Genomic DNA, 53,297 nt, shown 5'->3' with positions numbered 1-53,297 from the left:
CCGGTCGCCATGCTGGCGAGCCGGGACGAGGCGGTGAAGGCGGACATGTCAGCGGAGAAGTACAGGGTGGGCAGGTTCATCTGCGCCACCCAGAAAAGGGCGAACCCACTTTTTTGCGTTCCGCTTCGGCCGGCGACCATGACGACCTCGCCATGCCGGGGGCGGGTGCCTCGCTCGTAGAGCGCCTGGAACGCCGGGACGCGGGGCAGCTCCCTGCCGGACTCCGCGTGCAGGGCAAGGGATCTACCCGCTGTCAGCACTCTGTCTCAACCTCCTCTCTGGGGTCGGGTGGGCGGGCGGCCCCGAAGGACCACCCACCCGCACACAAGTTCACACGTCAGTCGAAGTCCGGCACGGAGGCCAGAGCCTCGGTGATGGCCTTCTCGCGGTTGACGTAGTAGTTGCCGACCTTGCCCTCGGTGGAGGCGTCCACGTCCCGGAAGGCGTAGCCGCTACCCGCCTTGGTCGGGACCTTGCGGATCACCGCCACGGTGACCCCGCCCATGCCGACCTTCTGGAGCGTGTCGGTCAGCATGAAGTGGGTGAACACCGCGTTCTTGATCACGACCGGGGCGCTCTTGTCCAGGGACTCCTCCGTCGGGAAGACGGTCACGTCAGCGGTGACCTCGTCCCGCGTGGTGGTCTTGTTCTGGTAGGTGTGCGGCCGGTCCTTGGCGAGCGACTTCGGCTCGATCAGCAGGGCCAGGTCGTTCATGTGCTCGGCCGGCTTGAAGAAGGTGCCACCCTGGAACTCGGACGGCTTGGCGAAGGTGAAGGTGCTCACTGGTTGCGTACTCCCTTGGTTGGTGTCAGGATCACACGTTGCGAAAAAGGACAGGGTGATGCAGGTCAGGCGATGAGGGCGCGGATCTTCTGCGCAGCCTCGGCGTTGCGGTTGGCCTCGTCGTCGGCGGACAGGGCCAGGTCGTTGAGCTGCTCGGCCTCAGCCAGGGCGGCGTCGCGGATCTCCACCTGGAGCTGGGCGGCAGCCTCCAGGTCGTTGGCCGCATCCTCGAAGGCGGTGCGGGCGTAGCTGGCGGTCGCGGCAGCCGCGTTGGCTCGCTCCTCCAGGGTCGGCTGGTTGGTGGTCACGGGGGTGCTGTTGAACAGGGCCACGGTAGGTGGGGTTCCTCTCTCTCGGGTGGTGCTACTTGGTGAAGCTGCTCAGGCAGCGCGCCGGGATCTCGGCCGAGTTACTCAGCGAGAACACCCAGCAGGGGGCCTTGGCCTTGACGACCAGGCCACCCGCGCAGCACAGGGCGACGACGAGGATCATGACCAGGCTGCTGGCCGCCGACTGCTGACCCTTCACGCCGCGCCCTTGAGCGACTTGCCCTTGGCCTTCCAGGCCGCCAGCAGCTCAGGGTTCTGGAACGCCTCGGCGTTCTCGGCGTACAGCCGCTGGAGCCCGGCGATCGTGGTCTCGGCCTCGATGACCGCGAACATCGGGTCCTTCTCCGGCTGGGCCGGCGGACTGGCCTGGGCCGGCTGACCGGCTGCCGCCCACACATCGCCCTGCGGCTTGGACTGCTCGGGCTTCCAGGGCGGCGTGTCGTTCGGGATCACCGTCGCGCCGAAGGTGGAAGCCAGCGTGCCCTTGGCGTGCGCCAGGTTGGTGGCCGTGACGACCACAGCCGACAGGCTCAGGCCGGCGATGCTGTCCGGGTCCAGGTCGAAGTACTCGACGATGTCCTGGCGGATCTCGTCCGGCAGGCCGGCGAAGGAAACCCAGGTCTCCTCGTAGCCCTTGCCGTACTTGATGGTTACCTGGATGCCTCGACCCTTCGGGTCACTGATGCTCACTGGTTGACCAGCTCCTCTCTCTCGCTCACAGGTACACACTCTACATGAAGGTCAGCGGCTGTGCAACTTGGTCCGCGTGGTGTCGCTCACAACTTCACATCGGGCCCAAAGGGAAACATGACCTTCTTGTTCTTGCGCAGCTCCCGCACGATCTTGGCGACCTGCACGCCCTTCCAGCCGGCGGTCAGGTCAATCCAGTAGACCGTGGCCACCCCGGTGCCCGCAGCCAGATGCACGATCAGGCCCCATTCCTGGTTGACATCAGGTAGCGGCGTGCGCTCCTGGGTCCGCCAGTCGTAGAACACCCCCCGCGAGTACATCGCGAGCTGCATCGCCATCTTGAGCGCGCCGTACTCGACCGACCCGGTCTTGAGGTCGGTGATCAGGTTGCCCTTGATGTGGTCCGGGTACCCCATGTCGGGGTACATCAGCCCAGGCCCGGGGCCGTCGTAGTACGACACCCGGTCCGGCGTGCCGGCCACCTCCATCTCGTCGACCACCACCAGGCGCTCGGCGTGCACGACCTCCAGGTCCAGGGTCGCCATCATGTAGGCGGCCATGTCCGCTCGGTCCTGCGGCGAGCACTCGGGCAGCGGCTCCCCACGGTCGACGTACTCCGACAGGCCGTGAAGGTGCGTGCCCTTCTCCCGCTTGTCGTTCGCGCCGGCCACGTTGACCAGGGTCTCGGCCTTGGCGTCCAGCGCCTTCTTGCCGGCGGGGTCGGTGTGGTCGAGACCCACCGCCTCGCGGACAACCTGCGGTGCCTTCGCCGCGCCGACCAGGACCATCCGCTTGCCCCACTTCGTGAGGGCGGACTTGTCCTCGATCACGTCGATGAAGGTGGTGCACCTGGTGTAGGGCACCAGCTTCGGCTTGCCCGGCACGTAGATCAGCGGGCGCTTCCACCTGTCGCGGGGCTGCTCATCGGCCACCTGATCAACAGCCCCGACCGTACTTGGCTTGGTGAACGTCACTCGGGCACCGCCTCCTTGGGGCTCATCCAGTAGCGGATCGTTCCGTCTTCCAGCACGTCCGGCTCACACTCCTCTTCCTCGTAGATCTCCATGCCCAGGGCGACCACCACCCCGACCGCCGTCGTCGTCTCGATCTCCGTATAGCCCGGCCGGCAGTCGATGTGCCAGTCGAAGTTCTCCGGGTCGATCACCACCGCGACGTGTTGTCCGATGGTCATGTCTGTCCGTGTCTTGATGTCTGTAGCCACTGACGCATCCCTCCCCCCACCTCGGACACGGTGTGTTCCTGTGTCCGGGGATCACAATACACGACCCAAGCCGGGTGTGCAACTGGGTCCGACCAAGGCTCGCACCCCTTGGTCCAACGCAACAGACTGTACGGCATCCGACACCCCTGCGTCCACCTGCATGGACGGCACATCCCCAGGACTGGACGAACGGATGACGAAGCCGGGTTCACGAGTCCACGGTCGTGGACGTATCATCCAGGCGACTGGACGTAGACCCGCGATCCGGGCAAGGTCCCAGCCGCCGACCAAAGGAGACACCGTGGCTGAACATGAACTGGCGCAGCTCATCGAGCGGCGGCGACAGACCGCGAAGGAGTCGTACGGGGACATCGCCGAGCGGGGCGGCGAGCACCTGTCGAAGTCCTACGTCCACAAGCTGGCCACCACCGAGCAGCCGGCGATGCCGAAGCCCGAGCAGGTCGAGGCACTGGCCGCCGCGCTGGAGGTGCCGGAGAAGGTGGTGCTGCGAGCGGCACAGCAGGCCGCCGGCTACCACACGTACGAGGAGACCACGCCCGACACCGGCACGGAGATCCTCATCGCCAACGTTGAGCGACTCAGTCCCGAACAGCGGGCATCTGTGGCCGCACTCGTTGAACACCTGCTGCGGGGCATGTAACGTGCCTCACCTGGGGAAACACCCGCCCAGAGCTGGTCCTACTCTGTAGTAACGGGCCGGTGTAACACCCGCCCCACCACCCCCTCCAGTACCCAAGGACCACCGTGAAGATCGTCCGCGCGCACACCGGAGCCAAAGCAGTCCCAGTCCCTGACCGGGGAGTCATCTTCGTCGACCCGGATGCCGGGCACACGACGACCATCAACGCCATCCAGGCCGTCCTCCCCGAGGCCCACCCCGACGTAGTCGAGCACTGGTGGGCGGACTCGGTCACCCCGGCCGGCGAACCCCTGACCGACGTGCTCACCCGGGACCAGATCCAGCAGGCCCGGCAGTTCTACCGCCCCGCCCGGCCGGTCGACATCAAGCCTGGACGACACCGCAACCGCCGGGAGCGCCCAGCCCTCAGCAAGCCCGCCAGGGTTGGCATCCGGTCCGCCTCCCTGGTGGCCGCCGCCGCGCTCGGCCTCCTGCTCGCCCCCGTGGTGACCGGAGGACCCCAGTCCGCGTCCGCCGACGGGGTGTGGGCAGAGCCGGTCTTCACCACGGTCAGCCAGACGGGGGCCGGCTGGGACTGCAAGGTCGAGCTGCTGCTCGCCGAGTGCGTCAGCGACGAAGGCATCCCGGTGACGGTCGAGGTGCTGAACGGGGCCAGCGCCAGGACGTACAACTTCCGCTACGACGACCCGGTCTCCCAGGAGAAGCACCGCGCCGACATCAAGGTCTTCAAGACCGAGAAGGCCGAGCAGGAGTGGCACACCTACCAGTCAGCCCACCGCCCCAACCTGGTGAAGGGGAAGCGGTGGGTCGCCTACGGCACCGACGCCAAGCGGGTCGACAAGTACACCAAGGTCTTGAAGGCGAAGCACAAGTAGCCGAACAACAGAGAAGCCCCCGGCCAGGTGCACCGGGGGCTTTCTCAATCCGCCCGAAGGCGGGGGCTGGTCTTGACCTTCGGCTTGTGGATCAGGTCGGTGTCGATCCCCGGCCGCGCCGGCACGTAGAAGAAGCCCTCCTTCGTGTCGATGTCGTAGTGAACGACCAGCCCGTCCCGCTTGAGGCGGTCGATGAAGCTGTCGACCCGCTTCTCCTCCTCGGGCCGCAGCACCTTGCCCGCCCGTCGGCGAGCCTCAGCCCGCAGCATCTGCGCCGGGAACAGCCAGCGGTGCTCGTCCTTCATGCCCCAAGGGAGCAGCTCGTCGTCGCGGAGGGTCCGACGCTCCAGGCCCCGACGCCGCCGGAAGTTACCCCAGAGTGAGGGGACCGTGTCGATGTTGTACTTGCGCTTGTACTCGGCCACCATCCACTGGTAGGTCTTGCCCTCCTCGAACCACCGCATGACTTCCTGCTCGTTGACGATCTTCGACGCTGGCATAACGACCCCCTGTTTGGCGTTGCACTGTGCGGTGTTCGTTCTCGGACAAGTGCAACTGTGCCCTACCGGATGCGGGGTTGTCAACTCCAAGGATCCCCGTGGTATCGTTTGTCCAGATCACAGGAGCCAATCACAGGAGGTAGTACGTGGCGAAGATGAACCTCACCATCTGCGACATCTGCGGCGACCGTTCCAAGGACGCCCACCCGTACACGATCAAGAACGGCGAGGCCGTCAGCGTCGACCTGTGCGATGACGACGCCAAGCCGATCACGGATCTCCTCGCGAAGATCAAGAGCCAGCCGGTCGTGCGCCGGCCTGGCCGAGTCCCGGTCACCACGATCGAGGACATCGAGAAGTCCAAGAGGAAGTGAAGACAGAGATAGCGCCCCACCCGCAGTCATTGCAGGTGGGGCGCTTCTCTTTACAGGATCACAGCTCGGTGTCGGCCGAGAGCCAGGGGACGTGCTTGTCGATGAAGTCGTTGACGGCCGGGGCCTGCATGACGCGGGTCACGACCTTGGCCCCCTGGGTGATCGCCAGGGCGGCACCGGCCAGAGCGGCGTAGGTCTTCGCGTCGACCGAGGTCTCCAGGTACTCCATCGCGACCGGCACAACGACCAGCAGGACACCGGCCGAGGAGATCAGGGTCTGGAAGGCGGTGCGGATGCGCTTGCGCCGGTTGGTCCGCTTGACCAGGTCAGGGTCGGACTCGGCGTGCTGCGGGGTGTAGTCGGACACTCGTTCTCCTTCGGGGTAGATCAGAACCGGTTCTCGTTGAGCCGGCGCTGGAGGGCCTTGACGACCTCGGACTTCGGCTTCGACATGACGCCGTCCACAGGGGTCCGCAGGTACCGCTGGAGCGCGGCCACCGTCTTGTACTTCCGGCCGTCCTGCGCGATGCCGCGACCATCGACCACCAGGTTCCGGTCGACCTTCGCCTTGAGCACCCGCTGCACAGCGCGGACCAGGTCGCTCGGGTCGGAGATCTTCCCGTCAGCCGGCGTGCCCATCACCTGCTGCCAGCGCTTGATCGTCTTCGGACCCAGCTCGCCATCCACGGTCAGCTTCTCGAACGTCGGCTTGGGGGCCGGCTTCGGAGCGGGCTTCGGGGCAGGGGTGGAAGGCGCATCCGTGACCAGCTTGCCGCCGGCCGCCAGGTACTCCTCCAGCGTCTCGCCCTTGATCACGGACAGGAACGCGGCCTTGTTGTCCAGCGACTCGACGTACTCCCGGATCTCGGAGGCGTGGATGTGCCAGAGGTGAGAGCTGTCGGAGGTGCTGTCCTCGTCCTTGCGGAAGTCCCAGCCCTCGACGTGGCTGTCAGCATCACACTGGCCGAAGAACTCACGCCAGCCGTGCAGCCGGGGGTCGTTCGCCCGGCCAGCCGCGTACAGCCGGTCGCTGTACTTCGCGATGTTCGAGTAGTCGCCGCGCTGCGCCGAGCGGAAGGTCAGGTCGATCGCAGCCGCCTTGTCGGACGGACCCTTGCGGTCGTCGGCGTGGGTCACCGAGTAGTTGCCCGGCCAGTTGCGGTCGTTCGCGGCGCGGGTGTTGTGGTAGCCCTTCTTGTTGGCGTAGATGCCGCCGAGGGCGATGTCGTCGTCGAGCTTGTCGATCTCAGTCCACAGCCACCACATGCTGTCGTGGATGTAGGCGGGACTCGGGTTGTCACTCACTGATGCAGACCTCCTGGGTCTCGGGGGTGATGACTCGTGCGATGCCGGCGGCTGCGATCAGCCGCGAGCACTCATGGCACGGGGGGTCGGTGATGTAGAGGGAGGCACCGCGCATGTCCGCCCAGGACGCCCTCAGCAGGGCGTTCGCCTCGGCGTGGGCCGCGATGCAGGTGGAGTAGGAGCTGTCGGCCGGGAGCTGGTCGTAGCTCAACTGGCCACGCGGGCAGGCACCCGCAGTCAGGCAGCCGGGCAGGCCGGACGGAGCACCGTTGTAGCCGGTGCTCACGATCCGGTCGCCCTGCACGACGATGGCCCCGACCTGGCGGCGGGTGCAGTCAGCTCGGGCAGCTACCGCTCGGGCGATGCCCAGGTAGTAGGTGTCCCAGTCGGGGCGGCTCATCGGCTCACATCGACCATGTGCTGGTCGAGGCGGCGCTCGACATCCATGCGCTCGACCCGTTCGTGGCGGATCTCCTCGCGGATGCCGCTGATCTCCTTGCCGTGCTGGCGCTGGGTCTCGATCACCTGCCCCAGCCCGGCGAGAACCTTGTCGATGTCGTCGCGCAGGTTCGTGGTGTGCGAGTTGGCGACGTGCTCCTTGACTTCACCGAGGCGCTTGTGCTGCCGGCGCAGCAGTTCGGCGAGGACACCGAACACGCCACCAACGATGGCGACCTGCACAGTTGGTTCGAGGTCGATCAAGATGTCATCTCCAGGCGGTGCCGTTGCCGACCTTGACCTGGGTCATCACCCACCTGGAGCCGTCCCCGACCCAGACGATGGCGTCACGCCATTCCGTCCCCGTGCCCACCTTGACGCCAGACAGCGTGGTGAACGAGGCGGTCGAGGACCATGCACCCGCGCCGGCCGAGCTGACCGCCCGGGCCCGCAGGTAGTAGGTGGTGCCAGGCAGCAGGCCGGACAGGGAAGTGGGCGAGGTCGAGTCGGTCGCCGTCGTCGGGCTCGTGAAGGACGAGTCGGTGGACCGCTGGATCTCGTAGGACGTGATGGCCGCGCCGCCCGAGTCGGACGGAGTGGACCAGGACACCGACGCCGTGGTGGCCGAGATGCTGCTGACGCTCGGCGTGCCAGGCGCACTCGGTGCCGTAGTGCCAGTCGTGAAGGTCCGGGCACCGGAGTAGGCACTCCAGCCGACCGAGTTGTGCGTCCGCACCCTGGCGTACAGGGGGGTGCCCTTCGGTAGCCCGGTGATGGCGCGGCTGGTCGCCCAGCCCGCCGCGTCCCAGCTCGTCACCAGGTTGGTGAACGCTGAGTCCTTGGCCACCTGGCCGGCGTTGCGGTCCAGGGAGGCACCGTTGCTCGACGGGGTGGACCAGGTCAGCGTCGCCCCGGTCGCGGTGATGGAGCCGGCGGTCGGGGTGCCCGGCGCGGCAGGGACGGTCGCCGGCCGCTTCGGCAGGGTGATCGACCGGGTGTGCGACGGGGTGCCGCCGTTGTACATGCCCGAGATCGAGGCGGTCCAGGTGTACGTCGGTCCGCCGTCGTAGTCGATCGCGGCGTTCATGTCGTGCGAGTAGATGAGCTTCGTCTGGCCCGCGCTGCTCAGGTCGTTGTAGAACGTGCCCGAGCCGCCGCCCGTGCCGGTGACCTTGTAGCTCTGGTTGTCGCCGAACTCCCAGTTGTCGGGCATCTTGACGTAGACCCGCAGGTAGACCTTCACGACGGTGCTGGTCGATGTCGGCGTGGAGGTCCAGCAGTCGATGCCGACCTGAAGGTGGGCTTCGGTGGAGCCCCAGGTAGTAGCCACTCAGTCCTCCTCAGCCAACCGGCTGGACCCAGATGCGGTCCGTGGTCGGGGTGCCGGAGGGGGTGGTGCTCGACACGGTCAGCGAGTAGCCGTTCCACTTGGTCGAGTTGTCGACGGTGGCGGGGATCAGGTCGGCCCAGCCCGAGCCGGTGTAGTACTCCCACCGCCCGGTCGTGACGTTGAGGCCGAGCTGGCTCTTGCGAGGGCCGGTCGGCCGGGTGTCGGTGGACCAGGCGCGCACGCGGGAGCCGACGAACCGGCGGTCGTCCTTGACCTTGTCCGGGGCGATGGACCCGACGTTCGCGCCGACCGTCACCACGCCGAGGGACTCCTCGAAGACGCCGGTAGCGGTCTGCGTCAGGGCCGGCGCGGTCGCGTTCGGGACGCCCTGCAAGACGACCAGGCCGATGGAGTTCGCCACCGGGTCCAGGCGCAGGATCACCCGGTCGATCCGCTGAGCGGTGCCGGCCGGCGCGATCGGCACAGACTCGATCGCGGTCGAGGAGACAGCGTGACCGCGCACGATGGCGAAGCCAGGCTGGACGAAGGCGTTCATGCCGCCCGGGTCGCCGGACACCTGGAAGCCGGACCCACTGATGGAGTCGGCGACACCGGAGTCCTGAAGCTCCCGGAACAGGTCGGAGTACTGGATCTCCGTGGTGTCCTGGTTGTCGAAGGGGTAGGCGCTGATGGCCACTGGCAACTCCTTGGCATGGAGGAAGCCCCCCAAGCGCGAGGCTCAGGGGGCTCCAGGGGAGGGGGGTGGACTACTGGATCGCGAGGAAGGTGATGCCGTCGAGCGACTGGTAGCTGTTGACGCCAGCGGCCACAGCGACCCGACCGTCGGGCAGCACGTCAATGCGGCCCATCGTGTTGCCGCCCGCGTTGACGCTGAACAGGCCGCGATTGCCGGGCCGGTACCCCTCAGGGAGGGTGAACACCGGGCTGCCTGCGGCATCATCCACAGTGCCGGACTTGATCAGGCCCTTGAGACGGACGACGCCGCCGGGGTCCATCTTGTAGCCGGGTGGCTCGTAGGTGGCCTGGTACCAGACCCAGCCGCCCGTCAGGGGCGGGGCGATCCACTCCCCGGTGTAGCCGATGCCGCGCTGCATCAGCACGGTCTGCGGGGCAGCCGGGGTGGCGCTCACAGCACCGAAGCCGAAGCTGCCCCACCTGTTCAGCGGGTAGTTCGAGGGGCGGTGCCAGTCGTCGTGCTTGACCACCATGCGGTACATGCCGTCAGCGGGCGAGTTGGCGTGGTAGACCTCCAGGGCGTGCCCGCCGTAGGTGCCGCTCAGGGCGACGATGCGGGCCTTGGTGAACTGCGAGGTCGTGTTGTACCCGGAGCACTCCTCCACCGACAGGGTCGCGCGGGCATAGTTGTAGGCCACCGTCGCCCTCAGTCGGAGGAGCTGGTGCGAGCCGGACCCGTCGGTGGTGATGACAAACTCGGCGCTCGCCTTCGCCACGGTCTGCCCCTGGATGCCAGTGAAGGAGGCGATCCGGTACCACTGGCCGTTGGTCAGCGGGGTGGCCCGCTCGACCCACTCGTCGCTGATCTGCGACCACTGACTCCAGCCCGGGTTGTCGACGTGGTCGGACCGCGTCCACATGCCCCTGCCGTTGTTGTCGTGGAAGGTCTGGACGCACCTGTTCGCCCCGTGCTTGTGCGTGACGACCGTGCCGTACTCTCTGAACCACCCGCTGCCCGCTCCGAGGCTCAGGATCGAGGTGCCCGTCGGATAGACGGACACGGGGGACGACTCGGTGATCCCTCCCAGGTCTGCCTGGTTCAGCAGTAGTACGGGGGGGTTCTTCTCCAGGGTCGTCACGCGGTTGTCGAGCGCGGTGGTGTCGTCGTTCTCAGCGTTGCGCTCAAGCTGGTCGACCCGCTTCTCGGTGTTGGTCACCCGGTTGCCGAGGGCTGCTTGCGGGTCGAAGCCGGCCGGGTCGCCGATCAGCGCGCCGACCTTGAAGCCGTCCCTGCTGACCTTGAGCACGAAGCCGGTGGCCGTGGACGCCAGCTCCTGGCCCTCGACCACCACGCCGACCCGGTCGCCCAGGAACCAGTCGCGGCCGAACTCCATCGCAGAGTCCTCCATCGGGACCGCCTGGACGGCGAGGGTTGCGAAGCCCTCCTTGGTCAGCACCTCCATGCCGGCCTGGTCCAGCTCCTCGACCTTGTCGGTCTGGCGCTGGTCGACGAACCGCTCGATGCGCCGGCCCCAGTCGTTCTCGGCGGCGACGGACTCGGGAGTGTTGAGCCAGCGGAACTGCCGGTCGACGCCCTCGTCCTGGCCGGCGACGATGACCTGCGTAGCGCCGGGCGGGGACATGGCGACCCGGTGCCCGGCGAGGGTGTTGTTGCGGACATCGAGCCGGATCTCGGCCGAGCGGTCCTGCACCTGGTAGGTCTCGAAGGCGAGCTGGCTGCCGCGCTGGATCACCCGGAAGCCGAGGTCGTCGACCAAGGCCAGCTCCTCCAGCAGGTTGCCCAGCACCTTGAACCTGGCACTCTTGGTCGCCGACCGACCGCGTCCAAGGTTCACACCCATGACCAGGTTCGCCTTGCGGCGGGCAGCCGGCGCGGAGGGTCCGATGTTCGCGTTGACGTAGGCGTGCATCAGGGTCTCGGTCACCCCGGTGCGTACGTCGTGCGCTTTGGTCTGCTTGGTCGGGTCGACGTTGCTCGGCTCGGGGAATGCCAGGTGGTCGGCGAGGATGACCGAGTCGCTGACGCCCTCGAAGGTGATGGTGCCGGCAGGGTCGTCCGCCGTGGCGGCGTTCTCCTGCTTGATCGTCGGACCGGAGAAGGTCTCCTTGCCGTCGGAACCAGTCACGACGACCCCGGAGCCGGGCTGGCGCAGAGCACCCGCGAGGGGATGCTCCACGGCCAGCTTCAGCTTCCAGGTGCCGACGTTGTTGTGCAGGTCCGACAGCTCAAGGTCCAGCTCCTCGGGGCGGATCATGCCCAGTCGGGCGAGGCTCTTGTCCCGCACCTCGACGGTGATGTCCTTGAGCTGCACGTCAGATCACCATCCACTTCCGGGGTTGCCACGAGCAGGTGATGGTGGACCGGCCCACGATCTGCGCCAAGGAGTTGGTCGAGGTCGATGCGTGGGATGCGCCGGTCCAGGCGAAGATGCCGCTGGTCAGGGAGTCGGGGTTGTCGCCGTCGAAGTAGTCGCCCGTGTACTCGCCAGGAATGACCGCCCAGTGGGCCAGGTCGAAGTAGCCGTCCGTGTCGGTCGGCGCGTCGTTCGGCAGGGCGCAGTACAGCCCGATGTCACTGGCGGCCGAGCCGTCAGTCTCTGCGGTGAAGGTGACCCGCACGTCCTTCCACTCCGACCCCACGTTGGTCACGACGACCTCGCCCATGAGCCTGTTGCCGTATCTCGGGTCGCAGAGCAGGGCCGAGACGTTCCCCGTCCCCCAGCCGCCCGAGCGGCGCATCCGCATCAGCAGGGTGTACTTCTGGCCTGCCACGATCTCGGTCCGCGACAGCGCGGTGGACCGGGCGACCCGGTAATCCACCCTCGGGATGCCGGGAAGCGTCCGCCAGCGGCCGTACCGGGAGCCAGCAGAGCCCTCGGCGTAGCCGTGCATCATGTAGGACTTGTCGACCGAGGTCGCCTGCCCGGTCGCCATCGGTGCCAGCCGCTCCGAGGTGGAGGCGTACGCCGTCCCCGTCCAGCGGTAGGTGTAGATCCCGCTCGGCGACCAGGAGCCGTCGAAGTAGGACTCCATCGTCGCGGCCTTCTCGATCAGGATGGCGTCGAAGTAGGCCACGTCGCCAGCCACGGCCGGGACCGCGACGGTCGAGTAGCAGGTCACGGTGACGTAGCTCGTGTTGGCCGGGGCCAGGCCGCCGTAACCGCCGACGCGGGTCCAGGTGTTCGCCGGCACCCGAACCGCCGAGCCGTAGGCGGTGGACAGCTTGGCGTTCGCCGCGTCCTTGAACTCGACGCCGATCCTGAAGTCCCGCTCGACCGGCGAGTAGACGTACATCGAGCCGTACACCGGATCACCCGCCGCCACAGCGCCGGGCAGCGTGTTGCCGTACCCGCCGAAGTCGGCGGTCGACCCGCTGGCGGTGACCTTGTACGAGGAGCTGCCGTACTGCCCCCGGTCGGTGGAGCGCAACCCGGTGGTGCCGCCGTAGAACCCCCAGTACTGGCCGTCGTTGGTGAGGCTCGGGTTGGGGTGCAGGTTGATGCGGGTGACCGCCGTGCCGGAAACGCTCTCGAACCGGGGGTTGGTGACCAGGTTCGTCCAGATCGGGCCGCCCTTCGCCCCGAGCGTGCCGGACGACGTGTCCTCCAGCATGGCCTGGGCGGTGGTCGTGCCCGGCGGGATGCTCCACAGCCGGGGAGCCGAGGCCATCTGCGAGTAGCGGTTGGCCCCGGTCCCGTCCTTCACTGTGCCGGCCTTGGTGTCGATGATCAGCTTCTCGTCCGGTGCGAGGGTGCCGGTCCACAGGAACGACTCGCCCGTCGCGGACGTGGCCCGGAAGTTCTTGCCGGGACCGTTGACCTCCCAGACGGGGTAGGTCGTGGCGTCGCCCCGGTTCTCCAGGGTGATCGCGCCGATCGCCTGGGACGAGGAGATCTGCAACTTGGCCAGGCCGTTGAGCAGGCCGCGTCCGCCACCGGAGTTCTCGATGACCTTGCGGCTCGCTTCACTGTAGGTCCAGAACGGGTCGCCCGCCCTCAGTGTCAGGATCACATCGAGTTCGCGTTCACCGATGGTGTCCTCGCCGTAGACAAAGCCACCACCTCCCATCCGGCGCACCTTGGTGTACCAGCTCGACCCGTCATCCTCGACCAGTCGCAGCGTGCACTCGCCGGCCAGCATGATCGCCAGCCGGGACACCAGTGCTTGCAGCTCCTGACGGTTGTCGGCCAGCAGGTGCAGCGGGAGGTCGATGTCCCGGGGCAGCACACGCTGACCCCGGAACAGAGCGCCGTCTCCCGCGCCCTCCAGCCACTGGGTAGAGACGGCCGGAAGGCCCAGGCCCGCGAGACCTCGCGTAGCCTGGACCCCCTTGCCCTTCATCAGGATGTCGTTGAGATCGAAGACATCCGTGGAGGACTCCAGTTGAAGCCTCACCAGCCCACCATCCTTGCTCGGCCAGCCGCCAGGAACAGGTCTTCCTCGGAGTCGAGGGACGAGCCGGTGGCCGCGTAGTAGTTGAGAACCTTCTGGACCACGCCGTCGGTGGCAGTGCCGTCGAGAGCGCCGGCCAGGCGGGCGGACATCCCGGAGTTGACGCCAGGGATGGCGAACTCGGTGCCGGCAACGTCCTTGGTCAGCCCCCGCAGGGACTTGCGGACATCGCCGTACCGGGACTCAAGGCCCTCGATGAAGCCGTCGATGATCATCTTGCCGGCGGGGGTGAGGAGCACCTTGTCGTACGACTCGGGGCCCTTCCAGTCCTTGATCCACTCGGTCAGACCCGAGAGCGTGGACTTGACCAGATCGAAGCCACTCCTGAGACCGGCGATCAGACCGTCGATGATCTTCTTGCCGATGTCCTTGAGCAGCCCCAGCGGGTCCTTGAACGCCTTGGTCATCAGCGAGACGACCTCGTTGAACTTGTCCCTCACCGTCTTGGTGATGTTCTTGCCCATGTCGACGAAGAAGTCCTTGACCGCCTTCAGGCCGGACATCGTCTTGTCCTTCGCGCCCCGCAGGCCGTCATCGAAGAACTTGACGACCGACTTGAATGCGTTGGACACACCTTCGGTGACGGACTTCCAGGTGTCCTTGAACCACTTGCCGATAGCCTTCAGCGCGGTGGAGATGAGCTGAACCCATTCGTCGAAACTCTTCTGGGCAAAGCTCTTGAGGCCGGCGATGAAGTCGGTGAAGAACTTCTTCACCGCGTTCCAGCCAGCCGTCCAGCCAGCACTGACGCCCTTGAACAGGCCCTTGATCGCGGTGCCGCCGAACCAGGCGATAATCACCTCGAAGATGCCGACGATGCCGTTCCAGAGGGACGAGAAGATCTGCTTGATGCCGTCCCACATCCGGCCCCAGTCGCCGGTGAACAGACCGGCGAAGGTGTTCCAGATGCCCATGACAATGCCGACGACCGCCTCGAAGACTCGGGCGATACCGTCGATAGCCATGATCAGGATGTCGATGATCAGGCCGGCGACGAACACGATCACCGGGGCGAGGAAGTTCAGCAGCCAACCGACCACCACGCCGATGGCGGTGATGACGGGCTGGAGCGCTGCGACGAGCTTCTTGACCGCCTCGATCAGCGGGCCCATGTTCTCTTCGATGATCTGCTTGATGATCTTCAGAAGCGGCGGGAGGATCTGCTGGTACATCGCCATGAACGTCTTGACCAGTGGAGCGATGGCCACGACCAGCTCGCTGAACAGAGTGCCGATCAGTTGCAGGATCGGCGCGAGCTGCTCGGTGAGGATCGGGGCGAACTTGGTCATCTGATCGAAGACCGGCTGTAGCGCCGGCATGATCTTCTGGAACGCCGCGAGCAGGGTTCCGCCGAGAACTCCGGCGAGGGTGTTGATCGACGGCAGGAGAGCCGTGAACAGACCCGCCAGGGGCGGCAGGATCGTCGAGATCAGCGGGCCGAGGTTCGCGGCGAGGGTGCCGATGATCGTGCCGAGCCCACCGAGCACCGGGGCCAGAGACTGGATCGCCGGGTCGAGCGCGATGATGCCGCGCATCAGCCCGTCCATCATCATGGACAGCCCGTTCGCGATGGCCGGGTTGTTCAGCGCCGTGGCGACGCTGGAGACCAGGTGACCGATCGCCGTGCCGGCCGACTGCAACGGTCCACCGATGATGTTGGGCAGGTTCGCGAACAGGGCCATGAGTGCAGGCCCACCGATCGAGGTGATCTGGCTCATCGCGCTGTTGATCGTGGCGAAGAACGATGCCAGCCCACCCTGGAAGGCGGGGTCCTTGGCTGCGTCGGCGACGCTCTTGAGGGACGCCGCCATGCCGGTGATGCCGCCGGCTCCACCGCCCATCGCGGCCTGGCCGATGCTGAGGAAGATCGAGCCGATCGACCAGAGGGCCGACCCGAGCGCGCCCAGGTTGGTGAGCGCGGTGTCGATCCACTCCTGAAGCGAGCCGTCAGCCTTGGCGTCGGTGAGGAACCCGGAGAACTTGTCGGTGATGTCGACGAACCACTGCGCGAGCTTGGGCAGGTAAGCCGAGCCGACCTCGCCGAGGATCTTGACGATGTTGGCCAGGGAGTCGGTCGACCCGCCCGCGATCACGATCGCCTCGTTGAGGTTGGCGAACATGCCGGTGACCACGTCACCGCCGAGCGCGCCCTTGAACGAGTCGGCGAGCTTGCCGAAGAACTCGCCCATCGAAGTGGAGACCAGCTTCAGCCCCGCCGAGAACTGCGGCAGGAGCGCGTGGACCAGCTCGTTGATCGGCTCCTTGGCCTTGGCCCAGAAGTTGCTCGACATCTGGTCGGCCAGCTCGGAGAGGTGCTGCTTGATGTCAGGCAGGACCGTGTTGAAGTCCTTGAATGCCACGACGAGCACGCCGAGGCCGATCGCCATCCCGGCGAAGAGGCCGGGGAGGAGAAGGGCTGCCGGCCCGATCTGCGCCAGCGAGACGGCCAGTGCAGCGAGGCTGGCGATCGACTGGATCGCCGCGCCACCGATGCCCATGATGGCGAGGGAGATCCCGCCGATGACGGGGACCGCCTTGTCGAGGTTCATCAGGGTGTTGGCGAACTTCTCGAACAGGCTGTTGACAACCCGGATGCCGGACAGGCCGGCGATTGCGCCGGCAAGCGCCTCCGCGTTGACCTTCGGGAAGATCTCGACGAACCGGTTCCGGGCCAGCAGCGCCAGGGTGGCGGCGGCCTTGATCAGGAACGGCTGCGAGATCTCCGGCTTGATCTTCGCCTTGAGGTCGTCGATCTTGTCCTGGAGGTCTTCGATCTCGCGCTCGACCTTGGCCTTCGCCCGTGCGTCGATCTCGGGGGTGATCTTCGCCTTGAGGTCTTCCATCTGGTCGAGGAGGCCCTCGATCTCACGCATGGTCTTGGCGACGGACTTCTTGTCGAGCTTGGTGTTCACCGGGATGTCGGCGAGCGCCTTCTCGATCCGGTCGCGCACGAACTTCGCGGCGACCTTGTCCATCTCGGCCTTCACGACCGCCTTGACCCGGAGCTGCTGCTCCAGCATGGCCTTGGTCTTCAGCAGGGAGCTGAGGTTCGGCTCGACCTCGACCGTGCTGACCGGCTGGAGCCTTTCGATCTCGGCCTCGATCTGCGCGAGGGCCTTCTTGATCGAGGCGTCGTTCGGCTGCACGTCGATCTTGATGGGGGCCGCCTTGAGGACGGCCTTGAGTCCGGCGATCTTCTTTTCGAGTTCATCCTTGTTGAGCGTGACCGGGATGACGATCTCGTCGAGCTTCTCCATCTCGCGCTCAAGCTGCTTGATCCCAGCCAGCACCGAGTCGTGGTTGTCCATGTTGACTCGGATGTTGATGTCGCCGAGGGTGCCCTGGATCTCCTTCTGGAGCTTCTTGGCTTCGGCCTTCGCCAGAGACTCGTCAACCTTGGGGATGACCTTGGCCTCGACCTTGAGCGACTTCGAGATCGTCTCAAGCGCCTCCTGCGCCTCCCGACGAAACTTGCTCGTGTCGGGCATCACCTTGACACTGACGCGCCCGATGATCGTCCCGGTCTCTGCCATGCCTACCTCCGCTGGAACTTGCGATAGATGTCAGCGACCGAGACAGGCTTCTTCTGCTTGTCGGACCCGGTCGCCTCCGGCTTCGACTTGGGGCGGGGGTACTCCGGGAACTTCGGAGTCTTGCCCTTCGCCCAGTTGCCGGTCGCCCGGGTGTTGGTGTTGATCGCGTCGAACAGGTCGGCGAGCAGGAGTCGGTCCTGCCCCCAGCCGAAGTGGTCCCTGCCGCCCGACGCGAGAGCGACAGTCAGGGAGGTGTCAGGCAGCCTCTGCGCGTACGCCAGGACAAGCGCAGGGGAAGGGCCGCGCCCCTCGATCACGTCCACCAGGTCGACGCCGTAGTGGAACTTGAGATCGGGCAGCAGCCCCTCCCCGTACTCGTCGATCAGACGCGCGAGGCTCAGGCTTCCCCCGCCTGGGTGCCCTTCACGTAGCCCTCGAAGATGGTGGCCAGCACCGCCAGGTCGTCGCCGACCTCCTTGAGCAGCGCCTTGGCCTGGGCCGGCGTCTCGGCGACCAGGTTGAGGGCCTCCTTGAGCAGGGCCTCCTGGTCCGCGTCGTCGGCACCGAGCTTCTCCTGGGTGGCCATCAGGGCGTCGCGGTTCTTCTTGGGCATGCGCAGCGGGTTGAGCAGGCGGACGTTCAGCTCGCCGAGGGAGATGTCGAAGGAGCCGTACTTCGCGTTGGCGGCGGCACGGATGTCATCGAGAGTCATGGCGTTGGACATGGGGTTGCGGACCTCCAGGAGTGGGTGTGAATGTGGGGGCGCGGACCAGGGGTAGGGGGAACCCCCGGCTACAGAGAGGTCCGCGTCATCTGTAGCCGGGGGTGGATCACAGGATCACATCAGGTCAGCCGACCGGGGGCTCCACGACCTCGCCCAGCGGGGTGATCGCGTAGGTCCAGGCGTTGGTGTTGTAGGCCATCGGCTTCACGCCGAGCGGCAGGCCGGCGAGCGACTCGGTGTCGCTCATCTCCAGGTCGTCGCTGCGGTAGATCTCGGCCTTGGGCGCGTAGATCGCGAAGTGGTTCTCGCCATCGACGAAGATCGCGAGGAACGCGCAGGACGTGGGGATCGGGTCAGCCGGCACACCGATGGTGCCGTCCGGCAGCTCGGGGGCGTTCGAGCCGAAGTACAGCTTGAGCCCGGCCTTGTCGAACTGCTGGAGGGTGAAGGCCAGCGTCTCGGTGCGGGCCGAGTACTTCGTCCGCAGCGACTTGTTCTGGAGCGTGCCGATGACGGTCGCCTCGCCACCCTCGGACGTGATGCCGAAGATGTCTTCCAGGCTGGTGTGGCCGACGTTCTCCCACGGGGTGCCCGGGGCGAGCAGGTCGGTCGGCATCGGGGTGCCGACAGGTGCAGTGAGGTAGTTACCGTTACCGATAACAAGGGTAGCGGCGTCGTTCACAGCCACGAGTAGATCTCCTTCGATCAGGTGAGCGGGAAGGGTTGAGTACGGGATTTGCGGATCTCGACGTTGAACAACGTCTCGTATCGCGACACGCCCGTCGGGAGGTCGGCGTACTGCACTGGCCCCGTTGCCGTGGCCCAGTCCGTAGCTCGCCTGGGGGCAGAAGTCATGTCGACGTACGTCAGGTGGCCGCGACCCGGCACGACCTTGTGGTCCAGCCAGGCGTTGCGCAGGACGACCCGGACCGCCTCGCCCAGCAGGGCGGCGTCCTCGTCACCGTTCGGGTCCTCGCAGAAGGTGTGCACCGCGATGTCGGCCACGTCCGTGAAGCGAGTGTCGCCGCCCCAGCTCCCAAACTGGGGCTGCCTGCGAACCAGCACCAGGGGGAAGGTCTGATCGAAGCCGACCAGAGTCTTGACCTGCACGCCGGGTAGGCCCTCCCGCAGGATGGGGAGGAGCAGATCCTCCACGGGGGACAGTTCGACCAGAGCCTTGATCTCATCGGGAAGTCCGGCCATCAGCCTCGCCCCCTCTTCTTGCGCTTCTTGGTCTTGAGGAACTTGCCGTTGGCACCGCGTTGCGGCCGGCGGCGCACCTGACGCTTGAGCTTCTTGCGGCGCTTCGGCAGGTTCGTGGCGTTGGCCAGGATGAACAGCCCGTCCATCGCGCCCCACACCTCGCCGGTGTCCGGGTCGATGTAGCCGGCGCGGCCGAACTCGATCGACGCCGCCGTGTTCTTGGGCTCGCTGTCACCCCGCGCCTTGCCGTCGGTGTTGTCGGCGAGGATCAGGTAGCGGTCGACGTGGCCCTCAGCGGTCTCGATCTTGGCGTTGCCCTCCTGGTGATGGCGGACCAGATCGGCGGAGGCGATGGCCTCCATCTCGAACAGCAGGTCATCCATGAAGCTCTGGACGAAGTCGTTCTTCGCGACTCGCCGCTCCAGGTTCTTGTAGAGGACGACGCTCATGGGCGCTCGCGCAGGTCGATCGACCAGTGCCGGGTGCGCCGGGTGCCGTGGTGGTAGGCCGGCGGCGTGACGACATCCCAGACCGCGCCGTGCAGCTCGACCCGGGACCACAGGCTCACGCCCTCCAGGTCGGCCGAGCAGCCGATGCGGATGACGTTGATCTGCTGCTGGCCGGGCAGCTCGGCGCGGGCCGACCGCTGGGGGATGCTCCAGACCCGCACCTCGTGCGGTCCGTCAACGTCCGCCATGACCAGCTCGTTGCCCCGGTTGTCGGTGACGACCTCGGTCTTCCAGATCCTCGCGGTCATGCCGCGCCTACGCTGGAGGCTCACCAGGGGCTCTCATCAGAGAAGTACTGGATCGGCTCGTTGCTGCCCTCATCGGGCACCAGGCCGACCGGGCGCTTGCGCTGCGGACCCCACGCCGAGATGGGCGCGGAGTAGATGCCGGGCTTGCCGCCGGCCAGGGCTCGCAGCATGCCCTGCTCGTCCTTGGTGAAGTGCACGGTGCCGGCGTCCCTGCCGGTCGCGTCACTCCAGCCGATCGTCTCGTCACCCGCACGGGACTGCGTGTAGCCCTGCGGGTTGTCCATGTACCGCTTGCACGCCCGCAGAACCAGGGTCCGCACCATGCGCGGGGCGGTCGCCGGCTCCCAGACCTTGCCGTAGTGGCAAGCCAGGTCCGAGGCGTCCTCCAGGGCGCTCTCTGCGATCCGCTCCTCGTCAGCGTCAAGGGTCCAGTCGAGACGGTTCTTCAGTTCGTCAAGCGTGGCGAACACCGCCATGCCGCACTCCTTCACACGAGGGTGAAGCGGGGCCACCCCGAAGGATGACCCCGCTCACAGGATCACACGAGATCAGGCACCCTTGGCGATGCCGGTGATGTTCGCCAGCTCGGCGTCGTACGCCGGGGTGAACTTGGCGTTCTCGCCAACGCGGCCGGCGACCGGGTCCGGCAGGGAGTCGGTGCCGTTGAGGTCCAGCTTGATCGCCCGGACGAAGTGGTTCTCGTCCGAGACGAACGGCTTGTTGGCACCGTCGCGACCCACCAGCGGGTCGTCCACGTAGCGGAAGCCCTTGTAGGTGTTGAAGATCGACCGGTCCTGGAACCGGGTCGAGTCGTAGTCGCGAATCCAGCGGATCGCCACGCCGTTGTGGCTGGCGGTCGCGCCGAACGGGACCGACTGCGGGACCGACGGAGCGCCGGTCACGAAGATGTACGCCGAGTCGACCATCGCGATGGCGGTGTCGGCCGGCAGCTCGCGGGCCACGACGAAGTCGAAGCCGAACCGGCGACCGATGGTGGCCTCCCGCAGAGCGGAGACGGCCTCGGCCTCACCGACGTTGGAGGCGAGGTTGAGCTTCTCGTCCTCCAGCAGCGCGGCCTCCCAGCCGGTGCCGATCAGCATGACCCGGCGGCCAGCCGGGACGCGCAGGTCGGTCATGACCTGCCGGGCGCGGATGAGGCCCGTCTTGAGCGCGGTGTCGGCGACGCCGAGGGTGACCTCGAACGGCGCGGCCAGCGCAGCGTCGGTGGCCTCGTACTCCAGGCCCCGGCCGATCGCCTCGGTCTGCTTGGTCGCGAGCTTGGCCCAGCCCGGCAGGTCCAGGTCGTTCTGCTCGTCGGTCAGCTTGACGGCCGAGTAGATGTCGCCACCGAACTTGACGGCAACCTTCCGCTCGGTGTACTCGTCGAACTGAACCTCGGCGTCCGGCTCGTTCCGGTCTCGCCGCCAGCCGTAGCTCTTGTACGGCAGGACGCCCTCAACGGTGACGTTGATGGTGTCGTCCTTCGCACCCTTGAACTGGTCGATGCCCTCGCGCCGGAACACGGCCGGAACGATGAGCTGCTCCTCCAGAGCAACCGCCGCAGTCGCGACGATCTTCTCCGGCTTGACTACGTCGTGCGGGGTACGTGCAGCCACAGTGTCTGCCCTCCTGGGCGTGAAGAAGCCCCGAGCTGTGGAACTCGGGGCTTCGGGGTGATGGGAGTCAGTAGCGGGAAGCTCGCGCCCGGCGCGCTTCCTTCACGGGGTCGAACGGCTCGTCCTCGTCGGACGGGTCCAGACCACCCCGCAGGTCCGCCGGGGCGGGAGAGACCGCGTACTTCTGGAGCGCCTTGGCGTCTGCCTCAAGCTCCTCAGCGGTCGCACCTTGCAGGCGCGCAGCGAGGTCGTCGGGCAGGCTGAACTTGCGCGCGACATCGCTGACCAGGAGCTGGCGTTCCAGCTTCTGGTTGGTCTCCCGCAGCTCCTTGGTCGCGACCTCGAACTCCTCCACGGTCTTCGCAGCGGAGAGCTTGGCCTCGGCCTCACGGAGGCGAGTGCGGTAGTTGGCTGCCTCGGCGTTCGCCTTGGTCAGCCGTTCGCGAGCCCACTTGGGAAGCTCGTCAGTGCCGTCCTTGTCGCCCTGGTCTTCACCCTCGGGGGTCTCGGGGGTCTCGTCCGGCTTGTCGGCCGGCGGGGTCTCCACGGGCTCCGGGGTCTCGACCGGGGTCTCGGGGGTCTCAGGTACGTCGGGCACTGCTTGCCTCCTGGGCTCGGGGTTGACTCGCCTCCTGGGCGAGACGTTCTTGTTCGAGGCGGATGAAGCGCCGCCACGCGCTGAGTGCGGCCTTGCCGGACAAGCCCTTCGTGACCGTCGGCCACTCCTTGGCGTACTTCCGGTTCAGGTCGTAGAGGGGGGAGTTGAACTGCGTGTCGGAGTACACGGGCTCCGCGACGCAGTGACAGTTGTCGTGGTACTTGTCGCCGTCGCTGTACTCGGCGGACGCCTTCGACTTGTAGAGGTCGCCCTTGCGCACCAGGCCGCGACTGATCAACATCGCGCACCAGCCGCAGGGGGTGCCGGTCTGGGACACGCGCACGTAGCCGATGACCCGCTTGTCGCGGGCGGCGTAGTTCCACACGGTGCCGCGCCCGCCGTCCATCGCGATCCGCTCGGCAGCAGATGCCTGGCGGGAGCCGGCCGCTTTGTGGGCGTCTTGCCGGGCAGCGTCGACCTCCTTGGCGGGAGCGTCGGTGTCGAGCTGGCTGACCTTGTCTTCGAGGTTCTTCGGCCCCAGGGCTTCGAGAACGATCCGGGCCTCCTGCTCGGCGAGCCGCGCCAGGCGGTTCTCCTCGGCAGCAGAGTTGCCGTCGACCTTCTCGACCGGGATGCGGTCCTCGTTGAAGCTGTCATCCTGCCCGCCCTGCGCGTCGTCTGCGCCCGTGGACGGGGCGTCCGTAGTCGTGGATGGGGTCGAACGCTCACCGCCCTCCTGGGGCTTCTGAGCAGGCTCGCCGGCCAGTTCCGCGAACTCGTCGCGCAGCATGGCGAGGGTGACGTACCGGGGTGCCGGCTCCCTGGGGTCCGCGATGGTCCTGCCAGTGCGGAGAGCCCGGACGAGCCGGTAGTACGCCATCGCCAGTGCGCGGGCCTGACCCCGTCGGGTCATGACCAGTCGGACAGCTTCGGACAACCAGCGACCAGCAGTCGCGGCGGTCGCGGTGGGGGGCACGCCGGCCCAGATCTTGATGGCGTCCTCGATGGTCGCCGCACCGATCTGAGTCAGCGCCACCTGGTAGGCGACCGAGGTCTTGTCGGCCTCGGCCGCCCTCTGCTCAGGGGTCACGTAACAACCACCTCCTCATCGGGGGTGGCCGGGATGTCGGTGACGCGGTCGGGGCTCGACCGGCGCAGCGCCTGAGAGAGCGCCAGGTCGGCGTTCTCCTCCTCGTGCAGCCGGCCCCACTCGTCCAGCTCGGACTTGGTGACATCCGGGACTCGCGGCCACAGGCCACGCTTCGGGATGCCCAGCGACTCGGCCAGCTTGCCCAGGCCATCAGCGGACTGCGCGAGCGACTTCATCTCCATGTCCCGCCAGATGACCTCGACCTCGTAGTCGTCCAGCGAGGCGGCGTCCAGCTCGCCCTCCAGCTCGGTGGCCAGCCGGTCCACCCGCTCCCAGGACTCACCGAAGCTGGTGCGGAACTCGTCGACCATGCGGGACAGCGCGGTCTCGGCGGCGAGTAGAGCCTCGGCCGAGAGGTTTGCAATTTGTCCCAACAGGTGATGCGGCGGCGTCTGCGAGATGGCGGACAGGTGCCGGATGCTCATGTCGATGGAGTCGATGAACCCGCCCAGCGAGGTCTCGTCCAGGGAGCCGAACTTGACGTTCTCGTCCTCGGCGAACAGGAACCGCTTGGCGTTGTGGTTGATTGGCAGCGGCTTGGGGTTGCCGCTCGCGTCGAGGATCGGCTCGCCAGTCTCCGGGTCACGCTCCAGCGGGGGAGCCATCCCGGTCACCCAACGCACCTTCGTCGATGCATAGGTCTGCGTCAGGAGCAAGTCGAAGACGGTCTGGTTGATCCGATTTTGCAGTGGGATCATGGGCTCGACGACGCCGACGGTCCGACCCTCCAGGTCGACGTAGGCGACGAACCGGGTGACCGGGCACTCGCTCGCACCGTGCCGCTTGCCGGCCCCGACCTGGATGCCCTTCTCGTCGGTGTACGACTTGAAGGAGACCTCGTACTCGTAGGTGCCGTCCCACAGCGTCGCCTTGCCCGGGGTCTCCGAGGCCGGCTTGCGGGCCACGGTCAACGCGGCGTACGGGGTGTCGTCGTTGGCCGGGTCCTCGAACAGGGCAGCGGTCCGCAGGGCCGACAGGCCCCGGGTACGCACGCCCCGCTTCGTCTTCTCGGTGACGGTGAAGCTATGGCCGTAGGTCACCGCGCCCCGGTGTACGGGGATCTGGCGGGCGCTCATCCGCGACCGGTTCCAGTGCTTCCAGCCGGCGCTCTCGTCGTTCGTGTTGTCCTCGCCAGGCCGGCGGAACGCATCCACGTACAGCGCCTGGGTGGGGGTCTTGACCAGCAGGGGCATCCAGTTGGAGATCGCCCGCTTGGCCAGCATCTTGTACTCGGAGTCCGAGTTCTCGGGCATGTACGGGTCGTCGTGCTTGCCCTGCACGTAGTCGTCGATGCGCTTGAGGCGGTCGGCGTCCTTCTCCAGGATGGCCAGAAGCTGCTTGGCGAGCTGGCGGGGGGAGAGCTGTTCGCTCACAGGATCACACTCCTCACAGCCAGTAGGACCGTCCGGTCTTCGGCTTCGTCTTCCGACCGCGAGTCCGCAGGTCGTACAGGGCTTCGTGCGCCAGCATCAGCGCGGCGTAGGCGTCGATCTTGCGGTTCTCGTCGCCCTTGCGGAACGAGACGCCGTACGGGGTGTTGTGCCGGTGGGCGTTCAGCAGGTGCCGGCGCAGCGTCAGGTCACCGTCGTGGAACAGCTTGCCGTCGAAGATCGACGACATCAGCCGCTCGTGCGCCTGGACGCTGCGCTTCTGTGAACCACGCATGTCCCAGCCGATGACCGACTTCTCGGACGCCTTCACGCCCAGGCCCTCGCCGTAGGTCTCCGACCACTCGGTGATGTAGGACTCCCACAGCGCAACGTCGGCGTAGAAGCCGCGCACGTTGAACAGACGGAACGCCTCGTGCACCTGGCTGTCGACCGCCTGGCGGGGAACTTCCCAGTTCTCGCCCTGCGGGCCGTCCGGCTTCTCCCACACGCCCAGCACGAAGGCCGTCATGTCGGAGACCCGGATGCAGACCAGCGCGGTCGCGTCGTCCGTCTTGCCGCCATCGAAGCCCATGACGATCTCGTCGCCCGGCTTGAGGACCGCGTCCTCACGCTCCAGGGGCTTCCACTGCTCGTAGCCGTAGAGGGCGTCCTCGTCGGCGACAACCTGGTTGAGCCACATGCGCCGCGACCGGGCCACCGAGATGGTGGTGGTCTGGATCGACTGGATGATGCCGGCGACCTTGAGCCAGACGGCGTCACCCCGGATCTTCGGGATGACGATCTCCAGCGCCTCGGGCGTCAGCGGGGTCTTCGGGTGCGCCTCGATGCTGTCGTACAGGAAGCCGACATCGACCGCTTTGCCTTCGAGGATCTTCTCGTAGGAGACGCGCATCTTCTCGGCCACGGAGTCCTCGCCGGGCAGGAAGGCGTTGGTGATCGCCAGGTACCGGGAGTCCTGCTTCGTGGCGTTGCCGTCGATGGTCTCGAACATGAGCTGGCCGTTGTTGCCCTTGACCCAGTGCTGCGTCTCATTCATCAGCGTGAATGTTGTGCGCTTGCCTTCGAGCGCCCGATAACTGGATGTAACGGCCTCAAGACGGCATCTGCCGCGATTCGCTCGAATCAGGACAGCGCCGTCCTTGATGGCGTACGTCTGCTTGAAGTGGTCCGACATCAGCGACGGGATCAGCGACATGGTGTTCGTCGTCTGCGCCTGGTTGACGGCGGTGACCTGGACCCACGCACGCGGGTGAGGCTTGCCGAGCGGGCTGCCCTTGCCCCAACTGTCGAACCGCGACGGGCCGCACAGCTCGATCAGGCACATGACCGCCAGCAGCGGGTCCTTGCCCCACCCCTTGAGGCGCTGCAACACGCCCGTGCGGTAGATGAACCGACCATCGCGGTCCACCGCGTACCACCACAGGATGAAGCGGAGCTGCTCCGGGGTGAACTTCCAGGGGCCGCCGTCCTCAGCGAGGAGGTACTCGGCGCACCAGCCGGCGATCTGCCACCCAAGGGTGTGCTGCGGTAGTAGCCATGAGCCATCGTCGCGGGTCTGCCACGTCGGGCCCAGGTAGGTCGGTTCGAGCAGTTGAAGCTCGGCCTCCGTCATCGGAGGCGGCGGTGTCGCCACGGTCATCGCTCACCTCCCCGTGGAGGGCATCCCTCCGGTCGCGGGAGGTGGTCAGGTCAGGGTCAGTCGGCGTTGCCCGGAGCCGGTCCATCCACTCGACGAGCTGGTGCTCCTCGGGGGTCAGCGGGCAGTTCCTTCGGGGGCACCGCTTGCGGCGGCGAAACCAGCTCACAGCGAGAGGATCTCGGTCGGCGGGTCAGGCAACGGCGCGAGAGTGCTCACCGAGCGGTAGTTCTTGTTGACCGTGCCGACCCAGCCGACGGACCCGATCGCCATGAAGGCTTCCAGGATCGCGGTGTCCAGCTCCTCGACGGGCGGGAAGCCGTTCGCGGCGTCACCCTCGATCCGCACGGTGATGCGCAGGTGGCCGTTCGAGACCGGCCGCTCAGCCACCCCGACGATGTCGACGAGGGCGGGCTCACTGATCTGCTCTATCGGCACAGCGGCCTCCTCACATCAAGCCCAGCTCGCGCTTGTACTGCTCGATCGCGTCGTCCGAGGCGGACGGGCCATCCTCGACGGGCTCGTACAGCTCGATGCGGACACGCCGGCGGTCGCCCTCGGCGACGAGCAGACGCTCGAACGCGGAGTAGATCGTCTGGAGCATCTGGCCGCTGCGCTTCGTCGACTGCTTGTAGTGGCTCAAGTCCTCGCAGAGCGAGTAGGCGAACGCCCAGTCAGAGTTCTGGTAGAAGTCCGCCTGGCCGCTGGTCTTCAGCGACTCCCACAGCTTCAGCGCGATGGGGTGCCAGGAGCGGTCGGCGTTCGGGATCTTGACCGGGCGAGCCTCGCCCTTGGTCACCGGGACGATCTCCTTGCCCTTGCGCTCACGCGGCCGGGCGAGGTTGTCCTCGCGCTCAGGTACGGGACCAGGCATGGAGATCACCTCCTCGGTGGGTGGCACGCCCGGAGGGAGTCGAACCCCCTGGCATCGGTGTTGGAGACCGTGCCGCGACCACTCGCTCGAACGCTTGCGCCCCGGGGCGTTGACCCCAGGGCGACCGGGTGGATCAGTGAAGGTTGCGCTTGCCGATTACGGCCTCGGCAGCAGCCTGGGCCTCGGCCTCGGTGGCATGCAGACTGAGGGTGGCCGCACTGCCGTAGCCAACCTGCCAGGCCGAGCCCGAGCCAGTGACCTGTAGCTGGTTGACGTACTCAAGGTTGAGGGCGCACTCGCCGTTGTAGGTGGACAGCACGAACTGCTTCTGGTTCTTCACCAGCGCCGCCAGGGCGGCCTTGGCGGTCGCCAGGTCGACGTGCTCGGACACCCCCGCCCCGTTGCCACTGAAGGGGTAGTCCTGCTCTGCCAGGATCGCCCTCGGGCTGAAGCCGCTGCCGATGCGCAAGCAGGCCACTCGGTCGAGGTTGATCCACTTGTTGGTACTACCGGGGACGGTGCAGCGAACCCACACGGGCGCTCTCCTCATCTTCTTCGTCGATATCTTCGTCAGGCTCAGGCAGCGCAAAGCCGATCGGGCCGCCCGACAGGGTGACGCGCTCCTCGGGCTCGTGCTCCTCGTGCGGGCCGAAGCCAACCTCGAACAGGTGGCCGGCGACCAGGAGCTGGAACGCGAGCCTCACCAGATCTGCCAGACGATGTGCGGGATGAACCAGGCCACGAACGCGACCAGGGCGGCGATGAAGCCGAACGCGCCAGCCGTGCGCCACTTGCCCTTGCGGATGCCCAGCCAGTTGCGGGTGTTCTCGCTCAGAGTGTCGCCGGTCTTCCGGTTCGCCAGGCCGATGCCCTCCAGCACCGCGAACGACACGGCGACCAGGACCAGCCAGACCGACCAGATGAAGGCCCAGCGACTGCGGTACGGCTTGTCAGCCACTGCGACCTCCAGGGTGTGTAGGTGAAGTCGAAGGCCCCTGTCCCGGAGAGAGGGGGACAGGACAGGGGCCAGGGGAGGGGGCGCGGGTAGCGGGCGCGCTCAACCTCCCCGCGCTCAACAAGGTGTGATGCCTTGGAGCGCGGTGTCAGAGGAGGCCCGGGTGGGCCTCGGTGCGGGTGAACTTCTTCGCGGTGCGTCGGATCGCCGCCGTGCGGGCAGCCGCCCCCTCCGCGCCGCTCTTCTTCTTGTGGTGCCAGTCGCAGATCGCCTGGAGGTTGGATTCCCGGTGATCGTCGTTGTTGACGATGTGATCGACATCCACAGCAGGCTCAGTGCAACGTTGTCCGTGAGGGTTGCGGATCTTGCAGCGGTAGCTGTCACGCCGCAGGATGCGCTTGCGGATCTTGTCCCAGTCAGGGGGGAGCCGGAGCCGCCGGTCTGATCCTTCCCAGCCTGGCATCGACGACTCCCCCCGTCCTGGTGGTTGATGGTCCCGACCGCGTACGCCCGGAGACATGCGGACCCAGGACCCAGTCATGGGGAACAGGATCAACTGGAGAGCTGGTGACCAGGTCTTCGTCTGTGACCGCGTCAGCGGTCCCACCTGGTAACCTGGTGAACTTGTGAGCAGGTGATCGTCAGTGGGCGCTTCGCGCCCCACTCGCTTCCCTGGTTCTCAGCTTCCCAGTTTTACTGTTCTACTTATAAGACGGGTTCAGACCCGAGTTCTGTCGGGACTTGTGCCTCGGGTCACACCATCACATCAGGGCAGCGGCGAAGCCGGGCGGCGGCGAGAAGATGAGACCCCCGGAGGGGGTCATCACCAGGAAGACCTGAGCGGCGGCGATGGGATGGGGCCCCGGACGGGGCCAACCCCTGGATCGACGGCGAACCCGGCGATGGGCACAACCGGCGAATGGCTGCCCGTCGATGGCTCACTCTGCGCAGCCGGAAAACCAGGGGCACCGCCCTCCAGGCCCACGGCGACCTGCGCGTCAGCTCTCTGCCGGCGCTGGGCACCCTCCTCCTCGTCGACCCTGGAACCGTGGCGCGATCTCAGGCGGTAAGACACAGCGGTGCGGCGGTCCGGGCCAGGGGGGATCGACCCCCCTCTATACTTACGCATTCGCATACGTCTGCGACGCATTCCCATGTATCAATAAAAGTATTCAGATGTATCGACGAATCCATGCGAATGCGTCTATGAAGACGGGCATCGAATCAGGCTGTGACCGGGCTCACACGTGTCCCACTATGCCCGGATTGCGCAACCGTACGGGCGTACTGAGAAGCCCTCAGATGGCCGTAGAGCGACGAACGGGCACGGGTGAGGGGTAGGACAAGGGTCAACGACGAGGGTAGTTGACGGCCGTCAATGTCCGAACGGGGGTTGTGGAATCGGGCCGCGTGTGGTTCGATCGCGCGCCGCATGCGCCGCAACGTGGGTAGGGACAGCCGACGGAAGGGCGCCAGGTGAGCATCCCGTCACTCTGTGTCGACTCATCCTTTCGGCCAGCCCAGACCAGCCGAACGGGGGTGCACAGCGTGTGATCCTGTTCCGTAGTGTTTGGGATGTCAGGCAGGGCAGCGCAAGCGGCCCGGCCGGACGGGGAGGGACCCAGGTTGACATGCTCCGGCGGGTCGGCTACGGTTCAACTCAGCGCCGGTCAACGGGGCACGGGCCGCAGGCTCATCGCATAGGCGGTGACCAAAACGGGGCCCGGAACACAAGTTGACAAGCGCGAGGGAAGCCGGTAAGGTTCTCCTCAACACAGCAACACAGCACGGCGCAGGTACTGGCCGGGCGGGTCGGCGACGCGGATGCGGGTCGGCTCGTCGGGAGCCAGGTACTGCTGAACAACTCAACAGTGACAGGAAAAGGTCTGGCGTGGGTAGGCATCTCTATCGCTGCGCTTCGTGGCCAGGTGATCCGTCGGATGGCGCTCTCCCTGGCACAACCTGAGACCGAACAGACGCACTTGTGGGTGCGCTCATCGGTACTGCGAACGGATAGGGCTCTGTGCAAGAGGCGTCAGACTGCCGGGACGGGTGTGGACCTATCCCTTGTGTACACCCATAGACCACGAGCACAGCAGGTGGTCCGGCCGGTGCGAGTCCGGTGATGGGTACGGCGTCAAGTGAGCAGGTGTGAACTTGACATGACTGACTGATCGTGTACGCTGGACTCAGCAACACACCGAACGGAAGGCAGTGACATGGGACGCAAGGCAGCGACCGACCCCCGCGAGCGGATGGTGGAGGTCGGCGGAGACTACGACCGCATGGTGTCCAACATCCTCGGGTGGTACTACCGGGCGTCGGACGCTGAGATTGTGGAGGGGCAGGCGTGGTACGGGGTGGCCGGGGACCTGGCCGACGAGCTGGCCGTGGCCGGCGGATTCTCTCGGGAGCACGGCGCGGCGATCATCTCGCACCTGTCTCCGCAGACTGACTGGGACCGCAACATGTCCGGGGCGCGAGAGTTTGTCGCCACGGGTGGCGAGACCGCATTCGGGATCATGGGTGCCAGCATTGCCCGTGCCAACGTGGCGATGCGGTCCGACGCCCCCCTCGCGACATTCGGGGATGGCGGGCCGAAGACTCGCCGATTTGCCCACAACATCCTGGGCGACCGCGACGGGGTGACCGTCGACATCTGGGCCGCTCGGGCGGCGTTCGGGGACATGTTCGCCGTCAAGGCGGACACGGTGCTCGGATGGGCGAACATCTATGCGATCACCGAAGGCGCATACAAGGAGGTTGCGGCGCAGGTGGGCGAGACTCCGGCCGACCTCCAGGCGATTGTGTGGGTGACCATCCGCAACGCCGACGACGCTGCCAAGCAGGCTGCCCGGGAAGCCAAGGAGGCTGCCAAGGCTGCACGCCGCCGCGTCAAGGTGACTGCGTGAGAGTGTGAACTTTGGCCCCCGGTCTGACCCGGGCAGCGTGGGTTCGCGACCCACCGGGGGCACGTAACCGAACCAACCGACACACAGGAGTGATCGACATGAGTGGACGTACAGCCGTGGTACTGGGCTACGTGATCGACGACGCCCGGGAGGAGCTGGCCGAATTGATGGGCCTGACTATCGACCCGTGGTCCCTGACTGACGGCCAGGTCGTCGAGCTGATGGAGGACTACCACCCGGGTGGGTGGGCGACCTTCCTGCGGGAGAGTGCCGTCTGATCGTCCGCCCCCGGTCTGACCCGGGCAGCGTGGGTTCGCGACCCACCGGGGGCACGCACTGCCAGCCACTACAGGGGGAGATCCCATGAAGACCATCACCGTGACCGATGAGCAGTACGCCTACCTGGTGAACGCCGTGCAGATCGCCCTGGTGCAGGCCCAGGGCAACACCGAGGCGTGCGAGCGGGACGCCGTGTGGTTCCGCCACCGTGGCGAGGAGCGCGCCGCTGAGACCAGCGAGAAGTTCCGGGAGCTGTCGCAGGACACGCAGACCCAGTACGCCGGGCTGCTCGCGGTGGTCAAGTTCGCCGGGCTGTGATCCTGGGGCGGCTTGACGGAACACAGCATCACATGTAGAGTCAGACTCAACAACACAACGCAGGGAGCGTGAGCAGGTATGTGGTACGGACGGACTCGCGAGGTACTGGACATCGCCGCCGAGCTGGCGGGCAACCCGGACGGGTGCACCGTAGTGCCGGGTGAGGGGCAGCGCCTGCCGGCCGCCGGCTACGTGGTCGGGCAGCGGGGGATCTCCGGTGAGCTGGGCGTCATCGACATCGCCGAATGGGTGGAGCGTGAGCTGCCCCGGGTGATCGGGCAGCGCGAGTACTTCGGTGCCTGGACGGATCGCGAGACCGGGGTGATCTACCTGGACGTGGTCAAGATCTTCTCTGAGTTCGTGCCGGCCTGCCGCGACGCCGACAAGCGCGGGGAGCTGGCCATCTGGGACCTGGCCGGGCAGCGGGAGATCCGCGCCGCCGAGTACGCCCCGCAGTACCGACTGGTTCTCTGACCAGATGTGACCCTGAGTCTGTGCGCCCACCGTGAGGGGTGGTGAGGGTTCGCGACCCGGCGCAGACACGCAAGACCAACCATCACCTACCCAAAGGGGCAGACATGACCGCCGCGATCGAGACCATGACCCACCTCGTCACCCTGCCTGGCACGTACTGCGGGTTCCCGGCGCAGTGGACGGTGCACCACGTCACCGACGGCAACCCGGCGCGTGACTACTACCAGGTGAACGTGTCCAGCGACGCGCTGGTCGCTGGGGTGGCGCTGTTCGGCACCACGTCCGACGAGTGGGCGGTGGCCGGCTGGCTGATCGGGCACGACTGCTCGCCTCGTACCTGCGACTACTGCGACCAGCCCGGCACCCACAAGGTGATCGACGCCACCGACGAGGTGCTGTGCCGGCGCTGCCTGGTCGACCACACCGACGGCCCGCTGCGTGACTACGCCCGGCACATGAGCGAGCACCAGCGCGCGGCCCTGCTGGTCGCCGAGCTGACGCGCTGATCCACCCGCCCACCCCCTGCTCCACCCATCGAAGGAGATAGCTATGCGAATCAAGACTGCCGACGCTGCCGGGTTCATCGCCAACCTGGTGCCATTCAAGGCGGGCAACCTGCGAGGCGAGGCTGTCGCGGTCCTGTCGGCCCCGCCCACCACGAGCGGCCTGCCTGCCGAGTACGCCGCCCGCCTGCGTGAGGCGCAGATCGAGCGGACCCAGCGGTACCTGGCGGGCGCTGGCCGGGACGCCGTGCAGGACGCCCCCCGCTACATCGTGAGCAGCTACGGCCTGCCGGTCGCCTGGGTGACCCTGGCCGGCGAGGTGGTGGTGCCCCCGGTGACGCATACCGGGACCATCGCCCGGCACCAGCGGATCGCGCGGGCCGCGCTGGTCCCCATCCCCTGATCCGTCCGCCTGCACGCCGGCCAGCCGGCGAGGGTTCGCGACCCGGTGCAGGCACGCAAGAGCACCACCCCACCTGATCCGAGGAGAGACCGAGACATGAGCATGCGACTGGCCCAGGCCCTGCTGTCCGACGACCCGGCCGAGCGTGACCGCTACCTCAACGAGGAGACCCTGCGCCACGCGGTCAGCCGCGCCATCTTCTGCGCCGTCACCCAGCGGGTGCTCGACGTGCGTGACGCGGTGCTGTTCACCGTCACCAACAACGGGTCGACCGGCTCGATCACCATGACCGGCGCTGCCTGGGACAGCATGTCCGAGGGTGTCCTGGCCAAGGCCGCCGAGCTGGGTGCCGTGACCGAGGTGATCGACGGACGCGCCCTGTGATCTACGACATCGAGGTGGATGTGGCGGTCGCGAGGCCGCCCACCCCCGCCAACACCCGCACCGTCTACCTGCGCATCGCAGTGGACGGGGAGCCCGGATTCACCGCCGACAACGAGGCGCTGCTGACCGCTGCGCTGATGGCCTACGGCAGCCGGACGGTACCGATGCCGCTGGCTACCCGCATCACCAACCTTGAGCTGTGAGGGAGAGAGCATGAAGACCAAGCTGCGCCACTGGGTGGCCGTGATCGCCGCCGTGACCCTGCTCGGTGCCGCCGAGGGTGTGGCCAACCGGGCGCTGGACATCGACCCGGCTGCCCCGCCCGCCCCTGCCCAGGTGGTCGAGCTGGTGCAGGTGGCCGAGGAGCCGGCGGTACGTGCCCCGATCGAGGGGCTGCCCGAGTGCCCCACCGAGGACAGCGAGGGCCCGTGCAACTGGTACGGGGGGAGCAACGGGGAGGGGCTGCGGTTCGCCGCCCTGCCCGAGACCGGGGAGCCGGTGCCCGCTGACATGGCCGAGTTCCTCGCCGAGGAGCCGGGCCAGGGCGACCGTGATTGGTCGGTGTGCACCTGGTACGTGGGCGACACGAGCTGGATCGTCTGCCCTGACGGGTACTCGCTGTCATCCTGACCCAGCTTGACCGCACACAGCATCACATGTAGAGTGAACCTGACACCGAACGAGGGGACCACGGAAGACATGACCACCACCACCACCACCACCCGCACCCGCACCCGCAGCGCCGAGCGCAAGCAGTTCCTGACCGACGTGCTGATCACCGCCGTGGAGCACTGCGGCTACGGCTTCTTCACCTCGAAGGAGTGGGAGCCCGACGCGGACGAGCCGTACGCGGTGATCCAGTGGCACGACGGCGAGGAGTGGCTGGAGCAGCGCATCGACCTGGACACCATCAGCAAGGGGTTGGGCGTGATCCGCCGGGCCGTCATGCGGGAGACCGAGCGCGACGGCGAGGTGCTGCACAACAGCAAGACGGGGGAGCGGATGTACCTGCACCCCGAGCAGCGCAAGAACATCATGCTGGCCGACCGCACCAACTACGACGAGGGCGACCTGGACGTGGTCGATGCCCTGGCTGTGCTGGAGTGCGCGCTGTTCGGACGGGTGGAGTACGCCTGACCGGGAGCTGACGGTGCTGGCCAGGTTCGCCTGGCCGGTGCCACCTCCTCCCGGAGGGATGCAAGTAACGTACGCACCACCGACAAGGGAGAGACAGTGGCGACCTTCGTGATCCTCCAGCCGAACAGCAACACCAACCCCACCGGCAAGTACCGGGTGGTCGAGTTCGACGACTGGCTGGAGTCGGGCAACCTGTTCTACGGCTACACCCCGCACGACAGCTACGAGGCGGCCAAGCAGGACGCCGACGCCCGCAACCGCGCCGCGCTCATGCCGAGCGCCTGACCAACTGAGAGACGAGAGGGGTACGAGATGACCGACGGGATGTCGCTGTGAGTGAGAACCTGCTGGACAACGAGACTCCCGGCGAGCTGGTCCTGGCGCTGGACGACGGCGGGCAGGTGGAGCTGCGCCGCATCCGTGGTGCGGGGCGGTGGCCTGGTGCGGGGCGGTTCACGATGACCGTGACCGGCTCGGAGGTGGTCAAGGTGAAGCTCGCCCGGACCGACCTGCTGACCATCGTGGCGCACGTCGCCAAGCTGCTGGCCGAGGACGAGGTGCGCGGGTAGTAGTGCCGAGGGATGGGGGGCTTCGGCCCCCTCCCCTTGACCCTGATGTGAACCTGTGAGCGAGAGGACGTGATCGCGTGGGCCAGGCCCTCGTGCAGACGAAGTACTACACCTTCAGCCAGAACAACTCGGGCGGCTGGTTCGCCTACGACTTCTTCGCCGGCATCGGCCAGAAGGTGATCGTCGAGGCGATCGACCGGGACCACGCCGTCGCTCGGGCCAAGCAGATCGGCCTGTACTTCGACGGGCGGGGCGACTGCGTCGGGTGCTGCGGCTACCGCTGGTCGGAGCCGTGGGACGAGGACGGTACCGCCGGCCCCGAGATCTACGGGGAGACGATCGAGGAGTACCTCGACGGGGGCTGGGCCTACGGCCCGAGCGGCGAGGGTGAGAAGCAGGTGTTCGTACACCTGACCACGGGGCAAATCCTCGCCTACTGACCGACCCGAGTGTGATCCTGACAGCAGAGCAACGAGGAGGAACCACCAAGTGAGTGAGAACTGCACCGCCTGCGCCGGCACCGGCAAGGCCACGCCGAAGAAGTACACCATCACCCAGTCCGCGTACCTGACCGCGCTGGCCAAGCTGGGCCGGATCGGTAGCCCGGCCACGCGGGAGGACATCCGCCTGACCAACGTCGAGTACAGCAACTTCCGCAAGCTGACCTACTGGGAGCTGATCGAGGAGGTCCAGCCCGGCAAGTGGGCGCTGACCCAGCTCGGCAAGGACTTCATCGAGGGTCGGGTGCGCGTGCCTCGTCATGCGTACGCGCTGGCCGGCAACGTGGTCCGGTTCGACGGGGAGCTGGTCGCCAACCCGCGTGCCCGGCTGCGGCTGGTCGCCTGATGAGGGCGCGACCGGGCGACAAGGTGGTGGTGACCGGGGACCAGGCGTGCCTGGAGCACGACCTCGAACCCGGCACCGTCGGCACCGTCGAGAGGCAGGGCTACCGGCCCGACGTGTGGCTGGTCAACTCGCCCAGCGGGGACGGGTTGCGTGCCGCGCATGAGGACGACATGCGCCCGCTTGAGGGGGTGCCCCAGCCGGCCCCGTTCCGAGCGTTCGGGGTCAGCTTCGTGCCCGACCCGAGCGTGCCCGAGGGGCAGGCGGTGGTCATGTCCGAGGGTGCGACCCGGGAGACCAGCTCGACGGGTGCCAGCAAGGACAGCAAGCTGGCCCGGTTCGACATGATCCCGACCTACCCGCTGCGCCTGCTGGCCGAGCGATACGGGGCTGGAGCGCAGAAGTATCCCGCCGTCAACGGCCTGGACAACTGGCGCAACGGCTACGCCTGGTCGTTGAGCTACGCCGCCATGCAGCGCCACCTGACCGCGTTCTGGGGTGGCGAGGACATCGACCCGGACTCGGGCCAGCAACACCTCGCCGCCGTGGCATGGCACGCCTTCGTGCTCATGGAGTGGAGCCGCCACCCCGACCTGGTGGAGAAGTTCGACGACCGTCAAGACCCGAGGAGTGGTGCCCAGTGAGGTACGACGAGGCCCTGCGCCTGTGGGGCAAGGGCAAGATCGAGGACGACGAGGGCAGGTACGGCAAGCGCCCGGACATCGACCCCGCCTCGGTGGTGGTGAGCATGGACTTCAACGCCGGCTACGCCTGCTGCGGTGGGTCCGACCCCGACTGTTACTGCTCGTACGCCGAGAGCCCGTCGGCCACCGTCAAGATCTCGGGGGAGAGCCGCGACCTGCGGCACTACAGCACGGAGATCGACGCCGACAGCTTCGACTTCGCCTCGGTGCTCGGGGAGATCCTGGACGTGGGTGGGGGCGTGATCGACAAGTAGTTCCCGGGTTGCGTGTGAACCTGTAACCCTGTACGATGAGAACCTGACAGCAAGTACGACGAGAGGGGCAACACCAGTGGGGACCAGCACTCAGACCCAGGCCGCCATCACCGGCATCGACGACCTCGTCGCCCTGCCCGTGGGCGTCAAGATCCAGGACCGCGACGGTGACGTGTTCACCAAGACCGACGCCGACACCTACACCTCCGTACTCTACGAGTTCCCGACCACCTACCTGATCGACTACCTGCCGGCCGTGGTGCTGGCCGAGCCGATCGAGTTCGAGGTGGGCGACGAGGTGCGGGTCAACACCCCGGAGTTCGTCGGGGGGCGCATCCTGCCCGGTGACCTCGCCGAGGTGGTCGACAAGAGCGAGTGGTTCGTGGACGTGCGCTTCGCCGACGGCCTGACCGTCCCGTTCAAGCGGGCCGAGCTGGACCTGGTGCGCCGGGACATCGAGTCCGCCCGCAAGCTCAGCGACGGGATCATCGACCGCATCATCGCCTCGTTCCGCAACCTGCTCGACCGGGCCCCGACCGCCACCAAGGACCCGGGCCAGGTGGTCCCGACCGCCGAGTCGGTGCTGATCACCTCGCTCGCCATGCTGGCCGCCCTGCCCGATGGCAGCGTGGTCGCGGCCACCATCCCGACCAAGTCGGCGACCCGATACAAGGACAGCGGCAACTGGCGAGCGATGGGCGAGGAGGGCACGTTCAACTACACCACCGCCAAGCTGGCCGAGGCCGGCAAGCTGCGGCTCGTCTACAACCCGAACACGGAGGTGGCGCAGCCGTGAGCCCCGAGAACTACGACCTGCCCGACGACTGCATCACCGTCGAGCTGTCCGACCTGTCCGCCGAGGAAGTGGAGGGCGCGCTGGTCGAGCACTGGAACCGGGCGACGCAGGACCAGCCCTGGTACGCCCACTACGCCTACTCCGAGTGGAGCACGCACAAGGGGGTCGAGGAGGTCGAGGGCCTGGGCAACGTCGAGGTGGTCGAGATCGAGACCGGCGTCCGCTGCGACGACGACGCCCGCCTGGTGTTCCGCGTGGCCAGCAAGGGCGGCGAGGTGGTCCGTCACTTCGCGGTCGACGGGGTGGCCTGCGTCGAGGTGGGGCCCTACTGGGGCGGCCTGCTGTACGAGGTGGTCCCGGAGGAAGTCCTGGTCACTCGTTACGAGCCACTGTGATCCTGTGAGCCAGCCACACCACGGAGAGGAGGTCGCATGCGGATCACACCGCGACGCGAGGAGGTCAAGGTGATCGTCGACCTCCTGGAGAGCGACCAGTTCGACAGCGCGGAGGCGATGGCCAAGGCACTGATCAAGGAGGTCGCCGAGCTGATGGACATGCGTGACTGGGTCGCCCTGACCCACCGCTTCGGCGAGCAGGACCGGGTCGGCATCAACTGGGGCCCGTTCGCCTCCGACAGCGAGGCCACCAAGTACGCCAGCAAGATCGGCATCAACGGCAAGTTCACCGCCGTCAAGCTCTATAGCCCCGGCCTGCTCCTGGCCAACGCCACCCAGGCCAAGCGACCGACCAAGGACTTCTGCACCAACCCGTTCTGCATGCACGCCGGCTCCCTGCACAGCGCCGTCGGCAACGGCCGAGGCAAGTGCGTCCTGGAGCTGTGTCCCTGCGAGAAGTTCGCCACCAAGTGAGGAGGAACCGCCACCCATGAGCAGCAAGCACACCGTCGACCACATCTGGTGCCCCGACTGCCAGAAGCGCGGCTTCGAGAGCCAGCACCTGGCTTCCAAGGCCCTCGGCAAGGCCCAGACCAAGCGCAACCGGCTCGCCGACAAGGCCGGCACCCGGCGCGGCATGAACCGAGAGAACCGCTTCTACAACGACTGCCCCAACGGCCTGTTCCACCTGACCGGCATGAGCCGGCGCTTCGTTACCAACGAGAGGCAGTACCAGTGACCGACATCAACTTCCGCAACGACATCACGATCCAGCTCGACGATTGGATGGGCGACGACGCCAAGGTCATCCGCATGGCCAAGGCCAGCATCAAGAAGACCGGCGGCGACATGGAAGAGGCCGCCCGCATGGGGTTCATCAACTTCCTGATGCGCGAGAGGCATGGCGTCCCGTTCGAGCACTGCGCCATCACCTTCTACTTCGAGCTGCCCATCTTCGTCATGCGCCAGCTCGCCAAGCACCGCATCAGCTCGATCAGCGAGGCATCCGGCCGGTACACCGAGCTGGCCCCGGAGTTCTACCTGGCCCAGGCGGGTCGACCGATGGTGCAGGTTGGCAAGGCCGGCGCGTACCAGTTCGAGCGCGGCACCTACCAGCAGTTCCAGGGCTACCGCTTCGCCACCGAGGCGACGAGCAAGCGGGCGTGGGCGTACTACCGGGACCTGCTCGCCGAGGGCGTGGCGCGAGAGCTGGCCCGCTCCGTACTGCCGGTGAACATCTACACCTCCGGCTACGTGACGGTGAACCTGCGCTCGCTGATGAACCTGCTCTCCCTGCGCACGGCCGAGGAGCACGCCGTCATCCAGGGTCACCCGCAGTACGAGATCGAGCTGATGGCCCAGGAGATGGAGCGGATCTTCGCCGCCCGGTTCCCGCTGACCCACGCCGCCTTCGACCGCAACGGGAGGGTCGCCCCTTGAGCTGGATCAACCCCGTCGACTGGGCCAGCGCCCAGCCCTGCACCCTCGCCGGCCACGACGACTGCCACTACTGGGGGCTGACCCTCGGGCAGTGCATGAAGTACCACGGCAGGCTGTCCGCCTACTACCGACAGCGCGCTCAGGCCCTGCGAGTCAAGGCCGAGAAGGTGCGGGTGTCCAGCGAGAAGTGGCTGCTGTTCGCCTTCGGCCTGGCCGTCGGCAACTGCCTGCTCCAGCTCGCCCTGGCGGTGGCCAAGTGAAGCGCCTGCTCCAGCTCCTGCTCGCCGCCGCCACTGCCGGCAGCCTGATCGCCCTGTCTCAGATCCTCGCTCTGATCATCGTCCTGGAGGTACATCAGTGATCGACACCGCCCACCCCGAAGACATCCTCGTCGTTGGCTGGCTCAAGCAGGCCGAGCAGTACCCGCAGTTCCGTGGCCGCCAGGTCGTCAGCACGAACAGCACCCAGATCCTGCATGGCCGGCGCATCCGGCGGGCCTACCTCGCCCCGGGCTGCGGCAACACCCCGCACGGGGAGGAGTTCTTCGCCGTCCTGCGGGCCCACGTCCACACTCGCGGCACCAGCATGCGGTCGGCCCGGGACTTCGAGGCCGACTACCTGGAGGACGAGCTGGCCGAGCTGTTTGCCGCCGAGGAGAGTGTGAACCTGTGAGCGAACTCAAGGACATCGCCGGCCACACCATCGAGCCGGGCGACACGATCGTCTACCCGCAGATGTCCGGCCGGTCCGTGCAGATGGTGCTCGGCACCCTGCGCTCCTACAACGGCAAGACCGCACAGATCGACCGCACCGAGGGCTCCCGGTGGAGCGCCGGCTACCAGCGCACCCGGTACCGGGACAAGCGGACCGGCAAGGGCATCGACCCGTACGCCAGCGACAAGCACTGGGAGGTGCGGGCGCACCACCTCTACACCCACAAGGAGACCGGCGAGGTGATCTCCGAGGAGGAACTGGAGCGCCGCCACCCGTACAAGATCGAGTGGGGCTACACCTACTCCCGGCAGCTCAGCGCCGACACGCTGGCCCGCCGGCAGTACGAGCGGAAGTACGTGCCCGGCGTGCTCAAGGACTACGTCGAGGAGTACCGCAACGCCCCGGCCCCGGTGACCATCCAGAACGTCAAGAACATCGTGAAGGTGGTGCCCAGTGGCGCGTAGCTCGTACGTGTACGTGGTCCTCAACGACGAGGGACTGCCGTCCGCCGGGTTCACCGTCAAGCGCGAGCTGGTGTCGTACCTGCGACGCCTCGGCCCGGACGTGGACCTGGTGCCGGCCGTCATCCGGCTGCCCGATGGCCGCGAACGGGAGCAGGCGACCGAGCTGAACATCAAGGAGCTGGTGTCCGAGTGAGCGTGACCCGACTGGCCTGCGGGCCTCGACCCTGCGAGACCCCGAAGCGGACCCGCTGGCGGCTTCTCGGCCTGCTCTGGGCCTGCCCCTGGTGCGGCACCGTCTTCAAGCTGACGGAGATCCACTCCTTCGGTGAGGGAGTCCGCACCTGGCAGAAGACCGACCTGGTATCCCGATGACATGTGAACCTGTGAGCGAAGGAGAGAGAGTAGTGCGACCCGAGTTCCGTGCCTGGCCCAAGACCCCCCGACTGTTCCGCGACATGGTCATCACCGAGAAGATCGACGGCACCAACGCCTGCGTCATCGTGCAGGCCGGCGACCCGGCCGAGGGCGACCCGAAGTGGGCTGCCGGCGTCACCGTGGGGGACCAGTTCTTCCACGTCGGTGCCCAGTCCCGCAACCGGGTCATCACCCCGGAGAAGGACAACGCCGGCTTCGCCCGGTGGGTCCAGGTCAACGCCCAGGCCCTGGCCGAGGCGCTCGGTCCCGGCTACCACTTCGGCGAGTGGTGGGGGTCCGGCATCCAGCGTGCCTACGGCCTGACCCACGGGGAGAAGCGGTTCTCCCTGTTCAACGTCCACCGCTACCGCGACCTGGTGCTGGACGAGGACGGCGTCGAGAAGATCCCCGGCGTCAACGTGGTGCCGACCCTGTACATCGGCCCGTTCACCACGCCGATCGTCCGTCAGACCCTGCTCGACCTCATGCAGGCCGGCTCGGCTGCCGCGCCCGGCTACGACAACCCCGAGGGGCTGGTCGTCTACCACTCGGCCAGCTCCCAGGTCTACAAGGTGCTGATCGAGAACGACACCCTACCCAAGAGCCAGGTGGTCCAGCTCGACGAGGCCAGGCGTGCCCGAGCCCAGCGCAAGATGGCCGCCGACCTGTCGATCGGCCGGGCGTACCTCGGGGACGTGGCGTGACCGCCGAACAGCGCGAGGCATGGATCGAGCGCCAGGTAGCCCTGGCCCCGACGCCCACGCTGGAGCGGTGGATGGCTGCCAACGCCGCCCTCGGCATCCACGTAAAGATCAAGAGCAACCAGTCATGAAGAAGCCCCGTCTCCCTCAATCACGAGGGGGGCGGGGCTTTTTTTTTGCTCAGCGCCAGACCGGCTCGATCAGGTCCGGGTTGAATCGAAGCGGGTGAATGTCTTTTTTCTTCCTTTCGTCCCATACCTTCTCGATCGGGTGGATGATCACCGCCTGGAGGTAGTGCGAGAGGAAGGCCCGGCGCTCGGCGTTCGTGCGCTCATCCCAGGTGCCACGCACATCCACGCGAGTGTTCAGCGACGGCCCCCCGAGGAGCAGGGCATCGGACTGCTCCTCCTCCAGCTCCTCCTTCTCGGCGGTCAGGTCCGCACGGATCTTGAAGTAGTCGGCCGACGGGAGCAGCTTCCCCTTCCAGGCGTCGTAGGCTTCGGCGAGCAGCTCCTCGATCTCGTTGATCCGGTCCGCGTGGGGGTCGGGCGACGGCTCCTCCTCGATCTCGGGCACGACGCCCCCGCGCTTGTCATGCACCTCGAACACGGTGTCGCGGATCAGATCGTCGAGCGGGTCCATCGCCCGGCTGTTCCTGCCGCAGCCGCGAGCCGTCGCCCCGAGGCACTGGTAGAAGCGGGTGATCCTGGGCAGCCCGTTCCTCCCCTTCGACTTCGTCTCCACGCCCACCATGCGCGGGGTGTGCGCGCACCTGCCGCACAGCACGAGTCCGCTCAGCAGGTGCTTGGCGCGTGCCTCGCCTGCCGGGGTGTCCTTCGGGGCGTGCCCCTCCCCGATGGTGGCGCGCAGCTTCTCCCAGTCGTCACGACTGACGATCGGCTCCCACTTCCCCTTGACCTCGGTGCCGTCCGCCTTCTTCACGATCTGCCACACCTGGCGGATGCGGCCATCGGGCAGGTTGATGGTCTCCAGCTTGCCGCGCCACCCGCAGATCCGGGGGTTGCGCATCATCGAGTGGAACGGTGCCCAGGTCCACGGGTTGCCTCGCGGCGTGAGGATGCCCCGCTTGAGCCAGTCGGCCATGACGGCGCTCGGGGTCACGCCGGCCAGCATGCTGGCGACCGCGTCCTTGATGTGCTCGCTCTCGACCGGGTCCAGGGTCCGCTTGTCTTCCGTCCAGCCGAAGGGGCGGCGACCGCCTGCCGGCTCACCGGCCTCGGCCCGCGCCAGGTGCTCACGGGCGACCCGGCGTGCGGTGTCCGCGCTCGACTTGTTGGCCATCGCCACCAGCACCCGGGCCATCGCTCGGCCGCTGTCGGTGAGCAGGTCGAGGGAGCCGGTCACACCCATGAACAGCTTGCCCATGTACTCGGCCAGCTCGATGGCGTCTTCGAGGTCGCGGTTGTCGCGGGCCAGCCGGTCGATGTCGTAGGTGACCACGGCCTGGGCGACGTTCGCGCGGAGGTCGGCGAGCTGCCGATCCCAGACCGGGCGCACGACCCGCCACACGTAGTAGCGGAAGCCGTCCGACGCGGTCTTCACCAGCCGCTTCTTCTTGAAGGCTCCGGTATCGTTCTCCTCGTAGATCACGATGGTGGCTGCACCACGGGACAGCGCGTAGTAGATGCTGTCCTTCGCCTGCCGGCGGACGCCCTTGCCCTCCTCCTCCTTGTCATCGGAGATGCGAAGGTAGATGGCGACGACCTTGCCCTTGAGCGACTGCATGTGGTCGGGGAGTGAGGCGACGCCCAACTGGCGGCGCGCTTCGTCGCCGTCCATCCTGATGCCGTCGAGCGGCTGGCCGGGGGTGTCGAGGAGGAGCGCCAGGTTGATCATGTTGACGATCGTAAACCCCAGGGTCATGTTTCCGCAATGCTGTGCGAGTACAACGACCACATGATCCGCAACCTGACCGTGCACGAGGCGATGCCCGGTCACTTCCTCCAGCTCGCCCACGCCCGCCGGTACGCCGGCCCCACCCGGGTCCGCGCGCTGACCGAGTCCGGCGTGTTCGTCGAGGGCTGGGCGGTCTACACCGAGGAGCTGATGGCCGGCCTCGGTTTCGGCGGGCTGCCGGTGCGGTTGCAGCAGCTCAAGATGCAGCTGCGGATGACCATCAACGCGCTGCTCGACCAGCTCGTGCACGGCGAGGACCTGCCCGAGTCGGAGGCGATGGCGCTGATGACCGGGCGCGGCTTCCAGGAGGAGGGCGAGGCGGCCGGCAAGTGGCGCCGGGCGCTGCTGACCTCCACCCAGCTCTCCACGTACTTCGTCGGCTACAGCGAGATGGCCGACATCGCCCGGTCCCGGCCGGACGGGGTGTCGGTGCGCGAGTGGCACGACGCGATGCTGGCGCACGACTGCCCGCCGCCCCGGCACCTGCGCACCCTGCTGGGCGTCTGAGCCGGCGGACCACCCGCGGCGCTGCCCTCCCTGGCCTCGGCCTGCGGCCCCGGACGCCGCGCGGGCTCAGCGCCGCGCGGCGGTCACCGCCGCGTCGATCAGCCAGCGGGAGATCGAGTACGCCGGTGGCAGCTCCGCCGGCAGCGAGTCCACCGGGAACCAGCGCGCCTGCGTCAGCTCCCGCCCGTCGACCACCGGCTCGGCCGTGGGGTCGGCGGCGGTGGCGGTGAAGCCGGCGAGCAGCGTCCCCGGCCCGGACATCGCCCAGGGCTGGCTGCCGAAGTAGGTGACCCTGCCGACGGCCAGCCCGACCTCCTCGGCCACTTCCCGGTGCACCGCCGCCTCCAGCGACTCGCCCGCCTCCAGGTAGCCGGCGACCAGCGCCCACAGCTCCGCCGGGCCGTACGCGTGCCGGACGAGCAGCAGCTCGTCGGCGCCGCCGGCCGGGCCGGGGCGGGTGATCGCGGTGAGCACCGCGGCGGAGAGCCCCATCGGGACGTACAACTCGCAGCCGGGGCAGCGGCGGGCCGTCTCGCCGGGCACGTCGGCCAGCTCCTCCCGGCAGGCGCCGCACCAGCGGTGGGTGCGCCGCCAGGTGAGCACCGCCAGCGCCCGACCGGCGAGCGTGGCGAGCGGTTCGGGCAGCTCGGCGGCGAGCGCGCGCCAGCTGCGCCAGCGCCCCCCGTCGTGCTGTCCCGGGCGCCCCAGGCGCGTACCCCGTCGAGCGTGCCCAGCGGCACCCAGCGGGTCTCCGGCGGCAGGTCGGCGACCCGGGGGAAGCCGCCGTCCGGTGCGGTCAACAGCCGGCGGCCGGCCACTGGCAGGGCCAGGTCGTCGGGGGCGGGCGGGACGGTGGCGTCCGATCCCGGCAGGAAGCGTGCGCGGACCGGCTGGGGGATCGACATCCGTACGAGGGTAGTCGTGGCGATGGGGACCGGTCGGCAACGACCGGTCGGGGGCCTTTCCCTTCGCCCGCAGCGCGTTTCGGTGAACCGGCCGTTCCCGGCCGAGGGCCGACCTAGCATCGGGTGAAGTCGACCTCCCCCTGCCGGCCTGCGGCGAGACTGCGCGCGCGGCTCGGTCGTCCGCACCCCACTTTTGTGACCAGGAAGGTAGCGGCATGAGTTTCGTCACGACCAGGGACGGCACGGACATCTACTACAAGGACTGGGGCGAGGGTCCGGTCGTCACCTTCTCCCACGGCTGGCCCCTCAGCGCGGACGCCTGGGACGGGCAGATGCTCTTCCTGGCGCAGAACGGCTTCCGGGTGGTCGCCCACGACCGTCGCGGCCACGGCCGGTCCAGCCAGTCCGGCACCCGAAACGACATGGACGGGTACGCCGACGACCTCGCCGCGGTCATCGAGGCGCTCGACCTGCGGGACGCGACGCTGATCGGCCACTCGACCGGCGGCGGCGAGGTGGCCCGCTACATCGGCCGGCACGGCACCGGCCGGGTCGCCAAGGCGGTGCTCATCTCCGCCGTACCGCCGATCATGGTGCAGACCCCGGACAACCCGGAGGGCCTCCCGATCAGCGTGTTCGACGAACTGCGCGCGAACCTGGTCAAGGACCGGTCGCAGTTCTACCAGGACCTGGCGCAGATGTTCTACGGCGCCAACCGGCCCGGGGCGAAGGTCTCGAAGGGGATCCTCGACCAGTTCTGGCTGTGGAGCATGCAGGCCGGGCTGTGGAACGCGTACGAGAGCATCAAGGCGTTCTCGGAGACGGACTTCCGGGACGACCTCGCCAAGTTCGACGTCCCCACGCTCGTGCTGCACGGCGAGGACGATCAGATCGTCCCGGTGAAGGACTCGGCGCGGAAGACCGCCCAGCTCGTCCGGAACGCGCAGGACATCTACTACCCGGGCGCGCCGCACGGCATCACTTCGACCCATCAGGATCAGGTCAACAAGGATCTGCTCGCGTTCCTCCGCAGCTGAACGCGTCCCGGCCCGACGACGTGCGGATCCGGCCGCGGGCCCCGGCGCCGGCCGCCCCGGACGGTCGGGTGACGACGTTCGAGATCTTCTTCGATCTGGTGTTCGTCTTCGCGCTCACGCGGATCATGGCGTTGATCGGGCAGCCGCCGACCCCGGTGGCCATGGCGCAGGGCCTGCTCCTGCTGGTGCTGCTCTGGTTCGCCTGGTCGTCGTACGCCTGGTTGGGCAACCAGACGCGGGCCGACGTCGGTCTGGTCCGTGCGGGGATCCTGGTCGCCATGGCGGCGCTCTTCGTCGCCGCGCTGGTCATGCCCCGCGCCTGGTCGTCCGGGCCGGGCCTGGACGGGCCCCTGCTCCTCGTCCTGGCCTACGTGCTGCTCCGCGCGGTCTACCTGCTGCTGTACCACTGGGTTGCGGGCGGCGTCCCCGGACTGCGCGCGCGGATCCGTTTCTTCGCGATGGTCAGCGCCCTCGGCTGGGTGCCGCTCCTGCTCGGCGCGCTGCTGGCCGGGGCCGCCCATGCCGTGCTGTGGGTGGCGGCGTTCGTGATCGAGCTCGGCGGGCAGCGTCTGTCGTACGCGTGGCGCGGCGTCTGGCCGTTGCGCAGCCCGAGCCACTTCGCCGAACGGCACGGACTCGTCCTGATCATCGCGCTCGGCGAGTCGCTGGTCGCGGCGGGGGCCGGGGCAGGGTCGGCGGTGATCGCGCCGCCGGTCCTCGGCGTGGCGCTGGTCGGCCTGGCCGTGACGGTCTGCCTGTGGTGGCTGTACTTCGACGACACCGCGCCTGCGGCGGCGCGCGCTCTCGCCGCGGCGAGCGGGGACCGGCGGGCCCGGATGGCCGCGGACGCCTACAGCGTCACCCACCTGCTGCTGATCATGGGGGTCATCTACGTCGCGCTCGGCATCGAGCAGGTGCTCGCGCACGTCGCCGAGCAGGACGGCGGTGGCCGCCGTTCCGGCGGTGGCACGCTGAGCTGGTCGGCCTCCGTCGCCCTGTACGGCGGCGCCACGGTCTACCTGGCCGGTCGGCTGCTGTTCCGCCGGCTCACCGAGCAGGCGGTCCAGCCGGCGCAGGTCGCGGCCGCCGTGGCGGCGTTGCTCCTGCTGCCGCTCGGCCGGGCGCTGCCGCCGCCGGCGGCGCTCGGCGTGCTCGCGGCGCTTCTCGTCGCCGCGGCGGTCGGTGAACGGCTGGCCCGCGCCCGTTGAGGCCACCGCGTCGGACGCGCTGGCGCCGGCCGCCGGCGGGGCCGGACCGGAACGCCCGTCAGGGGCGGGAGGCGCCGGTCCGGTCAGGACGCCGCGCGGCGGCGGTCCACCACGCCGGCCCCGGGCGGCACGTCGAAGGTGGTCGGGTCGACGGTCTCGGTGTAGCCGGTCAGCGCCACCTCCGCCGGCTTGCCGTCCAGGGTGCCGGTGAAGCTGCCCAGCACCCCCTCGGTGGTGACGCAGGCGTCGAACCGGTCACCGGAGCGGGTGACGTCGACGCAGGTGGCGTGGTGTCCGGCGAGCGTGGTGTCGCTCTGCTCGATGGTCGCCGCCGGGTCGAGGGCGGCCTCGGTGAGCAGTCTGATCACGGCGGGCGGGGTGACCAGGCCGAGCCTGCCGGCCTCCGTGTAGACGGCGACCGACGGCTTCCCGGCGGTCAGCACCGGCGGCAGCAGGGTGCACGAGGTGCGGCCGGCGGTCGTCGCGCACCGGGTGAACGCCTCCTGGGTCACCGTGATCTTGCCGGCCGGCCAGGTGTACGCCGACCGGAGCGGATCCTCCGTCTGGGCGATCGAGGCGGTCTTCCCGCCGGGGAGCTGGTAGTCGGCGGCCCAGGTCTGCTCGAGCGCCCGGTCCATCCGGGCGGCCAGGTCGTTGACCAGGTCGGCCCGGCCGAGGGCCTGTCCGGCGTCGTCGAGCGCCTGACACCCGGTGACCGTCAGCGACGCGATGACCGAGGCGGCGAGCACGCGGAGGGTGGTCGAGGCGGCGGGCATGGCGCCCAGCCTTGTCGATCGAGGCGACCTCTCGCAAACCCGTTGCCGGTTGACGCCCGAGAATCCGGGAATGTCCGTGTCACCCTTCGTCGGGCGTGCGATTCGCGTGCGGGTCCGTACGTCCGTCGCTCACCGGGTGGAGACGTGCGACCGGGCGTCGCCCGATACGCTGCGTGCAACACCTGCCTCAGCCGCACCGTCGCGGCCCATACCGGACCGGAACACACAAACGAGGAGCGACTCAGTGGCAACCATCGAGGGAATCGTCGCCCGGGAGATCCTGGACTCGCGGGGCAACCCGACGGTCGAGGTCGAGGTCGGGCTCGACGACGGCACGATCGCCCGCGCCGCCGTGCCCTCCGGCGCCTCCACCGGCGCCTTCGAGGCGATCGAGCTGCGCGACGGTGACGCGGACCGCTACCAGGGCAAGGGCGTCGAGAAGGCCGTCTCGAACATCGAGGACAGGATCGTCGACCAGCTCATCGGGTACGAGGCCAGCGAGCAGCGGCTGATCGACCAGAAGATGCTCGACCTCGACGGCACGGACAACAAGGCCGAGCTGGGCGCCAACGCCATCCTCGGCGTCTCGCTGGCGATCGCGAAGGCCGCCGCGGGCAGCGCCGAGCTGAGCCTGTTCCGCTACCTGGGCGGCCCGAACGCGCACCTGCTGCCCGTGCCGATGATGAACATCCTCAACGGCGGCGCGCACGCGGACTCCAACGTCGACATCCAGGAGTTCATGATCGCGCCGATCGGCGCGCCGAGCTTCCGGGAGGCGCTGCGCTCCGGCGCCGAGGTCTACCACGCGCTGAAGTCGGTGCTGAAGAAGAAGGACCTGTCGACCGGTCTCGGCGACGAGGGCGGCTTCGCCCCGAACCTGCCCACCAACGCCGCCGCGCTGGACCTGATCGCCGAGGCGGTGGAGAAGGCCGGCTACCGGCTGGGCACCGACATCGTCTTCGCCCTGGACGTGGCCGCCACCGAGTTCTTCGACAACGGCACGTACACCTTCGAGGGCAGCGCGAAGACCGCCGAGGAGATGAGCAACTACTACACCAAGCTCATCGGCGACTACCCGATCGTCTCCATCGAGGACCCGCTGTCCGAGGACGACTGGAGCGGCTGGGCGACCCTGACCGCGGCGGTCGGCGACCGGATCCAGATCGTCGGCGATGACCTCTTCGTCACCAACCCGCAGCGGATCGCCCGCGGCATCACCGAGAAGGCCGCCAACGCGGTGCTGGTGAAGGTCAACCAGATCGGCTCGCTGACCGAGACCCTGGACGCGGTGGACCTGGCCCACCGGGCCGGCTTCAAGTGCATGATGAGTCACCGCTCCGGCGAGACCGAGGACACCACCATCGCCGACCTGGCGGTGGCCACCGGCTGCGGCCAGATCAAGACCGGCGCGCCGGCCCGCTCCGACCGGGTCGCGAAGTACAACCAGCTCCTGCGCATCGAGGAGGAGCTGGCCGACGCGGCGCGGTACGCCGGTGCGGGCGCGTTCCCGCGTTACCGTTCGGCCTGAGCGCGTAGCTCCGGGGGAGGGGTGTGACGATGCAGCAGCGCCGCACACCGGGTGGCCAGCGTCCCGCCCGTCGGCCGGGTCAGGCCGGCCGGACGGGCGGGCCTCGGGCCCGGTCGTCGGTCCGCGAGGGTGGCGTCCGCGCCGAGCCGCGCGGCGCCGCCGGCCGGTCGCCCGGCACGGCCCGGGGCGCGGAGGGCGTACGCTCCGCGAACCGGCCCGCCGCCGCCCGGCGGACGGCTGCCGGCGGCACCGTCAAGCGGCTCTCCGCACCCCACCCCCGGCGCTTCACCGGGCGCGCCACCGTGCTGTTCGCGGTGTTGATCGCGCTCGCCCTGGCGTACACCTATCCGGTCCGGGTGTACCTGGACCAGCAGCGCGACATCGAGCGGATGGAGGCGTCCCAGGCCGATCAGCGCCGGCGGATCGAAGACCTCACCGCCGAGGCGGCCAAGTGGCAGGACCCGGCGTACATCGAGACGCAGGCCCGGGAGCGGTTCTTCATGGGCAAGCCGGGGGAGACGCTGCTCGTGGTGCTCTCCGACCCGGAGGGCGCCGCCAAGGACGCCGGCAAGGGCGCGAAGCCGGGGCCGCCGAAGGCGCCGGACCCCTGGTACGACACGCTGTGGTCGAGCGTGCAGGCGGCCAACGCCGAGCGCCCCGACAAGTGAGCACCACCTGAGCACCGAACGAGAGATGGGCACCGTGACTGTCGTACCACCGCAGGACCCGGCGGCGGGTTCCGTACCCCCGCCGGAGCGCCAGCCGGCCACCGAGGCCGACCTGGCCGCGGTGGCCGCGCAGCTCGGACGCCCGCCCCGGGGCACCCGGGCGGTGGCCCACCGCTGCCCCTGCGGCCTGCCCGACGTGGTGGAGACGACGCCCCGGCTGGCCGACGGCACGCCCTTCCCGACCCTGTTCTACCTGACCTGCCCGCGGGCGACCGCGGCGTGCAGCCGGCTGGAGTCGGCCGGGCTGATGAAGGAGATGGCCGACCGGCTGGGCACCGACCCGGAGCTGGCCGCCCGCTACCGGGCGGCGCACGAGGACTACCTCACCCGTCGGGAGGCGATCGGCGAGGTGCCGGAGATCGCCGGCATCTCGGCCGGCGGCATGCCCGGCCGGGTGAAGTGCCTGCACGTGCACCTGGGGCACGCGCTCGGCGCCGGGCCGGGGGTCAACCCGTTCGGGGACGAGACCCTCGCGCTGGTGGAGAAGTGGTGGGCCGCCGGCCCGTGCGTGGATGTCCCGGCGGGCGAGTGAGCATGCCGGTCTCCGACGAGATCGTGGTGCGCCGCGCCCGCACCGGCGACGTGCGGGGCATCCGGCGGCTGGTCGACACCTACACCGACGACCGGCGGCTGCTCAGCAAGGCAACCGTCACGCTCTACGAGGACGTGCAGGAGTTCCGGGTCGCGGTGGCGCCCGACGGCACGGTGGTCGGCTGCGGCGCGCTGCACGTGATGTGGGAGGACCTGGCCGAGATCCGCACGGTGGCGGTCGACCCGGCCTGCCGGGGCCGGAAGCTCGGCCACCGGATCGTCGGCGAGCTGATCGACTCCGCCCGGGAGCTGGGCGTGGCCCGGATCTTCGTGCTCACCTTCGAGACCAGCTTCTTCGGCTCGTTCGGCTTCCGGGAGATCGACGGCGCGCCGGTGCCGCAGCCGGTCTACGAGCAGCTGCTGCGCTCGTACGACGAGGGCGTCGCCGAGTTCCTGGACCTGGAACGGGTCAAACCGAACACCCTCGGCAACACCCGCATGCTGCTGCGCCTCTGACGGCCGGCCCGACTCCGGACCGGGCGCGACGGCGCCGTGGTGCTGCACCGGCTGACGCCGCTCGGCGGGCACCTGCTGGGCGGGGTCCGGGGACGTCGAGTCCGGCAGCGACCTGCCCGACGAGTGACGCCCCTCCCGGGAGGCGGAACCCGTCGTCGGGATCGGGGCTGCGCCCGTGACCGTGGCGCCCGGGCCGTAGGGTTGCTGCCGTGACGACGCGTGTGGCCGCCATCGACTGCGGGACCAACTCGATCCGACTGCTGGTCGCCGACCTGCCCGCCCCGTCGGCCGGCCCGCAGGCGCCGCTGGTCGACGTGACCCGCCGGATGGAGATCGTCCGGCTCGGCCAGGGCGTCGACAGGACGGGCCGGCTCGCCCCCGAGGCCATCGAGCGCACCCGGGTCGCGCTGGCGTCCTACGCCGCCCAGATCGAGAAGCTGGGCGCCGAGCGGGTCCGGATGTGCGCCACCTCGGCGACCCGCGACGCGGCCAACGCCGCCGACTTCCGGGCGATGGTCGAGCAGACCCTCGGCGTCGAGCCCGAGGTGGTGACCGGCGACGAGGAGGCCCGGCTCTCGTTCACCGGCGCGGTGCGCGGCCTGCCCGCCGACGCCGAGCAGCCGTACCTGGTGGTCGACATCGGCGGCGGTTCCACCGAGTTCGTGGTCGGCACCCGCGAGGGCGGCGTCGAAGCCGCCGTCTCGATGGACATCGGCTGTGTCCGGATGACCGAGCGGCACCTGCACGGCGACCCGCCGACCCTGGACGAGATCGCCGCAGCCCAGGCCGACATCGTGGTCGCGGTGGACCGGGCGCTGGCGGTGGTGCCGGGCCGCGAGGCCGCCACGCTGGTCGGGCTCGCCGGGTCGGTCACCACCGTGGTCGCCGTCGCCCAGGGCCTGACCGAGTACGACCCGGCGCGCATCCACCACGCCCGGGTGTCGTACGAGCAGGTCGCCGACGTCACCGCCGACCTGCTGGCGAAGACCCGGGAGCAGCGGCTCGCCATCCCGGTGATGCACCCGGGCCGGGCCGACGTGATCGGCGCGGGGGCGTTGGTGCTCCGCGTGATCATGGAGCGGGCCGGCATGCCGTCGGTGGTCGCCTCCGAGCACGACATCCTCGACGGCATCTGCTACAGCATTCTGTAGCAGGGTCGGCCCCTGCGCGGTCTGCTAGCCGGGTTCGCCCTCAAGGTCGCTGCGACGCTTCGCAGCCCAAGCCCTGACGTCCGCCGCCCGCCACACTCGGCCGACGGTCAGGTGGGCGATCGGGTCGGGGAAGTCTGCGCGTGCAGCGAGCGTGTTGGCTCGCTGCCTGGACACACCGAGGAAGGCCGCTATCTCGGCCATGGCCATAACGTCCTCGGTCATCGGTGCCGACCATCCGACCGAGGTTCTTTACGACACGTCAACCTACCCACACCGGCAAAGGCCAGGTCGGCCTGGACCACTACCAGGTCCGCGGCTGGACCGGCTGGCACCGGCACGTCACCCTGGTCGTGCTCGCCCTGGCCGTCCTGACCATCCTCGCCGCGCAGCAGCCCGACCCCGACCCCGACCCCGACCCCGAGATCATCGCGTTGAGCATCGCCGAGATCCGCCGACTCCTCAACGCCTTCGTTTGGTCTTCATCCCGCAAGGTGCCCTGTGCTTCTTCGCACACGCGACTCAGCTTTCGAATTGGCCAAGAAAAGGAACCTGGAATGGAGGGTGGCAGCACCGGGGGCCGCGTTAGTGCGCTCGCGCACGCCCTTGCGCCGCGCGTTGTCCCGTTGCGGGATCGTCAATCGGTCCGGGTGCGGAGGCTCCGCGCCAGGGTGGGGA

At 68.2% G+C, this 53,297-nt stretch carries 76 protein-coding genes and 2 pseudogenes (1 of these 78 running past the window's edge); 40 read left to right on the top strand and 38 right to left on the bottom strand.

Translation table 11 applies throughout. From position 1 onward, the window contains the following. The 7 genes from ACFOYX_RS11000 to ACFOYX_RS10970 form a co-directional block, all read right to left on the bottom strand. Positions 1-260 carry the 5' portion of an AAA family ATPase gene (locus ACFOYX_RS11000; RefSeq protein ID WP_377533968.1) on the bottom strand. It extends 577 nt beyond the left edge of the window, so the window shows 260 of its 837 coding nt (coding positions 1-260); the start codon lies at positions 258-260; its stop codon lies off the left edge, out of view. 77 nt (positions 261-337) lie between these two features. Continuing rightward, positions 338-784 (bottom strand): hypothetical protein, encoded by a 447-nt coding sequence (locus tag ACFOYX_RS10995; RefSeq protein ID WP_377533967.1) that lies wholly within the window; start codon positions 782-784, stop codon positions 338-340. Positions 785-849: 65 nt separating this feature from the next. Beyond that, entirely contained in the window at positions 850-1,116 is a 267-nt protein-coding gene (locus tag ACFOYX_RS10990; protein WP_377533966.1) for a hypothetical protein, read from the bottom strand. Positions 1,117-1,147: 31 nt separating this feature from the next. After that, on the bottom strand, positions 1,148-1,312 hold the full coding sequence (locus ACFOYX_RS10985) for a hypothetical protein (RefSeq protein ID WP_377533965.1): 165 nt from the start codon (positions 1,310-1,312) through the stop codon (positions 1,148-1,150). Then, a complete protein-coding gene (locus ACFOYX_RS10980; protein WP_377533964.1) occupies positions 1,309-1,803 on the bottom strand; it encodes a hypothetical protein in 495 nt (164 codons plus the stop codon). The genes ACFOYX_RS10985 and ACFOYX_RS10980 overlap by 4 nt, the downstream gene beginning before the upstream one ends. 86 nt (positions 1,804-1,889) lie before the next feature. Next, entirely contained in the window at positions 1,890-2,777 is an 888-nt protein-coding gene (locus ACFOYX_RS10975; RefSeq protein ID WP_377533963.1) for a hypothetical protein, read from the bottom strand. Further along, positions 2,774-2,995, bottom strand: a complete 222-nt coding sequence (locus tag ACFOYX_RS10970; RefSeq protein ID WP_377533962.1) for a hypothetical protein — start codon at positions 2,993-2,995, stop codon at positions 2,774-2,776. The genes ACFOYX_RS10975 and ACFOYX_RS10970 overlap by 4 nt, the downstream gene beginning before the upstream one ends. 331 nt (positions 2,996-3,326) lie before the next feature. Between ACFOYX_RS10970 and ACFOYX_RS10965 the strand changes: the two genes are divergently transcribed. Both ACFOYX_RS10965 and ACFOYX_RS10960 read left to right on the top strand, forming a co-directional pair. After that, positions 3,327-3,686, top strand: a complete 360-nt coding sequence (locus tag ACFOYX_RS10965) for a helix-turn-helix domain-containing protein (RefSeq protein WP_377533961.1) — start codon at positions 3,327-3,329, stop codon at positions 3,684-3,686. A gap of 104 nt (positions 3,687-3,790) precedes the next feature. Further along, positions 3,791-4,561, top strand: a complete 771-nt coding sequence (locus ACFOYX_RS10960) for a hypothetical protein (RefSeq protein ID WP_377533960.1) — start codon at positions 3,791-3,793, stop codon at positions 4,559-4,561. Between the two features lie 44 nt (positions 4,562-4,605). Here the strand turns inward: ACFOYX_RS10960 and ACFOYX_RS10955 are convergent, their stop codons facing one another. Further along, positions 4,606-5,061, bottom strand: coding sequence for a hypothetical protein (locus ACFOYX_RS10955; RefSeq protein WP_377533959.1), 456 nt, complete (start codon positions 5,059-5,061; stop codon positions 4,606-4,608). 146 nt (positions 5,062-5,207) lie between these two features. Here ACFOYX_RS10955 and ACFOYX_RS10950 point away from each other — a divergent pair, with 146 nt between their 5' ends. Then, on the top strand, positions 5,208-5,435 hold the full coding sequence (locus tag ACFOYX_RS10950; protein ID WP_377533958.1) for a hypothetical protein: 228 nt from the start codon (positions 5,208-5,210) through the stop codon (positions 5,433-5,435). A 58-nt stretch (positions 5,436-5,493) separates the two neighbouring features. Here the strand turns inward: ACFOYX_RS10950 and ACFOYX_RS10945 are convergent, their stop codons facing one another. The 27 genes from ACFOYX_RS10945 to ACFOYX_RS10815 all read right to left on the bottom strand — a co-directional run bounded on the left by ACFOYX_RS10945 (position 5,494) and on the right by ACFOYX_RS10815 (position 28,577). Beyond that, positions 5,494-5,802, bottom strand: coding sequence for a hypothetical protein (locus ACFOYX_RS10945; protein WP_377533957.1), 309 nt, complete (start codon positions 5,800-5,802; stop codon positions 5,494-5,496). A 20-nt stretch (positions 5,803-5,822) separates the two neighbouring features. Continuing rightward, on the bottom strand, positions 5,823-6,740 hold the full coding sequence (locus ACFOYX_RS10940; RefSeq protein WP_377533956.1) for a hypothetical protein: 918 nt from the start codon (positions 6,738-6,740) through the stop codon (positions 5,823-5,825). Beyond that, positions 6,733-7,140: a deoxycytidylate deaminase gene (locus ACFOYX_RS10935; RefSeq protein ID WP_377533955.1), complete on the bottom strand. Its 408-nt coding sequence runs from the start codon at positions 7,138-7,140 to the stop codon at positions 6,733-6,735. The genes ACFOYX_RS10940 and ACFOYX_RS10935 overlap by 8 nt, the downstream gene beginning before the upstream one ends. Then, a complete protein-coding gene (locus ACFOYX_RS10930) occupies positions 7,137-7,442 on the bottom strand; it encodes a DUF2746 domain-containing protein (RefSeq protein WP_377533954.1) in 306 nt (101 codons plus the stop codon). Before ACFOYX_RS10930 ends, ACFOYX_RS10935 begins: the two co-directional genes overlap by 4 nt. A 4-nt stretch (positions 7,443-7,446) precedes the next feature. Continuing rightward, positions 7,447-8,508, bottom strand: a complete 1,062-nt coding sequence (locus tag ACFOYX_RS10925; RefSeq protein ID WP_377533953.1) for a fibronectin type III domain-containing protein — start codon at positions 8,506-8,508, stop codon at positions 7,447-7,449. 10 nt (positions 8,509-8,518) lie between these two features. After that, the gene (locus ACFOYX_RS10920) at positions 8,519-9,205 is read right to left on the bottom strand and encodes a hypothetical protein (RefSeq protein WP_377533952.1); all 687 of its coding nucleotides are present in this window, start codon (positions 9,203-9,205) and stop codon (positions 8,519-8,521) included. 70 nt (positions 9,206-9,275) lie between these two features. Beyond that, positions 9,276-11,537 (bottom strand): hypothetical protein, encoded by a 2,262-nt coding sequence (locus ACFOYX_RS10915; RefSeq protein ID WP_377533951.1) that lies wholly within the window; start codon positions 11,535-11,537, stop codon positions 9,276-9,278. A 1-nt stretch (position 11,538) separates the two neighbouring features. Continuing rightward, positions 11,539-13,620: a hypothetical protein gene (locus ACFOYX_RS10910; protein ID WP_377533950.1), complete on the bottom strand. Its 2,082-nt coding sequence runs from the start codon at positions 13,618-13,620 to the stop codon at positions 11,539-11,541. Further along, positions 13,617-17,210, bottom strand: coding sequence for a hypothetical protein (locus ACFOYX_RS10905; protein WP_377533949.1), 3,594 nt, complete (start codon positions 17,208-17,210; stop codon positions 13,617-13,619). Before ACFOYX_RS10905 ends, ACFOYX_RS10910 begins: the two co-directional genes overlap by 4 nt. 2 nt (positions 17,211-17,212) lie before the next feature. Next, positions 17,213-17,533, bottom strand: coding sequence for a hypothetical protein (locus ACFOYX_RS10900; protein WP_377533948.1), 321 nt, complete (start codon positions 17,531-17,533; stop codon positions 17,213-17,215). A 74-nt stretch (positions 17,534-17,607) separates the two neighbouring features. Further along, the gene (locus ACFOYX_RS10895) at positions 17,608-17,934 is read right to left on the bottom strand and encodes a phage tail assembly protein (protein WP_377533947.1); all 327 of its coding nucleotides are present in this window, start codon (positions 17,932-17,934) and stop codon (positions 17,608-17,610) included. Positions 17,935-18,058: 124 nt separating this feature from the next. Next, entirely contained in the window at positions 18,059-18,622 is a 564-nt protein-coding gene (locus tag ACFOYX_RS10890; RefSeq protein ID WP_377533946.1) for a hypothetical protein, read from the bottom strand. 17 nt (positions 18,623-18,639) lie between these two features. After that, positions 18,640-19,137, bottom strand: a complete 498-nt coding sequence (locus tag ACFOYX_RS10885) for a hypothetical protein (protein WP_377533945.1) — start codon at positions 19,135-19,137, stop codon at positions 18,640-18,642. Then, the gene (locus tag ACFOYX_RS10880; RefSeq protein ID WP_377533944.1) at positions 19,137-19,586 is read right to left on the bottom strand and encodes a hypothetical protein; all 450 of its coding nucleotides are present in this window, start codon (positions 19,584-19,586) and stop codon (positions 19,137-19,139) included. The genes ACFOYX_RS10885 and ACFOYX_RS10880 overlap by 1 nt, the downstream gene beginning before the upstream one ends. Then, the gene (locus ACFOYX_RS10875; protein ID WP_377533943.1) at positions 19,583-19,894 is read right to left on the bottom strand and encodes a phage head-tail adapter protein; all 312 of its coding nucleotides are present in this window, start codon (positions 19,892-19,894) and stop codon (positions 19,583-19,585) included. The genes ACFOYX_RS10880 and ACFOYX_RS10875 overlap by 4 nt, the downstream gene beginning before the upstream one ends. Before the next feature lie 20 nt (positions 19,895-19,914). Beyond that, entirely contained in the window at positions 19,915-20,370 is a 456-nt protein-coding gene (locus tag ACFOYX_RS10870) for a hypothetical protein (RefSeq protein WP_377533942.1), read from the bottom strand. Positions 20,371-20,442: 72 nt separating this feature from the next. Beyond that, complete coding sequence (locus ACFOYX_RS10865) at positions 20,443-21,510, bottom strand: hypothetical protein (protein WP_377533941.1); 1,068 nt, start codon at positions 21,508-21,510, stop codon at positions 20,443-20,445. A gap of 67 nt (positions 21,511-21,577) precedes the next feature. After that, positions 21,578-22,108, bottom strand: a complete 531-nt coding sequence (locus tag ACFOYX_RS10860; protein WP_377533940.1) for a hypothetical protein — start codon at positions 22,106-22,108, stop codon at positions 21,578-21,580. Beyond that, positions 22,092-23,198: a hypothetical protein gene (locus tag ACFOYX_RS10855; protein ID WP_377533939.1), complete on the bottom strand. Its 1,107-nt coding sequence runs from the start codon at positions 23,196-23,198 to the stop codon at positions 22,092-22,094. Before ACFOYX_RS10855 ends, ACFOYX_RS10860 begins: the two co-directional genes overlap by 17 nt. Continuing rightward, a complete protein-coding gene (locus tag ACFOYX_RS10850) occupies positions 23,195-24,631 on the bottom strand; it encodes a phage portal protein (RefSeq protein ID WP_377533938.1) in 1,437 nt (478 codons plus the stop codon). The genes ACFOYX_RS10855 and ACFOYX_RS10850 overlap by 4 nt, the downstream gene beginning before the upstream one ends. Before the next feature lie 13 nt (positions 24,632-24,644). Beyond that, entirely contained in the window at positions 24,645-26,288 is a 1,644-nt protein-coding gene (locus tag ACFOYX_RS10845; protein WP_377533937.1) for a terminase, read from the bottom strand. Positions 26,289-26,450: 162 nt separating this feature from the next. After that, positions 26,451-26,723 (bottom strand): hypothetical protein, encoded by a 273-nt coding sequence (locus tag ACFOYX_RS10840; RefSeq protein ID WP_377533936.1) that lies wholly within the window; start codon positions 26,721-26,723, stop codon positions 26,451-26,453. Between the two features lie 10 nt (positions 26,724-26,733). Further along, positions 26,734-27,159 carry a hypothetical protein gene (locus ACFOYX_RS10835; protein ID WP_377533935.1) on the bottom strand — a complete coding sequence of 142 codons (426 nt, stop codon included), beginning with the start codon at positions 27,157-27,159 and terminating at the stop codon, positions 26,734-26,736. A gap of 133 nt (positions 27,160-27,292) precedes the next feature. Further along, a complete protein-coding gene (locus tag ACFOYX_RS10830; RefSeq protein ID WP_377533934.1) occupies positions 27,293-27,694 on the bottom strand; it encodes a hypothetical protein in 402 nt (133 codons plus the stop codon). Then, positions 27,666-27,863 (bottom strand): hypothetical protein, encoded by a 198-nt coding sequence (locus ACFOYX_RS10825; protein WP_377533933.1) that lies wholly within the window; start codon positions 27,861-27,863, stop codon positions 27,666-27,668. Before ACFOYX_RS10825 ends, ACFOYX_RS10830 begins: the two co-directional genes overlap by 29 nt. Continuing rightward, on the bottom strand, positions 27,860-28,117 hold the full coding sequence (locus tag ACFOYX_RS10820; protein ID WP_377533932.1) for a hypothetical protein: 258 nt from the start codon (positions 28,115-28,117) through the stop codon (positions 27,860-27,862). The genes ACFOYX_RS10825 and ACFOYX_RS10820 overlap by 4 nt, the downstream gene beginning before the upstream one ends. A gap of 145 nt (positions 28,118-28,262) precedes the next feature. Next, positions 28,263-28,577 carry an HNH endonuclease gene (locus tag ACFOYX_RS10815; RefSeq protein ID WP_377533931.1) on the bottom strand — a complete coding sequence of 105 codons (315 nt, stop codon included), beginning with the start codon at positions 28,575-28,577 and terminating at the stop codon, positions 28,263-28,265. A 1,756-nt stretch (positions 28,578-30,333) separates the two neighbouring features. Between ACFOYX_RS10815 and ACFOYX_RS10810 the strand changes: the two genes are divergently transcribed. From ACFOYX_RS10810 to ACFOYX_RS10675, 28 genes are all read left to right on the top strand, one after another. After that, positions 30,334-31,026, top strand: a complete 693-nt coding sequence (locus tag ACFOYX_RS10810; RefSeq protein ID WP_377533930.1) for a hypothetical protein — start codon at positions 30,334-30,336, stop codon at positions 31,024-31,026. Positions 31,027-31,124: 98 nt separating this feature from the next. Then, on the top strand, positions 31,125-31,304 hold the full coding sequence (locus tag ACFOYX_RS10805; protein WP_377533929.1) for a hypothetical protein: 180 nt from the start codon (positions 31,125-31,127) through the stop codon (positions 31,302-31,304). An 85-nt stretch (positions 31,305-31,389) separates the two neighbouring features. Then, positions 31,390-31,623 carry a hypothetical protein gene (locus ACFOYX_RS10800; RefSeq protein ID WP_377533928.1) on the top strand — a complete coding sequence of 78 codons (234 nt, stop codon included), beginning with the start codon at positions 31,390-31,392 and terminating at the stop codon, positions 31,621-31,623. A 78-nt stretch (positions 31,624-31,701) separates the two neighbouring features. Further along, positions 31,702-32,097, top strand: a complete 396-nt coding sequence (locus ACFOYX_RS10795; RefSeq protein ID WP_377533927.1) for a hypothetical protein — start codon at positions 31,702-31,704, stop codon at positions 32,095-32,097. 104 nt (positions 32,098-32,201) lie between these two features. Further along, entirely contained in the window at positions 32,202-32,603 is a 402-nt protein-coding gene (locus tag ACFOYX_RS10790) for a hypothetical protein (RefSeq protein WP_377533926.1), read from the top strand. A gap of 43 nt (positions 32,604-32,646) precedes the next feature. Next, positions 32,647-33,003: a hypothetical protein gene (locus ACFOYX_RS10785; protein WP_377533925.1), complete on the top strand. Its 357-nt coding sequence runs from the start codon at positions 32,647-32,649 to the stop codon at positions 33,001-33,003. Between the two features lie 96 nt (positions 33,004-33,099). Further along, the gene (locus ACFOYX_RS10780; RefSeq protein WP_377533924.1) at positions 33,100-33,387 is read left to right on the top strand and encodes a hypothetical protein; all 288 of its coding nucleotides are present in this window, start codon (positions 33,100-33,102) and stop codon (positions 33,385-33,387) included. Further along, positions 33,384-33,590 carry a hypothetical protein gene (locus ACFOYX_RS10775; RefSeq protein WP_377533923.1) on the top strand — a complete coding sequence of 69 codons (207 nt, stop codon included), beginning with the start codon at positions 33,384-33,386 and terminating at the stop codon, positions 33,588-33,590. Before ACFOYX_RS10780 ends, ACFOYX_RS10775 begins: the two co-directional genes overlap by 4 nt. Positions 33,591-33,600: 10 nt before the next feature. Next, the gene (locus ACFOYX_RS10770) at positions 33,601-34,017 is read left to right on the top strand and encodes a hypothetical protein (RefSeq protein ID WP_377533922.1); all 417 of its coding nucleotides are present in this window, start codon (positions 33,601-33,603) and stop codon (positions 34,015-34,017) included. Positions 34,018-34,086: 69 nt separating this feature from the next. Then, positions 34,087-34,524, top strand: a complete 438-nt coding sequence (locus tag ACFOYX_RS10765; protein ID WP_377533921.1) for a hypothetical protein — start codon at positions 34,087-34,089, stop codon at positions 34,522-34,524. A gap of 96 nt (positions 34,525-34,620) precedes the next feature. Next, positions 34,621-34,809, top strand: coding sequence for a hypothetical protein (locus ACFOYX_RS10760; RefSeq protein WP_377533920.1), 189 nt, complete (start codon positions 34,621-34,623; stop codon positions 34,807-34,809). A 47-nt stretch (positions 34,810-34,856) separates the two neighbouring features. Continuing rightward, positions 34,857-35,093, top strand: a complete 237-nt coding sequence (locus ACFOYX_RS10755; RefSeq protein ID WP_377533919.1) for a hypothetical protein — start codon at positions 34,857-34,859, stop codon at positions 35,091-35,093. 77 nt (positions 35,094-35,170) lie between these two features. Next, the gene (locus tag ACFOYX_RS10750) at positions 35,171-35,533 is read left to right on the top strand and encodes a hypothetical protein (RefSeq protein WP_377533918.1); all 363 of its coding nucleotides are present in this window, start codon (positions 35,171-35,173) and stop codon (positions 35,531-35,533) included. 49 nt (positions 35,534-35,582) lie between these two features. Then, positions 35,583-35,939: a hypothetical protein gene (locus tag ACFOYX_RS10745; RefSeq protein WP_377533917.1), complete on the top strand. Its 357-nt coding sequence runs from the start codon at positions 35,583-35,585 to the stop codon at positions 35,937-35,939. Beyond that, positions 35,939-36,580, top strand: a complete 642-nt coding sequence (locus ACFOYX_RS10740) for a dATP/dGTP diphosphohydrolase domain-containing protein (protein WP_377533916.1) — start codon at positions 35,939-35,941, stop codon at positions 36,578-36,580. The genes ACFOYX_RS10745 and ACFOYX_RS10740 overlap by 1 nt, the downstream gene beginning before the upstream one ends. Then, positions 36,577-36,894, top strand: a complete 318-nt coding sequence (locus ACFOYX_RS10735; protein ID WP_377533915.1) for a hypothetical protein — start codon at positions 36,577-36,579, stop codon at positions 36,892-36,894. The genes ACFOYX_RS10740 and ACFOYX_RS10735 overlap by 4 nt, the downstream gene beginning before the upstream one ends. A 76-nt stretch (positions 36,895-36,970) precedes the next feature. Beyond that, positions 36,971-37,690, top strand: a complete 720-nt coding sequence (locus tag ACFOYX_RS10730) for a hypothetical protein (protein WP_377533914.1) — start codon at positions 36,971-36,973, stop codon at positions 37,688-37,690. After that, positions 37,687-38,085: a hypothetical protein gene (locus ACFOYX_RS10725; protein WP_377533913.1), complete on the top strand. Its 399-nt coding sequence runs from the start codon at positions 37,687-37,689 to the stop codon at positions 38,083-38,085. Before ACFOYX_RS10730 ends, ACFOYX_RS10725 begins: the two co-directional genes overlap by 4 nt. Before the next feature lie 36 nt (positions 38,086-38,121). After that, positions 38,122-38,559, top strand: coding sequence for a hypothetical protein (locus tag ACFOYX_RS10720; RefSeq protein WP_377533912.1), 438 nt, complete (start codon positions 38,122-38,124; stop codon positions 38,557-38,559). A gap of 16 nt (positions 38,560-38,575) precedes the next feature. After that, on the top strand, positions 38,576-38,824 hold the full coding sequence (locus tag ACFOYX_RS10715; RefSeq protein ID WP_377533911.1) for a hypothetical protein: 249 nt from the start codon (positions 38,576-38,578) through the stop codon (positions 38,822-38,824). Further along, the gene (thyX, locus tag ACFOYX_RS10710) at positions 38,821-39,525 is read left to right on the top strand and encodes an FAD-dependent thymidylate synthase (RefSeq protein ID WP_377533910.1); all 705 of its coding nucleotides are present in this window, start codon (positions 38,821-38,823) and stop codon (positions 39,523-39,525) included. Before ACFOYX_RS10715 ends, thyX begins: the two co-directional genes overlap by 4 nt. Then, the gene (locus tag ACFOYX_RS10705) at positions 39,522-39,785 is read left to right on the top strand and encodes a hypothetical protein (RefSeq protein WP_377533909.1); all 264 of its coding nucleotides are present in this window, start codon (positions 39,522-39,524) and stop codon (positions 39,783-39,785) included. Before thyX ends, ACFOYX_RS10705 begins: the two co-directional genes overlap by 4 nt. Before the next feature lie 97 nt (positions 39,786-39,882). Further along, entirely contained in the window at positions 39,883-40,197 is a 315-nt protein-coding gene (locus ACFOYX_RS10700) for a hypothetical protein (protein WP_377533908.1), read from the top strand. Beyond that, the gene (locus tag ACFOYX_RS10695; RefSeq protein ID WP_377533907.1) at positions 40,194-40,703 is read left to right on the top strand and encodes a hypothetical protein; all 510 of its coding nucleotides are present in this window, start codon (positions 40,194-40,196) and stop codon (positions 40,701-40,703) included. Before ACFOYX_RS10700 ends, ACFOYX_RS10695 begins: the two co-directional genes overlap by 4 nt. Beyond that, positions 40,693-40,896, top strand: coding sequence for a hypothetical protein (locus tag ACFOYX_RS10690; protein WP_377533906.1), 204 nt, complete (start codon positions 40,693-40,695; stop codon positions 40,894-40,896). The genes ACFOYX_RS10695 and ACFOYX_RS10690 overlap by 11 nt, the downstream gene beginning before the upstream one ends. Beyond that, a complete protein-coding gene (locus ACFOYX_RS10685; protein ID WP_377533905.1) occupies positions 40,893-41,075 on the top strand; it encodes a hypothetical protein in 183 nt (60 codons plus the stop codon). Before ACFOYX_RS10690 ends, ACFOYX_RS10685 begins: the two co-directional genes overlap by 4 nt. 32 nt (positions 41,076-41,107) lie before the next feature. Beyond that, positions 41,108-41,821 (top strand): RNA ligase family protein, encoded by a 714-nt coding sequence (locus ACFOYX_RS10680; RefSeq protein WP_377533904.1) that lies wholly within the window; start codon positions 41,108-41,110, stop codon positions 41,819-41,821. Continuing rightward, a complete protein-coding gene (locus ACFOYX_RS10675; RefSeq protein ID WP_377533903.1) occupies positions 41,818-41,949 on the top strand; it encodes a hypothetical protein in 132 nt (43 codons plus the stop codon). The genes ACFOYX_RS10680 and ACFOYX_RS10675 overlap by 4 nt, the downstream gene beginning before the upstream one ends. Positions 41,950-41,998: 49 nt before the next feature. Here the strand turns inward: ACFOYX_RS10675 and ACFOYX_RS10670 are convergent, their stop codons facing one another. Then, positions 41,999-43,564 (bottom strand): recombinase family protein, encoded by a 1,566-nt coding sequence (locus ACFOYX_RS10670; protein ID WP_377533985.1) that lies wholly within the window; start codon positions 43,562-43,564, stop codon positions 41,999-42,001. A gap of 153 nt (positions 43,565-43,717) precedes the next feature. Between ACFOYX_RS10670 and ACFOYX_RS10665 the strand changes: the two are divergent. After that, positions 43,718-44,242, top strand: a pseudogene (locus tag ACFOYX_RS10665) (DUF885 family protein); the annotation flags it as partial. A 66-nt stretch (positions 44,243-44,308) separates the two neighbouring features. Here ACFOYX_RS10665 and ACFOYX_RS10660 read toward each other — a convergent pair. Next, complete coding sequence (locus tag ACFOYX_RS10660; protein WP_322440681.1) at positions 44,309-44,845, bottom strand: NUDIX domain-containing protein; 537 nt, start codon at positions 44,843-44,845, stop codon at positions 44,309-44,311. Positions 44,846-45,362: 517 nt separating this feature from the next. Between ACFOYX_RS10660 and ACFOYX_RS10655 the strand changes: the two genes are divergently transcribed. Both ACFOYX_RS10655 and ACFOYX_RS10650 read left to right on the top strand, forming a co-directional pair. Further along, positions 45,363-46,184 (top strand): alpha/beta hydrolase, encoded by an 822-nt coding sequence (locus tag ACFOYX_RS10655; protein WP_322440680.1) that lies wholly within the window; start codon positions 45,363-45,365, stop codon positions 46,182-46,184. Between the two features lie 68 nt (positions 46,185-46,252). After that, positions 46,253-47,392, top strand: coding sequence for a low temperature requirement protein A (locus tag ACFOYX_RS10650; RefSeq protein WP_322440679.1), 1,140 nt, complete (start codon positions 46,253-46,255; stop codon positions 47,390-47,392). Positions 47,393-47,475: 83 nt separating this feature from the next. Here the strand turns inward: ACFOYX_RS10650 and ACFOYX_RS10645 are convergent, their stop codons facing one another. Continuing rightward, a complete protein-coding gene (locus tag ACFOYX_RS10645; protein ID WP_322440678.1) occupies positions 47,476-48,168 on the bottom strand; it encodes a hypothetical protein in 693 nt (230 codons plus the stop codon). A gap of 244 nt (positions 48,169-48,412) precedes the next feature. Here ACFOYX_RS10645 and eno point away from each other — a divergent pair, with 244 nt between their 5' ends. From eno to ACFOYX_RS10615, 6 genes and pseudogenes are all read left to right on the top strand, one after another. After that, positions 48,413-49,696, top strand: a complete 1,284-nt coding sequence (gene eno, locus ACFOYX_RS10640; protein WP_322440677.1) for a phosphopyruvate hydratase — start codon at positions 48,413-48,415, stop codon at positions 49,694-49,696. A 29-nt stretch (positions 49,697-49,725) separates the two neighbouring features. Next, complete coding sequence (locus ACFOYX_RS10635; protein WP_322440676.1) at positions 49,726-50,364, top strand: septum formation initiator family protein; 639 nt, start codon at positions 49,726-49,728, stop codon at positions 50,362-50,364. A 34-nt stretch (positions 50,365-50,398) separates the two neighbouring features. Then, complete coding sequence (locus tag ACFOYX_RS10630) at positions 50,399-50,956, top strand: DUF501 domain-containing protein (RefSeq protein ID WP_322440675.1); 558 nt, start codon at positions 50,399-50,401, stop codon at positions 50,954-50,956. Positions 50,957-50,958: 2 nt separating this feature from the next. Then, positions 50,959-51,471 carry an amino-acid N-acetyltransferase gene (locus tag ACFOYX_RS10625; RefSeq protein WP_322440674.1) on the top strand — a complete coding sequence of 171 codons (513 nt, stop codon included), beginning with the start codon at positions 50,959-50,961 and terminating at the stop codon, positions 51,469-51,471. Positions 51,472-51,692: 221 nt separating this feature from the next. Continuing rightward, a complete protein-coding gene (locus tag ACFOYX_RS10620; protein WP_322440726.1) occupies positions 51,693-52,622 on the top strand; it encodes a Ppx/GppA phosphatase family protein in 930 nt (309 codons plus the stop codon). Positions 52,623-52,846: 224 nt separating this feature from the next. Then, positions 52,847-53,297: pseudogene (locus ACFOYX_RS10615) on the top strand (hypothetical protein); the annotation flags it as partial.

This window comes from Micromonospora sp. GCM10011541 (genome assembly GCF_042650725.1).
Classification (GTDB): domain Bacteria; phylum Actinomycetota; class Actinomycetes; order Mycobacteriales; family Micromonosporaceae; genus Micromonospora; species Micromonospora sicca.
The sequence above is the reverse complement of the archived record's forward strand: the minus strand, read 5'-3'. Positions and strand labels throughout refer to the sequence as shown.

What these genes read in the sequence shown, in the direction of transcription:
- ACFOYX_RS10935 (WP_377533955.1), bottom strand. Translation starts at nt 7,140, where the DNA reads ATGAGCCGCCCCGACTGGGACACCTACTACCTGGGCATCGCCCGAGCG.
- ACFOYX_RS10905 (WP_377533949.1), bottom strand. Translation starts at nt 17,210, where the DNA reads ATGGCAGAGACCGGGACGATCATCGGGCGCGTCAGTGTCAAGGTGATG.
- ACFOYX_RS10780 (WP_377533924.1), top strand. Translation starts at nt 33,100, where the DNA reads ATGAGCATGCGACTGGCCCAGGCCCTGCTGTCCGACGACCCGGCCGAG.
- ACFOYX_RS10795 (WP_377533927.1), top strand. Translation starts at nt 31,702, where the DNA reads ATGTGGTACGGACGGACTCGCGAGGTACTGGACATCGCCGCCGAGCTG.
- ACFOYX_RS10875 (WP_377533943.1), bottom strand. Translation starts at nt 19,894, where the DNA reads ATGACCGCGAGGATCTGGAAGACCGAGGTCGTCACCGACAACCGGGGC.
- ACFOYX_RS10870 (WP_377533942.1), bottom strand. Translation starts at nt 20,370, where the DNA reads ATGGCGGTGTTCGCCACGCTTGACGAACTGAAGAACCGTCTCGACTGG.
- ACFOYX_RS10845 (WP_377533937.1), bottom strand. Translation starts at nt 26,288, where the DNA reads ATGACCGTGGCGACACCGCCGCCTCCGATGACGGAGGCCGAGCTTCAA.
- ACFOYX_RS10955 (WP_377533959.1), bottom strand. Translation starts at nt 5,061, where the DNA reads ATGCCAGCGTCGAAGATCGTCAACGAGCAGGAAGTCATGCGGTGGTTC.
- ACFOYX_RS10800 (WP_377533928.1), top strand. Translation starts at nt 31,390, where the DNA reads ATGAAGACCATCACCGTGACCGATGAGCAGTACGCCTACCTGGTGAAC.
- ACFOYX_RS10790 (WP_377533926.1), top strand. Translation starts at nt 32,202, where the DNA reads ATGACCGCCGCGATCGAGACCATGACCCACCTCGTCACCCTGCCTGGC.
- ACFOYX_RS10880 (WP_377533944.1), bottom strand. Translation starts at nt 19,586, where the DNA reads ATGAGCGTCGTCCTCTACAAGAACCTGGAGCGGCGAGTCGCGAAGAAC.
- ACFOYX_RS10645 (WP_322440678.1), bottom strand. Translation starts at nt 48,168, where the DNA reads ATGCCCGCCGCCTCGACCACCCTCCGCGTGCTCGCCGCCTCGGTCATC.
- ACFOYX_RS10885 (WP_377533945.1), bottom strand. Translation starts at nt 19,137, where the DNA reads ATGGCCGGACTTCCCGATGAGATCAAGGCTCTGGTCGAACTGTCCCCC.
- ACFOYX_RS10970 (WP_377533962.1), bottom strand. Translation starts at nt 2,995, where the DNA reads ATGACCATCGGACAACACGTCGCGGTGGTGATCGACCCGGAGAACTTC.
- ACFOYX_RS10635 (WP_322440676.1), top strand. Translation starts at nt 49,726, where the DNA reads ATGCAGCAGCGCCGCACACCGGGTGGCCAGCGTCCCGCCCGTCGGCCG.
- ACFOYX_RS10720 (WP_377533912.1), top strand. Translation starts at nt 38,122, where the DNA reads ATGCGGATCACACCGCGACGCGAGGAGGTCAAGGTGATCGTCGACCTC.
- ACFOYX_RS10805 (WP_377533929.1), top strand. Translation starts at nt 31,125, where the DNA reads ATGAGTGGACGTACAGCCGTGGTACTGGGCTACGTGATCGACGACGCC.
- ACFOYX_RS10835 (WP_377533935.1), bottom strand. Translation starts at nt 27,159, where the DNA reads ATGCCTGGTCCCGTACCTGAGCGCGAGGACAACCTCGCCCGGCCGCGT.
- ACFOYX_RS10815 (WP_377533931.1), bottom strand. Translation starts at nt 28,577, where the DNA reads ATGCCAGGCTGGGAAGGATCAGACCGGCGGCTCCGGCTCCCCCCTGAC.
- ACFOYX_RS10765 (WP_377533921.1), top strand. Translation starts at nt 34,087, where the DNA reads ATGACCACCACCACCACCACCACCCGCACCCGCACCCGCAGCGCCGAG.
- ACFOYX_RS10785 (WP_377533925.1), top strand. Translation starts at nt 32,647, where the DNA reads ATGCGAATCAAGACTGCCGACGCTGCCGGGTTCATCGCCAACCTGGTG.
- ACFOYX_RS10895 (WP_377533947.1), bottom strand. Translation starts at nt 17,934, where the DNA reads ATGTCCAACGCCATGACTCTCGATGACATCCGTGCCGCCGCCAACGCG.
- ACFOYX_RS10740 (WP_377533916.1), top strand. Translation starts at nt 35,939, where the DNA reads ATGAGGGCGCGACCGGGCGACAAGGTGGTGGTGACCGGGGACCAGGCG.
- ACFOYX_RS10810 (WP_377533930.1), top strand. Translation starts at nt 30,334, where the DNA reads ATGGGACGCAAGGCAGCGACCGACCCCCGCGAGCGGATGGTGGAGGTC.
- ACFOYX_RS10625 (WP_322440674.1), top strand. Translation starts at nt 50,959, where the DNA reads ATGCCGGTCTCCGACGAGATCGTGGTGCGCCGCGCCCGCACCGGCGAC.
- ACFOYX_RS10715 (WP_377533911.1), top strand. Translation starts at nt 38,576, where the DNA reads ATGAGCAGCAAGCACACCGTCGACCACATCTGGTGCCCCGACTGCCAG.
- ACFOYX_RS10770 (WP_377533922.1), top strand. Translation starts at nt 33,601, where the DNA reads ATGAAGACCAAGCTGCGCCACTGGGTGGCCGTGATCGCCGCCGTGACC.
- ACFOYX_RS10670 (WP_377533985.1), bottom strand. Translation starts at nt 43,564, where the DNA reads ATGCAGTCGCTCAAGGGCAAGGTCGTCGCCATCTACCTTCGCATCTCC.
- ACFOYX_RS10655 (WP_322440680.1), top strand. Translation starts at nt 45,363, where the DNA reads ATGAGTTTCGTCACGACCAGGGACGGCACGGACATCTACTACAAGGAC.